This window comes from Oceanisphaera psychrotolerans (assembly GCF_001870485.1).
GTDB classification, from domain to species: Bacteria; Pseudomonadota; Gammaproteobacteria; order Enterobacterales; family Aeromonadaceae; genus Oceanimonas; species Oceanimonas psychrotolerans.
Genome location: NZ_MDKE01000001.1, coordinates 1 through 56,818 on the forward strand (window position 1 = coordinate 1; position 56,818 = coordinate 56,818).

A 56,818-nucleotide genomic window follows, 5' to 3' on the forward strand; every position below is an offset into this window, starting at 1 on the left:
TTACGTCGCCCATTTTCCCCGCCTCAAGCCATGCACACGAAAGGGGAATGGCTTGCCACCGGGCCGCCCGTTTTTTATGGCCACATGGCGGGTATCTGTTGAGCACAGAGGGGGTCTTCATTAGAATGGACGTCTAGACGCATTTATGGCTTTAACATCGAGGCGGGATCTGGTTGTCAATGAGTGAAACCCTGGATCATTTTGATCGCAAAATATTGTCTATCGTACAGCGCAGTTGCCTGACGCGCAGCGAGGTGATTGCCGCAGAAATCGGCTTGTCGCCGTCTGCTGTTCAACGCCGGCTGAAGCGACTGCGTCAAAGCCGGGTGATCAGTGCCGATGTAGCGGTGGTCGACAATCGCAAGGTCGATAACCTGATGACCTTTATCGTCGGGCTGGAAATAGAGCGTGAAAACTACCAGGTCATGGATCGCTTCATGCGCTGGACCCAAACCAATGATGCCTTTCAGCAGATTTTCTATGTGACCGGGGCGGTGGATCTGGTGACGGTGATCCTGGCCAGGGACGTGACCGAATATGACGATATCGCTGCGGCCACCATGGCCCAGTTTCCGGAAATCAAGCGCATGAACACCAATGTGGTACTCAATGTACTCAAGTCGGGATTATCCCTGCCACTCTGAATAAACAGGATAATCCCCCGGCTTTACCGGGGGATATTTACGGTATTCTGCTGCGTTGACAGATCGCGGGCATGCACCGAACGCCGGTACGGCTTTATTCCGCCGGGCGAAGCAGGGCGCTGACGGCGGCGATATCCGCCGGTGAGGTGCGGCAACAGCCACCGATAAGACGTGCGCCATGATGGTGCCAGCGTGCGGCTGCCTGGGCGTACTGCTCGCTGTTGGCCGGGCCGTGCCAGCATTTCTGCTCCGCATCGTACTGTTCCCCGGAGTTGGGATAGACCAGTACCGGCTTGTCGGTGAGCCCCTGTACCGATTGCAACAGAGCGGATACGTGTTCGGGGGCGGTGCAGTTCAAGCCGAGTGCGACCACCGAGTGGAATGACTCCAAAGCGGCAACACAGTCGCTCAGCCGCTCTCCCTGGCTGTTGTGCTCTTCGCTGCTGCAGCTGAAGCTGATCCAGCCGCAGGCGTCGGGATGGGCGTCCATCAGCCGGGCCAGGGCCCGGGCTTCGCTCAGACAGGGCAGCGTCTCGCAGGCCAGCAGATCGGCCCCGGCGCTCAGCAATACCTCCAGCCGGGGGCGATGGAAGGCCATCAGCTCGTTTTCATCCAGATCGTAGTGCCCCCGGTATTCGGAGCCGTCTGCCAGCATGGCACCGTAGGGGCCAACCGAGGCCGCGACCAGCGGCCGGGGACGACGGGACTGCTGGTCGGCATTCAGGCTGTGCCAGAAGTCATCCCGGGCATTGACCGCCAGCTGCACGGCCTGGCGCATCAACCCGGCGGACTGCTCGGTGCTGAAGCCGCGGCTTGCGAAGGCCTCGAAGGTTGCCTGGTAACTGGCGCTGATGGCGACATCGGCACCGGCCGCAAAGTAGTCATAATGAACGGCATAGATCAGCTCTGGCTGCTCAATCAATACCTTGGCTGACCATAGCGGATCCTTGAGATCACAGCCCCGGGCTTCGAGCTCGGTGGCCAGGGCACCATCGAGGATGGCGAGGGAATGCTGTGCTAGCAGGGACTCTATTGGATTGGACATGACACTCCTTGGTGCAACACCGGCTGGCCGGTGACTGAGTTAGAGAATTTGCGCTAAAAACTGCTGCAGCCGGGGATGGGCGGGATGGCTGAAAAAGCGCGCCGGCGTGTCTTCTGCCAGCACCCGGCCCTCGGCCATGAACAGCACCCGGTCGGCCACTTCCCGGGCAAAGCCCATTTCGTGGGTAACCACCACCATGGTCATGCCTTCCCGGGCCAGGGCTTTCATTACCTCCAGCACTTCGCCCACCATTTCCGGGTCCAGTGCCGAGGTAGGCTCGTCAAACAGCATGATGTGCGGTTGCATGCACAGGGCCCGTGCGATGGCCACCCGCTGCTGCTGGCCACCGGACAACTGTCCGGGGTAATGGTCCATGCGTTCGGCCAGACCCACCTTGGTCAGCAGTGCCCTGGCCTGTTGCTCGACCTCGGCCCGCGGGCGTTTGGCCACCTTGAGCGGCGCCAGCATGACGTTTTGCAGCGCGGTCTTGTGGGGAAAGAGATTGAAGCTCTGGAACACCATGCCCACCCGCTCCCGCAGCCGGTTGATGTTGGTGGCCTTGTGGTACATATCGACGCCTTCGATCTCGATATGGCCGGCACTCAGGGTTTCCAGCTTGTTGAGGGTACGCAGAAAAGTGGACTTGCCCGAGCCGGAGGGGCCGACGATCACCACTACCTCGCCCCGTTTGACTTCTACCGATACCTGATGCAGGGCCTGGCAGCCGTTGTCGAACACCTTGTCGACCCGGTGTGCCCGCAGCATGATGTCTGTGCGTTCTGTATGCATAGTGTTTCCTAGTGTGCCGTTGCCATGTGCCGCTCCAGTCGCTGCACCAGCCAGGACAGGGACGCGGTCATCACCAGATAGAGCAGGGCGATAGTGAACCAGACCTCGAAGGGGGCGAAGGTCGATGACACCACTTCCCGCCCGGCCTTGCTCAGATCGGTCAGCGAGATAACCGATACCAGAGAGGAGTCCTTGATCAGGTTGATGAATTGTCCGGCCAGTGAAGGCAGGCTGCGCCTGAGTGCCTGGGGCAAAATCACCTCGACCATGGCCCGGACATAACTCATGCCGAGCGACCGCGCGGCTTCCATTTGTCCGGTAGGCACCGACTGGATACCTGCTCGTATGATTTCCGCCACATAGGCGGCGCTGAACAGGGTCAGGGCGGCGGCACCGGCGGTGAAACGATCCAGGGACAACACGGTACCGACGAAAAAGTAGATGATGAAAATCTGCACCAGCAAGGGGGTGCCACGGATGATCTCGATATAGAGAATGCACAGTTTACGCAGCGCCGGGTTGGCGGAGAGCCGCCCCAGTCCGATGCCAAGACCCAGCACCACCGAACACAGCAAAGACACCACCGACAGTTGCAATGTCATGGCCATACCGTTTGCAATGGGGCCGGTGCGCACGCTGTTTATGCGGGCGATTTCATCCCCTTCAAACAGCAGATCGCCGTCGGTGACCAGCAGGGTACTGTACTGATTCAGGAGCAGGGGAGCATCGCCATAGTCGGAGATTAGGGTCAGGGTTCGGCCATCGTCGCCGAGCTCGGCCCGGCCATCGAACGGGGCGCGAATGGACTGGGGGGAGGTGTCGACAATATAGGGTAGCACCCGTTCCCAGCGCCAGTTGTAGTCGATACTCTTGCTGGACCAGTAGATACCGCCGGCCAGCATCAGCACTATGCCCATAAAAACGCCGTTCCACAGCCAGCGGTGTTTGGCAGTCTGCATATTGTTTCCTATAAAAACTGCCAGCGGCCGGTGCCGCTGGCAAAGGTATCGTTATTACTGGACCCGGCTGACCCAGGCATCGCTCTCGAACCACTTGCTGTAGAGTCGATCGTAGGTGCCGTCCCCCTTGATTTGACGAAGGAAGTTGTTGAGGAAATTAAGATAATCCGCATCGCCCTTGCGTACTGCCCAGCCGAGAGGGCCATAGGTAAAGGCCTGGGATAGATGCACCAGCCGGTCCGGGTTTTGTGCCGCATAGACGGTGTTGTAGCTGATGTCGTAGACGAAACCATCGGCCCGGCCGTTGGCCACTTCCTGGGCTGCGTCGGCAGAGCTTTCGAACAGTCGCACCTTGGCCTGGCTCAGGTAGCGCTTGATGGCGAATTCGCCGGTGGTGCCAAGCTGAGCGGTGACGGTATAGGCGGCATCGTTCAACTGGCGGTAGGAGTCGATGGTGTCGGCCAGTTCCGGGCGGATCAGCACGGTCTGACCGGCATCGAGATAGGGATCGGCAAAGTTCACGCTCAGGTTACGTTCGGGCGTCACCGACATGCCCAGAATGAGATCACACTTGTTGGTCTGCAGCGCTGGTATGATGCCGTCCCAGCCGGTATTGACCGGTACGAACCTGACGTTGATCGATTTGGCCATGGCCTTGGCTATATCGATATCGAAGCCGATGAAGTCACCCTTCTTGTCGGTCATCTCGAAGGGCATGTAGCCAGACTCGAAGCAGAAGCGGAATTCCCCCGAACTCTGGATTTGCTCCAGAGTGGTATTGTTCTGGGCACTGGCCGGAGTGGCGAGCAGGCTCAAGCTGGAACTCAGCAGGAGGAGGCTTAGGTATTTTTTCATGACACGATCCCTGAATCGAAGGAAGCATCGGGAGCAAGGGGCCCGACTGGAAATTAACGGAACCCCATATCTTAGCGATTGTTCATGGGGATATTCCGCATTCTGGAGGGAGAATGAGAGGCATTGCAGCGTCGGCCAGGACAGGTGTTGTGTGGGGTTTGTTCGCTTTCGGGGCGGGAGCACTCGGAGAGAGCGTTCGGGGCGCGCAGCAGGCACTCCTTGAAGCCGGATTCAGGGGGAGGACGGTGGCATGCCGGGCAACCAGAGAGCCCGCTCGGCAAGGCGAGCGGGCCATTATTGCGCGGATGAATTCACTCCTGCCCGTTCCCGTTACTGACGGTTCAGGTGATCTCGCTCGGTGACTGGGGATCCTCGGCATGTTGCTCATAGGGGCCCATTTCCTGCAGTATCCGTCCCAGTTCCATCGGCAGCGGAAATACGATGATTTTGCTGTTGTCGTTGCTGATTTCGGTCAGGGTCTGCAGGTAACGCAACTGGATGGCCTCCGGTTGCTGGCCCAGCATGCGGGCGGCTTCCAGTAGCTGCTTGGAGGCTTCCAGTTCACCGGTGGCGTGGATCACCTTGGCTCGACGGGAGCGTTCGGCCTCGGCCTGCCGGGCGATGGCGCGGATCATCGACTCGTCCAGATCGACGTGCTTGATCTCCACCGCCGTGACCTTGATGCCCCAGTTGTCGGTGCTCTGATCCAGAATGCGTTGCAAGTCCGCATTGAGTGTATCCCGGGCTGAGAGGATTTCGTCCAGCTCGTGCTGCCCCAGCACCGATCGCATGGTGGTCTGGGCCAGCTGACTGGTGGCTTCCAGAAAGTTTTCGACGTTGATGATGGCTTTCTGCGGGTCCAGCACCCGGAAGTAGAGCACCGCATTCACCCGCACCGTGACGTTGTCTTTGGAGATCAGATCCTGGGAAGGGACATCCATGGTGACGATCCGCAGATCGACCCGCACCATCTGCTGCACGAAGGGAATAAGGATGATGAAGCCCGGTCCCTTTATCTTGTAGAAGCGCCCCAGCAGAAAGACCACCCCCCGTTCGTATTCCCGCAATATCCGGAACATGCTGGCAAACAGCATCACCACCAGCACCACGATCAGCAACTGGAAGTACAGAAAGTCGATTATCATGATTGAGTCTCCTTCGCCGGAGCGACGTTGAGGGTAAGATCTTCCACCGCCACTATCACGACGGTTTGATTGGCGGCGATGGGAGCCTGGCTGTGAGCCTGCCAGCGCTCTCCCTGAACCAGCACGGTGCCGGTGGGAGCGATGGCGGTCAGGGCAATGCCTTGTTCACCCACCATGGCCACGGCGCCGGAAACGGGAGCGGCATGGCGCTGTTTGACGATCATCCGCACCACCACCAGGATCAACACCAGTGAAAACATGGTGAAGGCGGCGATAAAGGGCCAGGCCACCCGAAACGCCTGATCCGGGGTATCGAACAGCAGTACCGAGCCGATGACGAAGGCGACCAGGCCCCCCCCGCCGAGAATACCGAAACTGGGAGACAGCCCTTCGGCCACCATCAATGCCAGTCCCAGCCCCAGCAGGGCCAGGCCGGTGGTACTGAAGGGCAGCATCTGCAATGCCAGCAGTGCCAGCATCAGACAGATGGCGCCGGTGACACCGGCGACTCCGAAACCGGGACTGTAAAATTCCAGCAGCAGGCCGTACATGCCGACCAGCATCAGCAGATAGGCGATATTGGGGTTGCTGATGGTGATGATAAAACGCTGGCGCCAGTCGGGCTGGCGCTGTTCGGCCTGCAACCCGATACTGGAGAAGGTATAACTGCTGCCATGCAGCTGAAGCTCTCGGCCATCGAGGCCCTGCAGCAGTGCCGGTATGCCGTCGGCTATCAGCTCGATGACATTCTGCTCCAGCGCTTCGGTGGCGGTGAGGGTGGCGGCATCGCGTACCGCCAGCTCGGCCCAGTCGGCATTACGACCTCGTAATTGGGCCAGGGAGCGGAGGTAGGCGATGGCATCGTTCAGCGTCTTGCGCTCCATGGCGGAGCCACCGGGAGACGATGACTCCTGCTTGTCTTCGTCTTCGTTCTTGTCTTTTTCGGCCGGAGTACCCGGCAGGGAGGGGCCGCCAATCTGCACCGGCGTGGCTGCGCCCAGGTGGGTGCCCGGCGCCATGGCGGCCACATGGCTGGCATAGAGGATATAGGTGCCGGCCGAGGCGGCGCGGGCGCCACCGGGTGACACATAGACCACCACCGGAATACGAGACTCGAGTATGGCGGTGATGATGTCGCGGGTGGCGCTGTAGAGGCCACCGGGGGTATCCATGGTCAGCAGCACGAAGGCGGGCTTGTCTATCTGGGCCTGATTCAGCTCGGTGACGATGAAGTCCGAGGTGCCGGGGCCGATGCCGCCCTTGACTTCGAGCTGCCAGTAACGCGCTTGCGCCGGCCATCCCAGCAACAGTAACAGCAATAACAGCCCACGCCAGTTCATCTGCTCAGCTCCAACTCCGTCTTTATTAGAGCTTAGTGCATGGTTTCGGTTTGGTTGTTATTTGACCGATCAGGGGCTCGTTCCCGGACAACGGATCCGCTCCCCGAGACGCGGTGAATCCTCCCTGCTGTCTCCTTGTGTGCGATAACCAACCAGCAGACCAGTGGCCAGGAAAAAGCCGCCAGCATTATGCCGACCGCAGACTTTGTTTTACCATTTGGCACCACGTAACGAATATTGACCGGAATTCCGGCCCGGGAGTGAAGATGAAGACGAAGATAAGGGGGGCGACCAAAGCCGATCTGGGAGAGGTTTTCCGGCTGGAGCAGGCCGGCTTCGGTAGTCATGGTTATCCGGATTTTCTGTTTCGTCAGTTGCTGGAGCTGTGGCCGAACTTTCTGCTGGTGGCGGAAAGCGAAGGGGGGCTGGTGGGGTACGCCCTGGGCGGCATGGGCGAGGCGAAAGAGCAGGGCTGGATTCTGTCGCTGGCGGTGGACGAACGCCTGCGTGGTCAGGGTATCGGCAAGGCATTGTTGCAACGACTGGTGGCAGAGCTGACCGAGCGCGGCTGTACCGAGCTGCGATTGACGGTGCATCCGGACAACACCGCCGTCGGGCTTTATCGGGTGCTGGGCTTCGAGCTCGAGACGTCGGAGCCGGATTATTTTGGACCCGGCGAGCCCCGCCTGGTATTGCTGCGCCGGGATTAATTCCGTTGCCACAGTATGTGCATACATCGTGGCCCATTAAGGCCGCTTCCAGCGGTAATCAGGTGTTCTTGTTCAGCATGGCATCGTTGAACAGCGCCTTGTTGGCCACCAGCTCCTGCGGGTCGAAATCGTCCACGTTGATGGTGCGCAGCCGGCTGGTTTCGGCACGCTCCAGCAGGGTGGCTTCATTCTTGTCGATGACGCCGGCGCTCAATGCCTCTTGTGCCAGCCGGTCCAGGTTGGTGAAGGTGCGGCGGCCCAGAGTCTGCGTGACCTTGTCGAACACCGGCTCGGCGGCGAGGATGTCGGCGAAGGCCTGTTCCAGCATGCCGAGCGGATTGCCGTCCTCGGCGGTCAGATAAAGCCCGTTACCGATGGCGTCCCGGGCCGGACCCGGGGTTTGCAGGGCGCGGGCCACCCGATGATCGAGTTTGTCCGAGGGCCGCTTGAACGGCGCCCCCCAGGGCATCAGCAGTACCTTGAGTGTCTTGCCCAGCGCCGGCACCGGAAAGTTGTCGAGCAGCTCGACCAGCGCGACCTGTGCCCGGTACAGGCTATCCTGGCAGGCCCAGTGCACCAGCGGCAACACCGCGGCCGGACGGCCCTCATCGTTGAAGCGCTTGAGGGTGGCGGACATCAGATACAGCTGACTCAGTACATCGCCGAGGCGGGCCGACAGCCGCTCCCTGCGCTTGAGTTCCCCCCCGAGGATGGCCATGGCGACATCCGACAACAGGCTCAGGTTGGCGCTGAGCCGGTTCATCTGGCGGTAATAACGGGCGGTATCGTCGCGCACCGGCGTCTGGCCGAAGCGGGCACCGGTGAAGCCGAACCAGATACTGCGCGCCAGGTTGCTGAGGGCAAAGCCGAGATGGCCGAAAACGGCCTGGTCAAACTGAGCCAGGGCCTTGCGGTTATCCGGCTCCTGTACCGACAGCATCTCTGCCAGCACAAAAGGATGGCAGCGAATGGCCCCCTGACCGTAGATGATCATGCTGCGGGTCAGGATGTTGGCGCCCTCCACCGTGATGGCGATGGGCGCCCCCTGATAACCCCGGGCCAGATAATTGTTGGGCCCCATACAGATGCCCTTGCCGCCGTGAATGTCCATGGCGTCGATGAGGCTGCGCTGGCTGCGGTCGGTGAGGTGATATTTGACGATGGCCGAGACCACAGAGGCTTCTCGCCCAGATCGATGCCGGTCACGGTCAGCATGCTGGCCGCATCGGACAGATAGGCGTTGCCCCCCAGGCGGGCCAGCGGCTCTTCGATGCCTTCCATCTTGCCGATGGGCAGGCGAAACTGGCGACGAATACGACTGTAGGCGCCGGAGGAAAGGGCCGAGACCCGGGTGCGGCGGTGCCGGTGGAAGGCAGGGTGATACCGCGGCCCACCGACAGGCACTCCATCAGCATGCGCCAGCCCTGGCCGGCCATCTGCTGGCCGCCGATGATGAAGTCAATGGGCACGAACACATCCCGGCCCTGGGTGGGACCGTTCTGGAAGGGTACATTCAGCGGAAAATGACGGCGACCTATCTTGACGCCGGGGGTAGCGGTGGGGATCAGGGCGCAGGTGATGCCGAGATCCGTCTCGTCGCCCAGCCAGCCTTCAGGGTCTTTCAGCTTGAACGCCAGTCCGAGCACGGTGGCGACGGGGGCCAGGGTGATATAGCGCTTGTTCCAGGTCAGGCGCATGCCCAGCACCTGCTCGCCCTGCCAGTCGCCCATGCATACCACGCCCACATCGGGAATGGCGCCGGCATCCGAACCCGCCTCCGGGCCGGTGAGGGCAAAACAGGGAATGTCTTCGCCGCGGGCCAGTCGGGGTAGGTAGTGATCCTTCTGCTCCGGCGTACCGTATTCCTGCAGCAGCTCGCCCGGGCCGAGGGAGTTGGGCACACCCACGGTCGAGGCCAGCACCGCACTGGTGCTGCACAGCTTTTGCAGCACCCGGGACTGGGCGTAGGCGGAAAACGCCAGGCCGCCATACTGCTTCTCGATGATCATGGCGAAGAAGCCGTGCTGTTTCAGATAGTCCCACACCTCGGGCGACAGATCGGCGCGCTCGTGGGTCACCTCCCAGTCGTTGGTCATGCGGCACACTTCTTCTACCGGCCCCTCGATGAAGGCCTGCTCTTCGGCGCTGAGTTGTGGTTTGGGGTAGCTGTGCAGGGTATCCCAGTCCGGTTTACCGCGAAACAGCTCGGCTTCCCACCAGGTGGTGCCGGCCTCGATGGCTTCCCGTTCGGTGGCAGACATCTCCGGCATCAGCGTCCTGTAGACGGTGAACAGGGGGCGGCCGAGCAAACCGGCGCGCAGTGGTGCCAGATTCAGCAGTGCGGCCAGCATGCCAAACACCAGCCAGCAGGAGGGGGTTACTTCCGCCAGCAGAGTACCCACCGCCAGCACCAGAGCGGTGATCAGCGTGGTCGTTTTCAGTTGGCACCGGTGGTAAGCCAAACTGGCCCAGGAAATCAGCAGTAGCAGTAGGGTCATCATGAACAGCTCCTTTGCCGGCAGGGGGGGCAGAAGTGAGGTCTGATCTGTTGGGTGTTCCTAGTTGTAATTCATACAAATGTTTAAATCAAGCAACGCCAGGGCTAAAAAATGGCGGCATTCACTCCTTCCTCGCCACCCCCCGGCGCCGACCGGCGGTGGCGGGCGGCGCTCCGCTTCCCGCTGCGGGTGACTTGTGCCAAAATGCGCTTTTACCGTGAGTGAGAGGCAATTTCATGTATCAGGATCTGATCCGTAGCGAACTGACCGACGCCGCCGAGGTGCTGAATCGCTTTCTGGCCGACGATGCCAACATTCAGGCCATCGAACAGGCCGCGAAATTGCTGGCCGACCGCTTCAAGGCCGGTGGCAAGGTGCTGTCCTGCGGCAATGGCGGTTCTCATTGCGATGCCATGCACTTTGCCGAAGAGCTGACCGGTCGCTACCGGGAAAACCGCCCCGGCTATCCGGCCATTGCCATCTCCGATCCCAGCCATCTGTCCTGCGTGGCCAACGACTTCGGCTTCGAATATGTGTTTTCCCGTTATCTGGAAGCGGTTGGGCGGGAAGGTGACGTGCTGTTTGGTCTCTCCACCAGCGGTAATTCCGGCAATGTTATCAGGGCTATCGAAGCGGCCAAGGCCAGGGGTATCAAGGTGATCGCCCTGACCGGCAAGGACGGTGGCAAGATGGCCGGACTGGCCGATGTGGAAATCCGGGTGCCGCACTTCGGTTATGCGGACAGGATTCAGGAAGTGCATATCAAGATCATTCATATCCTGATCCAACTGGTCGAAAAAGAAATGGAGCAAGCGTAAGCAACATGTGTGAACTGCTAGGGATGAGTGCCAACGTACCCACCGATATCTGCTTCAGTTTTACCGGCCTGATGCAGCGGGGCGGGCGTACCGGTCCGCACAAGGATGGCTGGGGTATCGTGTTTTACGAGGGCAAGGGGCTGCGTACCTTCAAGGATCCGCAGCCGTCGAGCCAGTCCCGAATCGCCAAACTGGTGCAGGAATACCCGATCAAGAGCTGCTCGGTGATAAGCCATATCCGGCAGGCCAACCGGGGCGGCATCGCGCTGGAAAACACCCATCCCTTTACTCGTGAGCTGTGGGGCCGTTACTGGACCTTTGCCCACAACGGTCAGCTGAGCGGCTATACGCATCTTGAAACCGGACGACACAACCCGGTGGGAGAAACCGACAGCGAGCTGGCGTTTTGCTGGTTGCTTGATGAACTGGAACGCAAGTATCCGACCAAGCCGGAAGACATGACAGCCATGTTCCGCCACGTGGCCGGACTCTGCGATCAACTGCGCGCCCTGGGCGTGTTCAACATGCTGCTTACCGACGGCGAGTACCTGATGACCTATTGCAGCAACAATCTGCACTGGATCACCCGCCGTGCGCCCTTCGGCCCGGCCCGGTTGATCGACGAAGAAGTGGAAATCGATTTTCAGAAGGAAACCACGCCGAACGACATCGTGACCGTGATTGCCACCCAGCCGCTGACCAACAACGAGCAGTGGCACAAGATGCAACCCGGCGAGTTCAACCTCTTCCTGCTGGGGGAACGGATCGCTTCTACCGATCTGTGACGAGGAGTTAGGTGGCCGTTTCCGCTTCGTTCCGGCCCTGCTGCGTTATCGTCCCTGCGGTGTCATGGCTTTCTGGGTTCGAGCCGCATGGCAGTGGCCGGTCCTCATCAACGTTTTTCCTCCTGCTTAACGCTGACGGCTCGCCGTTATTCGGTCTGTGACAGGGCGATGACCGCCTGGGTGCGGTTCTTGACGTTCAGCTTGCGGAAAATGGCGGTGACATGGGCCTTGATGGTGGCCTCGGATACTTCCAGTTCGTAGGCAATCTGCTTGTTGAGTTTGCCTTCGGACAGCATGGTCAGCACCTTGAACTGCTGGGGCGTCAGGCTGGCCAGGCGGTCGGCGATATTGTCTTCGGGGGCATCGTCGAGGCTGATTCCCTCGGGAAACCAGGGATCGCCTTCGAGGATGGTGTTGAGGGCGCTGACCAGGGTGCGCATGGGGGCGGACTTGGGGATAAAGCCGAGGGCGCCAAAGCGCATGGCTTGCTGCACCACCGCTGCTTCTTCGCTGGCCGATACCACCACCACCGGCAGTTCGGGATACTGGTTGCGCAGCAGCGCCAGACCGGAAAAGCCGCTGGCACCGGGCATCTTGAGATCCAGCAGCAGCAGGTCGACGTCATCGACCTCGCTCAGCAGCTGCATCAGATTATCGATACTGTCGACTTCCTGCAGATCGGCACCCGATACCGCCAGTTGAACCGCCTGATGCAGGGCGTTGCGAAACAAGGGGTGGTCATCGGCAATAATAATGCGGTAGCCCGTTTCCATGTTATGTCTGAATCCTGTCTCGGTGAGTAAGCAATGGAAGCCGGTCCCATCGTTTTTACCCTGTCATGATAGGGCTTCGGCCTCGGTCTGAGAACTGCGAGTGGTGATTTTCGTGATGCAGGGGGTGCAATGTCATTCCGTAAACGCAGCCTCACCCCGGGTGGGGCGAAAAACCGACCGGCCGGCGGAAAGTGGCGCACCGATTAGGCACCGGTCAGCAATACTTTGATGAAGCGCTTGCTGCCGATGGCGGACGCCGTGAGCATGTTGCTGGCATTGCCATCCAGCCTGCCGGTGTATCCTGGGGTTTTCTTTACGGGGATTGATTGGTGTATGGTTGGCGCAGACGTTACCGGATGTTCAGGCTGAACACTGAATGAGGAAAGCCAAATGTTGAAAAAAGTCTTACTGACCCTCTGTGGCCTGATGGCAACGGGGTCTGCTGCGGCCAGGGATATCGACCATCTGCGGGCCGAATTTTCCGTATTGCTTAATGGCGATCCGACCCGGGGAGTGAATACCCTGACCATAGATCGCAACAAAGAACGCTACCATGTGCATTTTTCCCTGGCTCACTGGCTGCTGGATGTGGAGCAGAAAGCCAGCTTCAACTGGCAGGACTGTTCCGCCCGACCGGATACTTTCAGTTACCAGGCCAAGGCGGTGGGGATCCGGCGTGAAGAGCGACTGGTATTCGATCCGCAGACCGACATGGTGCTCTATCAGGGCAAGGGCGGCGACAAGCTGTTGTCGACCGAGGGCGGGGCCTTCGACTCGGTCAGCTTCTTCTTCGAGGCGCGTTGTGATCTGATGGCCGGCAAGACCACCCTGAGTTACCCGGTGGTACGGGGAGGCGAAATCAAGCAGACCACCTTCAAGGTGGTGGGCAAGGAAGTGGTTAAAACCGGTATCGGGACCTTCGACAGCCTGATCGTGGAGCGGGACAGAGGCAGCAGCAAGCGCAAGACCCGCTTCTGGGTGGCGCCGGAGCTGGATTATCAGCTGGTGCAGATCAGCCATGAGGAAAACCGTCAGCTGGCGGTCACGGTCACGCTGGACAAACTCAATTATACGCTGGTAGACAGCCCTGTGCAGCTGGCGGGCAAGGACGGTCAGCCGGTCGCCTCGGACTGAGCCAATAACGCGGGTTCGCTGCAAATGCGGCAGCGGCCCAGGTGCTTGGCCTGGTACAGGGCCTGGTCGGCGCGGATCAGCAACTGGCTGATGCCGTCCTGGGCGGTGGCCTCGGTCAGGCCGCCGCTGAAGGTAAAGCTGACCGTTCTGTCGGACAGGTACAGTGGCGTGGCTGCCACGGTATCCAGCAGACGCTGGGCCAGTTGCCGGGCCTGATCAGGCTCGGTCTCCGGCAGTATCAGTAAAAACTCCTCCCCGCCGATGCGCGCCAGCACATCGGTATCCCGTATCGTCTTGCGGCTGGTCACGGCAAAGTGGCGCAACACCTGATCACCGATGTCGTGACCATGCTGATCATTGATGCGTTTGAAAAAGTCGATATCGAGCATCACGATGCAGAAAGGGTGACGGTAACGTTGCAGATTGGCCAGTTCGGCGTGCAACCGGGTTTCGGCGGCGCGTCGGTTCGGGCACTGGGTCAGCACATCGGTCGTGGCCAGCTGCTTGAGCTGGTGGTTCAGGCTGACCAGTTCCTCATTGGCCCTGCTCATGGCCAGGCTGTGTCGTCGATTGCGCTTGAGGGTCAGCACGGTCAGGACGGCCCCCCATACCGAGCCGGTGCTTGCCAGGGTAATGATCGCCGCCAGGTTGTCCTTTTCTCTGGCCAGGCGATAAACAGGCTCGGCATCGGCGAGGGCGTGTACCCGGTAGTCCTGGCTGTCGGTGGTGTGACTGGCCAGCAACACCGGCGCATGCTGCGGGCCGAGCAGCATGACCTCGGGCAGTAACGGACTGATGCGCACAGGCAAAGGCGGGTGCAGAATTTGCGCGTTTTTCGGCTGAGGGGACCTTGCCGCACCGAGGGAATAGCCTAACCAGTCGGGATTATCCGACAGAGAAATGGTGCCGTCTGCATCGGTCACCAGCAGCTCTATCCGGTAGGTATGGTGGCTGATGTCATTGATGGTGGCGCTGATCAACAGGGTCACGGATCCATTCTTGGTGACCGGGTTGGCATGATATATCCTGGCCTGCTGTTGCCCTGGCTCGAAGGTCAGCCGGGATAGTGGATGCAGCTCGCCAGCCTGGAGACCGAGTTCCGGTAGTGGCTGATCGGTGGGGCTCTGGACCAGCACCCGCCCTTTCCGGCCCAGCAGCCAGACACCGTTCAGTCCGAAGGCGTCCCTGAACTGGTCCAGATCGGCCTGCAGGGCGGTACGCTGACGGCTATTGTTCAAAAAAAGCCGCACGCTGGACAGGGATGACAGGGTGTGGGCGATGTCCTTGACGTGCCGGCTGCCTTGTTGCAGTTCATTGATGGCAGAGGCGGTCACCTGGGTACTTTGTCGCTCCAGCTCCTGTAACTGGTTCTGAATGCGCAGATCGATCCAGTGGCGGCTGATAAACCAGCTCGACAGGGCCAGCGTCAGCAGCAGCAATAAAGTAGCGCCAAACGAGTAATGATCTTGGGGGAGCCAACGAGATATTTTGGGCAGCATCATCCATGTTCCTGCGTAGCCTCTGGGCCGGTTCTTGTTTTCTGAGCGCGTTTTCATTCTAGTCAACAAAAGCCGGCTGACGGCAATTTTCGCCGAATGGTTATCGGTTTTACGTTAAACGGTACGAGGCATCGGTAGCAAGGCGCAAGAGAAGTGACGGGATCTGCTAGCCAGAGTTCTAGCTTGGGTCCTTGATGTGCCGGTATCTGGCCAGTTTGTCGTACAGCGTTTTGCGGGGGATGCCCAGGCGTTCGGCGGCCAGGGCGACATTGTCTTCGGCTTGCTTCATGGCCGTCAGGATCAGCTGCTGCTCCAGCCGGGACAGCTGCTGTGGCAGGGTCAGATCCGGCGCTGACGGGGCGGACAGGGCGGACGGCAGCACCCCCAGCACATATTGCTCGGCATGATGGCGCAACTCACGCACATTACCGGGCCAGTCCCGGTTGAGCAGTTGCTGTATCAGGGCGGCGTCCGGCGGCGGCACATCCCGCTGGTAACGCTCTTTGGCCTGTTCGATAAAATGCAGGAACAGCAGCGGGATATCGGTTCGCCGTTCGCGCAGGGGCGGCAGCGCCAGGGTGACCACATTGAGTCGGAAATAGAGATCGGCGCGAAACAGTCCCGCGTCGCTGGCGCGTTGTAAATCGATTTTGGTGGCGGCGACGATACGGGCATCCACCTTGACCAGCTTGTTGCCGCCGAGCCGCTCCAGCGCCGATTCCTGCAATACCCGCAGCATCTTGGCCTGCAGGGCCAGCGGCATTCCTTCTATTTCATCCAGAAACAGGGTCCCGCCGTCGGCGTGCTCGATCTTGCCGATGCGGCGCTTGTTCACCCCGGTATAGGCGCCGGGTTCGGCCCCGAACATCTCGCTTTCAAAAATGGACTCGGGCAGGGCGGTACAGTTGACCGCCACCAGGTTACCCTTGCGCCCGCTGCCCTGATGCAGGCTGCGGGCCACCATTTCCTTGCCGGTGCCGGTTTCCCCCAGGATCAGCACCGAGGCCGAGGTATCGGCGATGTTGTCTATCTGGCGGCGCAGCTGCTCTATTTGCGGGGTCTGTCCCAGCAGCAGGGGCTGTCCTCTTCCCTCCGCCAGCTGGCGGCGCAGGCGGCGGTTTTCCAGTACCAGAGCCCGTTTGTCGATGGCCCGGCGCAGGCTGTGCAACAAATGCTCCGGCTCGAACGGCTTCTCGAAAAAATCCTGGGCCCCCTGATGCATGGCGGCCACCGCCATCGGGATGTCGCCATGACCGGTGAGCAGCAATACCGGCAGCTCGGCATCCCGCCGCTGAAGCTGCTGCAGCAAGGCGATGCCGTCCATGCCGGGCATGCGCACATCGGACAGTACCACCACCGGGGCTTCCGGTGGCAGGGCCTGCAGTGCCTGTTCGGCGCGGGCAAAGCCGCGGGCGGGAAGGTCCGACAGCTGCAGGGTTTGCAGCAGGGTCTGGCGGACATCGTCGTCGTCTTCGACCAGCCAGACTTCAATGGCAGTGTTATTCATCTTGGCTCCAGTTAAGGGTAAAGCAGGCTCCGCCTGAGGGTAAACTGGCTATTTCCAGCCGTCCGTCGCTGGCCTCCACCAGATCCCGGACGATGGCCAGCCCCAAACCAAGCCCCTGGCCTGCCTCCTTGGTGGAAAAAAACGGCTCTGTTACCTTGTCCAGCAATTCGGGGGCAATGCCGGGACCATTATCCCACAGGCAAAGCCGATTATCGCCCGCCGCTATGGTGATGGTCGCCGCGTCCCGGCCGATCAGGGCGTCCAGGCTGTTGCAGAGCAGATTGGCCAGGACCTGTTCCAGGGCGTGTAGTTCCATGGGCAGCGTCAGAGCTTCTACCTGTGTTTTTTCCAGCCGGATCCGTTGTTCCTCCAGCCGCGGTGACAGCCAGCTCAGTACATTGTCCAGCGCTTCGTCGAGCCGGCAGCGGCCGCGGGTCTTGCGCCGGGTGGCGGCGAACAGCTTGAGCTGCGAGGTCAGCCGGGCGATGCGATCCACCAGCCGGCCCATGGTGCCCAGGCTTTCCTCCACCTGAGGATACATGCCCCTCTGCGCCAGCATCAGGGTATTGGCCGACTGATTCTTGAGCGCGGTGAGCGGCTGGTTCACCTCGTGGGCCACGCTGGCAGCCATCTGTCCCAGCGCCGCCAGCCGGTTGATCTGGATCAGCTCATGTTGCATGGATCTGAGCCGGCCCTCGGCCTGAAAGCGTTCTTCTACCTGGCGTTCCAGTTGCCGGTTGGATGCGGCCAGCGCGGCGGTACGGGCCATCACCTTGCGCTCCAGTTCGTTCTTGGCCTTTAGCTGGGACCGAATGTAGCGCCGACGCTGGTGCCAGTAGAGCAACAGCAGGGTCAGGGCGACAATGCTGAACCCGGCCACCGCCGTCACCAGGGTGGCAGTCACCATCAGCGGCCGGCTTGGCCACCACAGTTGCAGTCGCCATTGTCGCCGGGGCAGGTAAAGCTCGCTTACCCGGTAAGGCTTGTTCTGCCAGACTGGTTGACCGTTGCGGTTGCCGAGCTCCAGGGGCGTCAGCGGCATGGGCGCGTATTGACGGGTGCGGTCGAGGCGTTGCCGGGCCTCCTGGCTGAGTGGTGTCAGGGTCTTGAACTTGAGTTCGGTGCGGGAGGCGAGGGCGATCACCTGATCCGGATCCACCACCAGCACCAGATCCCGGCCCGGCTGCCAGCTTCGCTCCAGTTCCAGCAAGGTAATCTTGGCGGCGAGAACCCCCCGGGTACCTGGTTCATGCTCCAGTTGCAGGCCGAAAAAATAACCGGGAACATGGGTAGTGGCACCGACCCCGTAAAATTCACCGAAACTGCCCCGCAGGGCATCGTGAAAGTAGGGGCGGAAGCGGTAGTTCTGGCCGATAAAGGAATGAGGCTGGCGCCAGTTGCTGGCCGCCAGCGCCGTGCCCTGAGCATCCATCAGATAAAGCGCTTCTACCCCGGTGTCGTCGGCCAGTTGTTCCAGCAACCGGTTGGCCCGGATGATGATGTCGGCATTACCCGGGCTGGCCAGAGCCTGGGTCAGTACCGGATGGGATTGCAGGGCGCGGGGAATGTTTTCGAAACGGGCCACTTCCGACTCGAGGGCGGCCCGGTACACCAGCAATTGCTGCCGGGCCCGGAGTTCCTGTTCGGCAACCTGCCGCTGCCAGCTGCTGTGCCAGATCCAGGCTAGCAGCAGACAAAACAGCAGCAGACCGAGCAGCCATAGCTGCCGTTTTTTGTAAGGATGAAGCTTCAGTGGACCTCCGGAATATCACAGGGAGTAAGAGTCACGCTGTGCCCGGGAGGCAGCCAGTGGCCGAGCGGCCGGCACAGGCCCGAATCCAGGCACAGGGTATAATCCCCAGTAAACTCGGAGCTGGCAAGGGTGACCCGCTCCAGCCACAGATTTGGTTGCCAGCGCCAGGCGCCCCGTTCCAGTCGAGCGCCGGGAGGCGGTTCCATGCCGGCCCCCGAGCCTTGCACGCTGGCTTCCGCCAGGTGCAACCGGTTGCCGGTTACCCGGTAATGTTCCTGCCAGCGCGTTTTTTCCACCGAATGGTCCCAGCTCAGGGTGATGCTGCCGGTCAGCAGCATCACGGTGGTGGTGGCGGAAGCCAGACACAGCATATCAGGCCACTGCCAGCTGGCGCTGGCGCCGAAACTGCAGCCAGTGGCGGCCGAGCAGCAGGGCGGCAAGGGCCAGACCCATTTCATCGGTAAAGGGAAGCGAGAACACCAGCAGGGCGGCGGCGGCGATGGCAATCAGGCGCTCCGTCCAGCCGAAGGGGCGCAGCCAGAAGCCGATGGCCCCCATGCCCCACAGCGATACTGCCAGCAGTGCCTTGAATACCACGAACACAGTGGCCGCCAGGCCCGCATCGCCCTGCAGCATCAGCTCGGGGGCATAGACCGCCATATAGGGCACCACGAAGCCGGCGATGGCGATCTGCAGTGAGCGCATGCCTATCCTGAGGCCGGAAGCCTTGGCGATGGGGGAGGCGGCGAAGGCGGCCAGCGCCACCGGTGGCGTCAGATCGGCCATGATGCCGAAATAGAACACGAACATGTGCGACACGATCAGCGGCACTCCCAGCTCCAGCAGCGCCGGGGCGGCGATGGAGCTGGTGATGATGTAGTTGGGAATGGTGGGAATGCCCATGCCCAGTACCAGGCAGGTGAACATGGTCAGTACCAGCGACAGCAGCAGGCTGTGCTCACCGAGCTGAATGATGTAACCCGCGACGATGGTGGCGGCACCGGTGAGGGAAATGACCCCGATGATGACCCCGACCAGGGCGCAGGCCACGCCGACCGGCAGCGCATGCAGGGCACCCTGATAGAGGGCGTTGACCACGGTACTGAGAATGTTCTGTTCACGCTTGACCAGCAGCAGCACGGTCAGGATGGCGACGATCACGAAAATGGCGGTGATGCCGAAATGGTTGAAGCTGGCACAGGCCAGACCCAGACCCACCCAGAAGGCGTAGCGCAGACCTTTGGCACCGAGGTGTCTGGCGATGCCGTTACCCATGATCAGCACCACCGTCAGCGCCAGCCCCATCATGCCGGCAAACAGCGGGGTAAAACCGGAGAACAGCATGACCACCAGCGCCACCAGCGGCAGCAGCAGATACCAGCGTTGCTTGAGCGCCGCCAGCGGGTTGGGGCACTCGGCCCTGGGCAGACCGTTGAGGCCGGCCCGGCCCGCTTCCAGATGCACCATCAGGAACACGGTAAAGAAATAAAGCACGGCGGGGATCAGTGCCGCCTTGGTGATATCCACATAGGGAACGTTGATGGTTTCGGCCATGATGAAGGCCACGGCCCCCATTACCGGCGGCATGATCTGGCCGCCCATGGAGCTGGTGGCCTCCACCGCCCCGGCGAAGTCGGCCTTGTAGCCGAACTTCTTCATCAAGGGGATGGTGAACTGTCCGGTGCTGACCACGTTGGCCACGCCGGAGCCGTTGATGGTGCCCATCATGCCGGAAGACAGCACCGACACCTTGGCCGGGCCACCGCGGGTGTGACCGACCGAGCCGATGGCCACGTCGTTGAACAGCTTGAGCATGCCGGCCTGTTCGAGGAAGGCACCGAACAGGATAAACAGGAAGATGTAGCTGGAGGACACATAGGTCGGGGTGCCGTAGATACCTTCGGTGCTGAAGGCCAGTTGCGAGACCACCTGATCCAGGCCATAGCCCCGGTGCATCAGGCGTCGGGCAGATGCTGACCGAACAGGGCATAGGCCACGAAGCTCAGGCAAATCATGGGCAGGGCCCAGCCCATCAGCCGGCGGGCGGCGTCGAACACCATCACCAGGGTGACGCTGCCGATAACCCAGTCGGCCTGGTTCATGTCCCCGGCGCGATAAACGAGGTCCGCCTCGAACCACCAATGGTAGAAGGCGAACAGCAGGGCGGTGGCTCCCAGCAGCAGGCTCCAGACCGAGGGCCGGGACAGACGCTGGCCGCGAGCACCGTAAAGCTGATACACCAGAAACAGCAGAAAGCCGACGTGCACGGCCCGTACCACCGTCGTGGACAGCGGGCTGAAGGCCGCGGTGACAATCTGGAAGATTGAAAAGGCCAGGGCGCCGTAGAAAACGAGTGCCTGGGGCCGGGATTGATTACTACTCATGTTCACTCCTCAGCCTGTACGCCGGTATGGCGTCAGGCTGCTGTTCATCGGGTGGTCATCGGGAGCGAGGGCCCGATATCATTCCTGGTTCTGATTAGGTGTAAATTGAGCTCCGGCGATGAACCGCCGGTGGCCCGGATCCGTCAGTTCAACAGACCTTTTTCCCTGTAGTAACGTTCGGCGCCCGGATGCAGCGGCAGCGGCAGTCCCTGCACGGCACCTTCTGCGGTGATGCCCTCGGCGGCACTGTGGGCATTGCGCAGGGCGGGCAGGTTTTCATAGACCTGTTTGGCCATCTGATAGGCGGTGTCGTCGGATACTTTCTCATGGGTGATCAGCAGGTTGCTGATGGCCACGGTAGGAACATCGGTGTCCTGGCCGGTATAGGTGCCGGCGGGGATCATGCTGGGGCGATAGGCGTCGTTGCCGATATTGGCTACCAGGTCGGCGGGGATGGACACGAATACCACGGGAGCATGGGAAGCCAGATCGCGGAAGGCGGCCATGCCGAGACCGGCAGACTGCAGGGTGGCGTCCAGCTGGCGGTTTTTCATCAGCTCGACCGACTCACCGAAGGGCAGGTATTCGGTGCGGGAAAAGTCGTCGTAGTTCATGCCGGCAGCCTTGAAGATGGCGCGGGCGTAAGCTCGGTGCCGGAGCGCGGCGCGCCGACCGAGATGCGTTTGCCCTTCAGATCTTCCAGGCTGGTGATGCCGCTGTCGGCCCGGGCCACGATCTGGATGTAGTTGGAATAGGTGGCGCCCACGGCCCGCAGTTTTGACAGCGGCACCTTGAAACCGGCTTCTTCCTCACCATTCCAGGCATCGGCCACGCTGTCGGCCAGGGCGAAGCCGATTTCACCGCGGCCACGTTCGAGCAGGGTCAGGTTTTCCACCGAGGCGCGGGTAGCCTGTACCTGAACCCTGGCATCGGGAATCTGCTTGCCGTACAGCTGGGAGATGGCAACCCCCAGCGGATAATAGACCCCGCTGGTGCCCCCGGTGAGCACGTTGATGAATTCGCTGGCGTGGGTGGCGGTAACGGACAACGCCAGAGAGGCGCCGAGCAGGCAGTGTTTGATGACCTTCATTGGTTGGCTTCCTTGGTTATGATTGTGCAGCATATAGGCTGCAGTTTTGATGCCAAGGTTAATGATTTGTTTTATTTGTTTAAGTTGTTGATTTTTATAGCCTCGATGATAATGAGATTCTGAATTTTCAGAATGAGGGTCACTGGCCTTCTGTTTTTTCGGAAAATAATGCGTACCAGTGGCCTCCAGGGTGAAGCGGTGCAGGTTGAAACGACGGTGTAGTATCATCGGGTGATGTTCTGTCGCTGCGGCCTTCTGAGCCGGAAAGGAGCTTGTGCTTGATGCTATTGAGTGTGCTGGTGCTGTTGATCGCCGCCTGGCGTTTTGACTGGCGGGTCTGGCTGGCGGATAAAACCCGTCAGCATCTGTGTTTTGGCGCGGCCATCGCCCTGGTACCGCTGTGGATGCTGCAGGCCGGGGTGAAGGAGGGACTGGAGGTACACTTTCTCGGCCTGACCACCCTGGCGCTGATGCTGGGCTGGCGGATGGGGCTGCTGATGGGCTCCCTGAGCCTGTTGCTGATCACCCTGTTCGGCTTCGAGACCCCTGAGGCGCTGGGCGCCAACCTGCTGCTGGGCGTGATAGTGCCGCTGACGTTCAGTTATTTCGTGTTTTTGCTGACCTACAGCTATCTGATCCGGCACCTGTTTGTCTATATCTTTGTCGCCGGCTTTTTCAATGCGGCACTGACCATTGCGGTCAAGACCCTGAGTTTTGCCGGGTATATGCTGTGGTCCGGGCAATACAACGGGCAGACGGTGATGGATAATTACCTCGGCATCCTGCCGCTGCTGCTGTTTCCGGAGGCACTGCTCAACGGCATGGCCATTACCCTGCTGGTGGTGTTTCGGCCGCAGTGGATGCGTACTTTTTTCGATCGGGACTATCTTGTCAATAAGTGAAACGGTGCTTCTGATGGTCGTGACCCTCTGGTAGTCTGCTCCCATAACCTAGTCTGAAGTGAGAAACGGATGAAACCTCTAGTATTGAACCCTCTGGCTCCCATACTGGCGCTGGGCCTGTTTGCGGCCATGCCGGCACAGGCGGACATGAGCCGGGAAGAATTCCAGAAACTGGTACGTGAAACCCTGCTGGAGCAGCCGGAGATCCTGCGTGAAGCCATTGTCAAGCTGGAAGAAAAAGACCAGCTGGCGCAACAGCAGCAGTTTGCCGATCAGTTGAAGCAGCAATCGGCGCAGCTGTTCGCCAATCACACCGATGGCGTCATGGGTAATCCCAAGGGCAAGATCGAGATGGTGTATTTCACCGACTACAACTGCCCCTATTGCCGTCGTCTGAACAAGACGCTGAACGAGGTGTTCGAGAGCGAGCCCGAGCTGAAGGTGATCGTCAAGGATATCGGTATTCTGGGTCCGGACTCGGTACAGGCAGCCCGCCTGGCGCTGGCCGCCGCCCAGGAGGCGCCCCGTCAGTATGAAGAGCTGCATCAGGCACTGATGAGCCAGCAGCGGGTGCAGACCGCCGCCCTGGCCACCATCGCCGACAAGGCCGGACTGGATGCCAAGGCACTGCAGAAGAAAGCCGACAGCAAGGACATCGCCGACAAGCTGAGTCAGAACCTGAGCCTGTTCCGCAGTCTGGGACTGAACGGCACCCCGGCGCTGGTATTCCCGGACGGTACCCTGATCCCCGGCGCCATCGACGCCGCCGGCCTCAAGGATATCCTGAAGGACAAGCAGTCCTGATTAACCACAGGAATTAGGGACTGGGGAGCAGGGACTGGATGCGTTTTTTGCCAGTCCCGTGTCCTCCATCAGCCGCCATCTTTGTCGATGGGCTGATACCAAAAGACCCGGGCCAAGGCCCGGGTCTTTTGTTGCAGGCCCCGGTTTATCGGGGCAAGGGTGGCGAATGTGGATTGATTTGCCCGGCTGACGCCGGGCCTACCATGCTAATCCCGAATCCCCTTATTTCCAGCTGGCGGCGCGCTTGGCTTTTTGCAGTTTTTCGTAGGTGGCCAGCAGCGCCTGATGGGCGGCGAAGTCCTGCAGGCTTTCGTCGGCGACGGTCAGGCCGTGGAAGCGGGCGCGGCCGTCAAGCTGCTGCCACACCTGCTCGACGGTGTCGGCACCGAACATGCTCTCGAAGGCCGAACGGTATTGGGCCGGCTCCCGTTCGTCCGACAGGTGCAGTTCCAGCGCGGCTTTCAGGCAACGGTAGTAGCGGTGGCGTTCGTCGGTAAATACGGAGGCATTGAAGCTCAGGGTCCAGTCGGCGTATTCCAGCGCGGTTTCCCGTTCGCCGGCGGCCAGTGCCAGCATGCACTTGAGCTCGCCCACGCGCAGGGTATGCCAGGCGGTGCCCTTGTTGGGGGCGATGCCGAGCAGTTCCCGGACCCGGGTAAAGTCGTCCAGTCCTTCTTCTTCCAGCTGTTCGTACAGCCCCATCAGCTGCTCGGCGTCCGCATCGCTGGCCGGCAGGCTGAGCAGGGTGGCGCGCAGGTGGGCGCCCATGCTGTTGTTGGCCAGCAGCAGATCCTCGACCGGGTAGATGTCGGACATGCCGGGCACCAGAATACGGCAGGCATAGACGCCCAGGTGCTCGTAGTCGGCGATGTACACCGGCTGCTCCAGCTGGTTGAAAATCGCCATCAGGTGATTGAACTCCTGCTCCGAGCTGCCGCTGAAGTCCCAATCGGCAAACTCATAGTCGGCCTGGTCCTTGAACATGTCCCAGCTGATCAGGCCGGAGGAATCGATGAAGTGGGTTTCCAGGTTGTGATGATCGGCTACTTCGTCATCCTCGAAGGACGGCGGCACGAACACGTCCAGATCCTTCAGGCTGCGGCCCTGCAGCAATTCGGTGACGGTACGCTCCAGCGCCACTTCGAAACGCGGGTGGGCGCCGAAGGAGGCGAAACAGGTGCTGTTGCTCGGGTTGAACAGCACCACGCAGATCACCGGGTATTCGCCACCCAGAGAGGCGTCGAAGGCGTGAATGGGGAACCCTTCCGCTTCCAGCGCCGCGATGGACTGCTGGATATGCGGGTAGCGGGCCATCACCTCGGCCGGAATGGTCGGCAGGCTGATACGCTCACTGATGATGCGGTTCTTGATATGGCGCTCGAACACCTCGGACAGGCCCTGGGTACGGGCTTCGGTGCGGGTGTTGCCGGCGCTCATGCCGTTGGACACGTAGAGGTTGCCGACGATGTTCATCGGAATATAGACGGTCTGGTTGTCACCCTGACGCTCGAAGGGCAGGGCGCAGATGCCGCGTTCTTCGTTACCGGACTGCAGGTCGATCAGCATGTCGGCGGTCACTTCGCCGTCCGGATCGTAGAAGCCGCGGGTATAGTCGTCGAGCAGGCCGGCGGGCAGGCTGTTGTCCGCGGGCAGCGAGAACCACTTTTCGTTGGGGTAATGCACGAAGTCGCCTTCGGCAATATCCTGGCCCAGGTAGAAGTCGGCGAAGAAGTAGTTGGTGGCCAGACGCTCGAAGTATTCTCCCAGGGCCGAGGCCAGGGCCGCTTTTTTGCTGGCACCCTTGCCGTTGGTGAAGCACAGCGGGCAGTCCTTGTCGCGGATATGTACCGACCACACATTGGGTACCGGGTTGAGCCAGGAGGCCTCCTCGATATCAAAGCCCAGGGTGTTCAGCTGCTGCTGAAAATAGCTGATTGAATCCTCTAGCGCGGCGTCTTTGCTGGGGATAAAGGTTTTCATGGGGAATCCTTGGGTGTGATCGGCAAAAAGGGGGCAGATCCTAACCCGAGCGCAGAAATTGAACAAGTGGAAACGAAAAAGCCCGCCGGGTGGCGGGCTTTGGCATATCCAAACCGGTATGACGCTTACGGCAGCAGGTGCAGCATGCGGCGCAGGGGCTCGGCGGCACCCCACAGCAGCTGGTCACCCACGGTAAAGGCAGACAGGTATTGCGGGCCCATGTTCAGCTTGCGCAGACGGCCGACCGGTACACTCAAAGTGCCGGTGACGGCGGCCGGGGTCAGCTCCTCCATCGAGCGCTGGCGATCGTTGGGAATCACCTTGACCCAGTCGTTGTGGCCGGCCAGCAACTGCTCGATCTCGGGAATGGAGATGTCCTGCTTCAGCTTGATGGTAAAGGACTGGCTGTGGCAGCGCAGGGCACCGACGCGCACGCAGAGACCGTCGACCGGAATGGCCTGCTCGATGCCGAGGATCTTGTTGGTCTCGGCCTGACCCTTCCACTCTTCGCGGCTCTGGCCGTTTTCCAGCTGGGAGTCGATCCAGGGGATCAGGCTGCCGGCCAGAGGAACACCGAAGTTGTCCACCGGCAGGTCGCCGCTGCGGGTTTTTTCGGTGACCTTGCGTTCCAGCTCGAGAATGGCGGAAGCCGGATCGGCCAGCTCTTCGGCCACTTCGTCGCGCAGCATGCCCATCTGGGTGATCAGCTCGCGCATGTGACGGGCGCCGCCACCGGAGGCCGCCTGATAGGTGGACACAGCGACCCACTCGACCAGATCCTTTTCGAACAGGCCGCCCAGCGCCATCAGCATCAGGCTGACGGTGCAGTTGCCGCCAACGAAGGTCTTGGTGCCATTGTCCAGCGCCTGCTGAATCTGCTGGCCGTTGACCGGATCCAGCACGATGAGTGCTTCGTCATCCATGCGCAGGGAGGAGGCGGCGTCGATCCAGTAGCCGTTCCAGCCGGCGGCGCGCAGTTTGGGATAGACTTCCTTGGTATAGTCGCCGCCCTGACAGGTCAGTACCACATCCAGCGCCTTGAGCGCGTCGATGTCATAGGCATTCTGCAGGGTGCCGGCGTCTTTGCCGAAGTCGGGGGCAGGCTGGCCAGCCTGGGAAGTGGTGAAAAACACCGGGTCGATACGGGTGAAATCCCCTTCTTCTACCATGCGGCTCATCAATACCGAGCCCACCATACCGCGCCAGCCGACCAGACCTACTTTTTTCATAATCAAATGTCCTTCCCTTGGAAGTGAGTAAACAAAATGCCTACCTCACAATACTGATTGAGCGCAAAGGTGCAAGGGGCAATCGGATATAAGGTAGGGATTTCTGGCGTTAACCGCCGGCAAGCAGGGGGTGGCTGCGCATCATGTCATTGCAGGCGTCAACCACGGCCAGGACCATGGCCGAACGGATGATCTGCTCCTGTCGGGCCTGCTGCATCTGATAGAGGCTGGGGTCCAGATCCATCACTGGGGCCGGCATGGCGAAGGGCTGCACCTCCATGTTGGCAACCATATGCAGTGCCTTGAGCGGCTCCGTGATCTCCGGATCCATCATGCGGTATTCATGGCCCTGACGGTTGAGAAAATCGCGTAGCCCAATCAACCGCTCGATATCCTGATACAGGGGCTGGGTGATGACCCCCAGGCCATAGACCAGTTTGAGGCGAACATTCAAATCGGCCAGTGGTCCCATGCTGCCGAGCAGGGGTTCGACGGCATACTTGACGGCGTAATCGTCCTTGCGGAAAACCTTCTGTATCAGGTTGTCCAGCATGTTGTCGAATACGTCCACCATGGCGATGACAAATCCCCTGGCACTGGGGGCCTGGTTCAGGTGTTCGAAGATCTTGGCTTCCTGATCACGGCTTATCATGCACGTTGACTCTTGCTGCTAAACATTGATGACACTAATGACGGCACCTTGATTCAGATGCCGGATGCAGATAGCTCGTCCATGAGCGTGCGGCTGCGCCGCCGACCGTTATGAATGGCGGCAATGCCGGAGCGGCAGGCGTACCTTTCGGGCCTGCCGCAGCAGTATCAGGCTCCCTGACTTGTTATGCAGTCTGGTTTTTCAACTGCTGATAGAGTTCTTCTATCCGAGCGGCAACCGCACTGTCTGAATCGAGACCGGTATAGTGGGCCAGGGTCGCACGCAGTCCTTGTTGCGCCAGCATCTGCTGCAGTTCTGCCGCCTGCGGATCCGCGTCGTTTTGGTAAAAAAACGCCGCCGCGATGCCTTTTAACAGATTTTCGTTGCCGATGCCATATTCCAGGGTACCCAGCAGCGGTTGATCAGCCGGTCATTGGCACCCAGCTTGCGAATGGGCTGGCGGCCGACCCGGTCGATTTCATCCACCAGGTGGGGGTTGGCAAAGCGGCCGAGAATTTTCTCTATGTAAGCCTGATGTTGCTCCTGGTCAAAACCATAACGCTTGACCAGCACGGCGCCGCTTTCCTGCATGGCCGCCTTGACCTGGGTACGGATATCCGGGTCTGCGATGGCCTCGCCGATGGTGCGATAGCCAGCCAGGGCGCCGAGATAGGCGGTAATGATATGGCCGGTATTGAGGGTAAACAGCTTGCGCTCGACAAAGGCCATCAGGTTGTCTGTCGGCTCCATGCCGGCGATATCGGGGAGCTCACCCTTGAACTGGGTCTGGTCCACGATCCATTCGCTGAAGGTCTCTACCGTCACCGCCAGTGGATCCGAGGTATCGGTCGAGGGAGGCACGATGCGGTCTACCGCCGAGTCGACAAAGCCCACATGACGTTCCAGTTCGGTCTGATATTGCGCGGGCAGGTGCTTGAGCACTTCGGCTTTCAGGAAGCTGGTTCCGCGCACCTGATTTTCGCAGGCGATGATATTGAGCGGTTGCTGGTTGCCCTGCTCGAAACGCTGTTGCAGGCCGGTGGCCAGGGTTTTGGCGATCAGGGTCAGCACGGTCGGACCGACGGCGGTGGTGATGAGATCGGTGCCGGCAATCAGCTCGAGCAGCTCGGGACGGGTGGAGTCGATGGCATCCACGCCGGTCACGATGTCGGTACGGACTTCGCTGCCGACGATGTGCACCGGATAGCTGTGGCGGTTTTGCAGTTCGCTGATCAGTTGCTGGTTGACATCGGCAAAGGTGACTTCGATGCCGGAATCGGCCAGCAGTTTGCCGATGAAGCCCCGGCCGATATTGCCGGCGCCAAAATGGATAGCGGTTGTCATTGGTTCACCTGTTGAAAAGAGGCACTGGGCCTCGAGTTACTACAAGTCTGGAATGTTGTGCCGGGTGGCAAAAAGGCCGGATATGCCATTGCTGGCATATCACGGTTGGTGCTGAGGCTCCTTTCTACTTGCTCACCCGGAAATCAGCCAGAATCAAGCCGGGTTGAGTGCCTTCAGTACTTCGTCCACGTTCTGGGTGGATGCCAGGCGGGCAATGATGTCATCCTCGTCGAGGGCGCCGGTAATGGCCGCAATGACGTCGAGGTGTTCATTGTTGCGGGCGGCGATGGCGATCACCAGCTTGGCGATGTCATCGGCGTCGTCACCGAACTTCACACCCTGCGGGTACTGACAGATGATGACCCCGGTCTTTTTCACTGAATCCTTGGCTTCCACGGTGCCGTGGGGCACGGCGATGGACTCACCCAGATAGGTGGAGGTGATTTTTTCCCGGGCCAGCATGGCATCCACGTAGTCCGGCTCCACGTAACCCCCTTTCACCAGCTGTTCGCCGGCGAAGCGGATGGCTTCTTCCTTGCTTGCGGCGCTCAGTCCCAGGTGAATGTTGTCTGCCTTCAGCCTGAAGGGGGCGCTGCTGTCCTGCTCTGCCGTCTCGGCAGCGGCGGGTGCTGCGGCGGGAGCTGGAGTTGCGGCAGGGGCTGCTGCGGCCGGAGCCGGTTCAGCGGCGGCCGGGGCGTTTGCCTGACTCAACCGGGCGACCAGATTGTCGTACAGGCTGCCGTCGAGGAAGTTGTTGAGCGAGATATGCTCGGCCTGGGGGGCGTGACGACGTGCACGGTCGGTGAGATCCTTGTGGGTCAGCACGATATCGACGCTGTCGTCCAGGTTGTTGATCGCCAGGTTGCTGACCGAGATACCGAGTCCGGCCGCCGCCACTTTCTTGGACAGCATGCTGGCAGCCATGGCGCTGGAACCCATACCCGCATCGCAGGCAACGATAATCTTGCGTACCGCAGCCGGATCCTTGGTGATGGCTGGTGCGGCGGACTGTCCCTTGCTTTCGGCTTTCATCGCCTGCATGCGGGCGGCGGCGGCTTCCAGCTCATCTTCGCTGCCTTCTTCCTGGCGCTGGGTTTTCATCAGCAGTGCAGCGATGACGAAAGAGACGGCGGTTGAGGCCAGGATGGCCAGCGCAACCCCCATGTGGGCGCCCTTCGGAGTCATCAGCATCACCGCGAAGATGGAGCCGGGGGAGGCGGGTGCCTGCAGACCGGCGTTGAACATGGTCAGGGTAAAGACCCCGGTCATGCCACCGGCGATGACGGCCAGCAACAGGCGAGGGTTCATCAGCACATAGGGGAAGTAGATTTCGTGAATACCGCCGAAGAAGTGGATGATGGAGGCACCGGCGGCGGACTGTTTGGCATTACCACGACCGAACAGGGTATAAGCCAGCAGTACACCCATACCCGGACCCGGGTTGGCTTCGATCAGGAAGAAGATGGACTGACCGAATTCACTGGCCTGCTGGATACCGAGCGGGGTGAAGATACCGTGGTTGATGGCGTTGTTCAGGAACAGGATCTTGGCCACTTCCACGAAGATGGACGTCAGCGGCAACAGACCCGCATCCACCAGCATGCCGACACCGGACGCCAGGGCGACTGACAGCAGCTTGACCAGAGGACCGATCAACAGATAGGCGATAATGGCACAGATCATACCGATGATGCCGGCGGAGAAGTTGTTGACCAACATCTCGAAGCCGCTTTTCACCTTGCCGTGAATCGCCTTGTCGAAGTGCTTGATGGCCCAGCCGCCGGCGGGGCCGACGATCATGGCGCCCATAAACATGGGTATGTCAGTACCCACTATCACACCCATGGTAGTAATGGCACCGACCACGGCACCCCGATCGCCACCCACCAGCTTACCACCGGTATAACCGATCAGCAGCGGCAGCAGATAGGTGATCATGGGGCCGACCATGTTGGCCAGGGTTTCGTTCGGCAGCCAGCCGGTAGGAATAAAGAGGGCGGTGATAAAGCCCCAGGCGATGAAAGCGCCGATATTGGGCATCACCATGTTGGACAGGAAACGTCCAAAGTTCTGAATTTTGATTTTGCTGTTTTGGGATAACATAAACAACCCCGTCTGATGCGTGTCAGTTCGATGTTCGGCAGGCGACAAGATCGCCCGGTTCTTGAGTTCGAAAGAAATGTAACACTTTTGGGGAAATTCGGATCCAGGGAGCTGTTTATCGAGATCTACATCTCACTTTGACTGCTTTATCGCAAGATTAAATGTGATGTTTGTCACATTTAAGCGCTGTATTTTTACGAATTCTGGCCGGATTTGCGGAGAATATGAAAATTTATGTGATTTCTGTCACGTTTTTCGCTGTGTGCTTGGCTTTGTTATGTGTGATGTTTATCACATTATAGTGAAATTCCTCTCTGCGGCAGACAGAGAAAGGTGACCCAGGTCACCTTTGAAGAGGCTGGGAGGTGAAATGTTTCCGATTTGTTTCCGGGTTGTGTTGCTTTGTTTTCCGTGAGGTTGCGGGGCGGCGTCAGGTATTCACCGATAAAAATCCCAGGATCAGCACCGGGCCGGCGAGGCTGAGGATAAAGCCGGAGACGATGGCGACCGGCACCACGGCGACGCCGCCGGAGCGCTGCAAGACCGGCAGGGTAAAGTCCATGGCGGTGGCGCCACCGTAGCCGATGGCGCAGGAGGGATGACGGCGCATCAGGGTCGGGATCAGGAGAATGGCGACCAGCTCCCGGGCCAGGTCGTTGAGGAAGGCGGCGCTGCCCAGTACCGGGCCCAGCTGATCGCTGATCAGGATGCCGGACAGGGAATACCAGCCATAGCCGGATGAAAAGGCCAGGCCGTGGCTCAGCGGCATGTCCAGCAGCCAGGCGCCGGCCAGGCCGCCCCCCCAGGAGCTGACCATCACCACCAGGGCGATGGTCAGCCCCCAGGGGTTGAGCAGGATCTGGCGCAGTTTCATGCCGGAGTTGCGCAGCTGTATGCCGATCAGCAGCAGCAGCAGCATCAGTGCCCATTCACTGAGGGTGTCGACCATGAACCATTCGGGATCGAGAAACTGTCCCAGCATGACCCCGGCCAGAATCACCAGGCAGAGTTTCACGGAATCCAGCAACAGTGACCATTTGCTGATGACCGGCGCACCTCGTTCGCCAACGATACGGCCGCGTCGCACGTCCAGCAGCCACAGCCCGGCCAGGTTGGCAAGGGTAATGCAGGTGAGAAAGACCAGACAGACGGTGAAAATGGTGCCCAGATGGGCGGCCAGATTATCGACAAAGGCCAGGCTGATGCCCATCAGAAACAGGATCAGGTAGACCATGCGTGCCACCGATACATTGATGAAATGCAGGATCGACTGGGAACGGCAGGGAATGCAATAGCCGAGCGCCAGGGGCAACAACACGATGAGTAAGCCGGAGTACATAGAGTTATCTTCCAATTTATTGATTAAGCTGGTTTTTTAACCGCCATATTCCATTGGCGACAGCATACGTGAGCTGAAATGGAAAAAAAAGCCGAAAGTTTGTGCGGTATTTTTTTCAAAGAGGAGCCGGCATATCGAACTGGATCGGCGTCAATGGGGGGAGAGAAGGCGTGGTGTAAAAACGGAAGGTTGATAATTTATTCGATATTTTTGCATAACATTATACTGTTAATGGTAGGTTATCGTGTATAAAAAACCGACTAATGCGGTAATGATAAGGGGATTATGTTGTTATTGACGCAAACTGATGGTAGTTTTCTTGCAGCGGTTAACAAGCTGTTAACCATGGATGCATACATGCCGCCTTGTCGGCATCGGGAACAAGGGTCTAACGGATGAGTAAAGCCGCCCTGGAAGTGTCGGGCCTGCACAAACATTATGGCTCGCTGGAAGTACTGAAAGGTATCGATTTAAGCGCCGTCAAGGGCGACGTTATTTCCATCATCGGTTCTTCCGGCTCCGGCAAGTCCACTTTTTTACGCTGTATCAACCTGCTGGAAACCCCCTCGGCGGGTGAGGTGCGGGTGCACGGCGAACTGATTGAAATGCGCACCAGCAAGTCAGGCGAACGTGAGCCGGTCAGCATGCGTCAGGTAGAGCGTATCCGCTCCCGTCTGGCCATGGTGTTCCAGAGTTTCAATCTTTGGTCTCATATGACTATATTAGAGAACATCATCGAGGTGCCGGTGCATGTACTCAAGGCGCCGAAAAAAGAGGCCATTGAAAAGGCCGAGGCGTTGCTGCAGAAAGTCGGGCTCTATGAGCGGCGGGAATATTATCCGGGCCATCTGTCCGGTGGTCAGCAGCAGCGGGCGGCCATCGCCCGGGCGTTGGCAGTCGATCCCGAGGTGATGTTGTTTGACGAACCCACTTCGGCACTGGATCCGGAACTGGTCGGTGAAGTGCTGGGCGTGATGCGGGGTCTGGCAGAGGAAGGCCGGACCATGCTGGTCGTGACCCATGAAATGAGTTTTGCCCGGGATGTGTCCAACAAGGTCATGTTCCTGCATCAGGGCGTGGTGGAAGAGCAGGGCGATCCGAAACAGGTCTTTGCCAACCCCAGCTCGGAACGGTTCAAGCAATTCATTTCGTCGGTTTATTGAGAGCAGTAAGCAATAATTAACTGATATACAAGACGTTTCACAAGGAGTAAGACTTATGAAAAAACTGTTGGTTGCGGGGGCCATCATGGCCAGCCTGGCGGCAGGCGCGGTTCAGGCAAAGGAATGGAAAACCGTACGTTTTGGTATTGAGGGTGCTTATCCTCCATTTTCCTGGACCGATGAAAACGGCGAGCTGCAGGGCTTTGACGTGGACATGGCCAATGCCCTGTGCGAACAGATGCAGGTGAAGTGCGAGCTGGTGGCCCAAGACTGGGATGGCATTATTCCTGCGCTGCTGGCGCGTAAATACGACGCCATTATCGCCGCCATGTCGATCACCGAAGAGCGCAAGCGCACCGTGGATTTCACCGGTAAATATGCACTGGTGCCCAACAAGTTCGTGGCCAAAAAAGGCGCCGCGTTCGAGCTGAGCAAGGAAGGTCTTGAAGGCAAGCGGGTTGGGGTACAGATAGCCACCACTCACGACAAGTATCTGACCGACAATTTCGGCAGGGATGTTTCGCTGGTGCGCTACGGTAACGCCGATGAAGCCTATCTGGATCTGAAGTCCGGCCGTATCGATTACGTCTTCCTGGATGCAACCGCCATCGAGGAAGGTCTGCTGAACAAGGACGGTGGTGATCAGTTCGAGTTCGTTGGCCCTTCGGTGACCGATGAGCAGTGGTTTGGCGAAGGCTTCGGTATTGCGGTTCGCAAGCAGGATCAGCAGCTGAAAAACATGCTGAACAAGGCCATTCAGGATGTGCGCGAAAACGGCAAGTATCAGGAAGTGAACGACAAGTACTTCGAATACGACGTTTACGGCGGTTAATCAGCGTTTATCGGCCCCGTATTGGGGCCGATATGATAGGAAGTCGTTATGCTGGATCTGAAAGGATACGAAAGTGCCCTGATGGAAGGGGCGGGGGTGACCATACAGGTTGCCTTGTTGTCATTGCTGCTGGCGGTGACCCTGGGTCTGCTGGGGGCATTGGCCAAACTCTCATCATTCAAACCTGCCCGCTGGCTGGCCACCGGCTACACCACCGTGATCCGGGGCATTCCCGATCTGGTGCTGATGATGCTGATTTTCTTCGGCGGTCAGGTGCTGCTCAACAATTCACTCTATTCACTCAACGAAACGCTCAATGCCTGGATAGGCGGCGGCGACCCCGCCCACGAGTGGATCAGTTATGTGCCCGATTATGTGGAAATCAGCCCTTTCATGGCGGGCATCATCACCATCGGTTTCATCTTCGGCGCCTACATGACCGAAACCTTCCGCGGTGCCATTCTGTCGGTGGACAAGGGCGAGCTGGAAGCGGCCCGGGCCTATGGCATGAACTCGTTGCTGGTGTTTCGCCGTATCCTGTTCCCGCAGATGATGCGCCATGCCCTGCCGGGGCTGGGCAACAACTGGCTGGTGCTGCTCAAGACCACGGCGCTGGTGTCCATCATCGGGCTGGATGACATGGTGCGCAAGGCGTCGCTGGCGGCGGGTGCCACCCAGTTGCCCTTTACCTTTTACATGGCGGTGGCGGTGATCTTCCTGTTGTTCACCACCCTGTCTACCTCCATGCTCAAATGGGCAGAACGTCATTACGCCATTCAGACGAGGTAATAAATGGATTTTTCAATAGTCGTTAATGAATGGACGGTCTACTGGCAGGGACTTTATACCACCCTGTTTCTGGTGGTCATTTCGCTGTTGCTCGGACTGGCCATTGCCGTCCCTGTCGGCATTTTTCGCAACAGCGATAACTGGCTGATCAAGGGACCGGCCTGGGCTTATGTCTATTTTTTCCGTGGCACTCCGCTGTTGGTGCAGCTGTTTCTGATCTACTACGGGGCCGGGCAGTGGACCTGGTTGCGGGAGTCGGCGGCCTGGGAGCTGTTCAGCCAGGCCTGGTTCTGCGCCATTCTGGCCTTTACCCTCAATACCGGCGCCTATACCGCGGAGATCATCCGTGGCTCCATCAACGCCATGCCCAAGGGACAGATTGAAGCGGCTTACGCCTATGGCATGAGCAAGATGACGACGCTGCGGCGGATCATTCTGCCCAACTCGTTTCGCCGGGCCCTGCCGGCCTACAGCAACGAGGTGATCTTCATGCTGCACGGCTCGGCGGTAGCCGGGGTTATCACCATCGTGGATCTGACCGGGGCGGCGCGTATCGTCAACTCGCGTTACTACTCGCCCTTCGAGGCCTTTCTGGCGGCGGGCCTGGTGTACATGTGCCTGACCTTCCTGCTGGTCTGGGGTTTCCGCCGGCTGGAGAACCGCTGGTTCCGTCACCTCAAGCCCAGAACGGTGTAAATACCTGAATGGGAACGGGGCCGGGGGATAACCCCGGTCCCTTTTTCTTTACTCGGCGTCTTTCTTCCTGCGAATACTCAAGCCCAGCTCGCGGCCACGCAGCTTGGCGTAGTAGGTGTTGCCCACGAACATGGTACTGGCCAGCAGCAGCTCGACCACCGCCAGCCAGCGTTCGCCTTCGTCCACCCACAGCAGGGTGGCGGAGTGCAGAAAATACGGCATCAGCAGATAAACGGCCCAGGCGTGGGTATAGGGGTTACCCTGAACCATACCCTTGACGGGGATCAGCAGCCAGGGCAGCCAGAGGGCCAGCATGAAGCCGATGCCGAGATCGGGATGCGGAGAGATCAGGGTGTGCCAGAGTACCACCCAGAGCATGAGGCCAAAGTAGCCGGTCAGTGCCAGCAGGCGAGCCAGTCGAGTGGTCATCACAGAATATCCAGCACCTGCTCGGGCGGGCGACCCAGGGCAGCTTGGTTGTTGTTGACCACGATGGGGCGTTCGATCAGCCTGGGGTGCGCCACCATGGCGGCGATCAGAGCCTCTTCATCCTGTACTTCGCCCAGTCCCAGTTCCTTGTATTCCTGCTCCTTGGTACGCATCAGCTGCCGGGCCGAACTCATGCCCAGCTGTGCCAGCAGGGTCTTGACCTGATCCGCGTCGGGCGGGGTGTCGAGATATTTGATAATCTCGGGCTGCAGTCCTTTTTCTTCCAGCAGGGCGAGGGTTTCCCGGCTCTTGGAACAGCGGGGGTTATGATAGATTCGTAGGCTCATTCTGAACTCCTGTGACGATGTGATCGGCATGTGCGAGTGATAGTCCGGGTGATTGTATAAAAGCTGGTGTGGAGGGTACAGCATATGGGCAGGCTTAAGGCCTTGTTTTTGGCGGCATGGTGTTTGGCGACGACACTGCTGGCAGGATGCGGCGATCCGGCAACCCTGACGTTATCGGATGGGGAACGTCGCGAGTTGAGTGATTACCGGGGCCGGTGGCTGGTGGTGAACTACTTTGCCGAATGGTGCGCCCCCTGCCTGCGGGAGATGCCGTTGTTGAATGAGTTGAATGAGTTGAATGAGCTGAACGAACAGCACAACGCCGAAGGGCCCGTGGTGCTGGCGGTCAGCTTCGATGCCTTGCCCGCTGCGGAGCTGGAGCGCCTGAAGACGGATTACCGGATGACGATGCCGGTGGCCGCCAGTCTGGAAGGCCCCTGGCCGTTCGAAACCCCGCGGATGCTGCCGACCACCCTGGTGCTCGATCCCCGGGGCAAGCTGGTCGACCGTCACCAGGGCGAGCTGAAAGCGGAAGATCTGGCCCGCTGGCAGGATATCTATTGGGGGGATTAGTTTCTCAACGCATCCCATTCTTTCTGCTGCTGGCGTAGTTGCTCCAGTCGGGCCCCGAGGCGGGCGCGTTGCATGGCGTCCCTGGACAGGTTGGCGGCAATTTCCATCTGATCCACCGCCATATCGTAACGCCCTTTCAGGGCGGCCACCTCGGCCTGGGCCTGGCGGAAGGAGGACTCGTCGCTCAGGGGTCGATAGGACTGGGCGATCAGCTCCCAGGCCAGCAGGTTGTCGGGATAGCGGCGCAGGTAGTTGTCGAGCAGGGTGGCCGCCTGCTGATGACGGCCCGCCTGCAGCAGGCTGTCGGCCAGGTTGATCATCACGACCGGGTTGTCGGGCAACCGCTTTTGAGCTGCCTGTAACCGGGCGATGGCGGCATCAAAGCGGCCTTCGGCATTATCCAGGTCGGTCTGGGCGTCGAGAATGAAGATGTTGTTGCCGTGGCGACTGGCCAGATCGTTCAGCAGGGGCCGGGCCTGATCGTATTCATTGATGTTCAGCAGGGCCAGCGCCTGGCCATAGCGGGCGGCATCGGTTTGCCAGTCGCCGTCCCGAGCGGCCTCCTGTTCGAAGAAACGGTGCAGCTCAGTGGCGCTGGATTGCTGAAACCGCACCATGACTCTGGCCTTGGCCAGTTGAAAATTCAGGCTGGGCGGGTAGACTTTGGCCGGGTACTCCTGGGCACGGCTGCGCGCCTCGGCGATGCGGCTGCTGGGGAGCGGGTGGGTCAGCAACATGGGGGGCGGTGTGCTGGCGAACTGGTATTGTTCGGCCAGTTTCTGAAAAAAGCCGGCCATGGCATTGGGATCGAAGCCGGCGTTGTGCAGCAGGCGCAGGCCTATGCGATCCGCTTCAAACTCGTTATCCCGGGTATAGTTGATAGCCGACTGCATCTTCAGGCCCAGGGTGGTCTGCAGGGCCGCCATGCCGGCCTGGGGGTTGACCACCGCCAGCGCCACCGAGCCCACCAGCCCCGCTATGGTAAGCGGAGTGCTGCGGGACTGGGATTCCAGATAGCGGGCGATATGGCGCTGGGTAACGTGGGTAATTTCGTGGGCCACCACCGAGGCCAGCTCGCTTTCGCTGGCGGCTTTGAGAAACAGTCCCGAATGAAGTTGTATTACACCGCCGAGGAAGGCACTGGCGTTGATGTCGTCGTCACGGATCAACAGGAACCGGAACGGGAATCGTACCGAATCGGCCTGGGACAACAGCCTGAGCCCAAGATCGGTGACGTATTCGTTGAGCACAGGATCGTCGATCACCGGCTGGTTGGCCCGGGCAAAACGGGTAAAAGCCTGGCCAAACTGAACTTCCCGCTCCACCGACATGGCGCTGACTCCGGCGGTACCGATGTCGGGCAGGTTGTTGGCGGCCTGCGGCGAGGTGATCGTCAGCAGCGATAATACCAGCGCCAGCCTGGTGACATGAAAACCCATTCTGATTAACCTTCTTGATGGTGCACTGCCAGCAGAATACTCGCCCCAATAAGGGGGAACAAGCATTGTTTGGTAGCCACAACAAAGGGATAATGCCTTTCTTTTGCCGGAGGTGAGGTGGAGATACTGGATGCGAGCGCCTGGCGCTGTCCCTTGCCGCTGATCCGGGTCAAACTCTGGCTGAAGGCGGCCGAGGCCGGGCAACAGTTACGACTGTTACTGAGAGATGCGGGCTCACGTCAGGATATTCCTGCTTATGTTTCGCGCATGGGCCACGCCATTGAGGTGGTGGCTGACGATGGCGAAATGCTGACATTGATGATCACCAAGGCACCATAAGGAAGTTATTGCATGCTGGATGTTCTCAAACACTGGTATCGACAGCGGTTTTCCGATCCCGGTGCCGTTGCGTTGTTCCTGAGCCTGCTGTTTGGCTTTGTGGTGGTGTATTTTCTGGGCCATATTCTGGCGCCTTTTTTCGCCGCCGTGGTCATGGCCTACCTGCTGGACTGGCCGGTCAGCCGGATGGAACGGCTGGGGCTGACCCGCTGGCTGGCCGCTTCCGTGGTGCAACTGCTGTTCGCCATCGTGGTGGTGCTGTCACTGATCAGCATAGTGCCGACCTTCTTGTCGCAGACCGCCAACCTGGCCCGTGAAATACCGACCATGATCAGCCGCTCCCAGGAGCTGCTGCTGACCCTGCCGGAGCAATATCCCGAACTGGTGGATGTGACCCTGGTGCAAAGCGTACTGGACGATCTACGTGCTCGTCTGCTGGGGTCGGCAGACGCCATTCTCAGTGTGTCACTGAGCTCGCTGACCAATGCCGCCGTCCTGATGGTGTACCTGATCCTGGTGTCGGTGCTGGTGTTCTTCATGCTGAAAGACAAGCGTGCCCTGATGCACAGCGCCAGCCACTTTCTGCCGCGCAACCGGGAGCTGGTATCGCGGGTGTGGCATGAAATGAACGTGCAGATCGCCAACTATGTGCGCGGCAAGGTGATAGAAATCCTGATCGTGGGCAGTGTCAGCTACCTGACCTTCGTGTTGCTGGATTTGCGTTATCCGCTGTTGCTGGCGGTACTGGTCGGCTTCTCGGTACTGATCCCCTATATCGGCGCGGCGGCGGCCACGGTGCCGGTGGCCATGGTGGGCCTGTTCCAGTGGGGATTTACGCCCCCCTTCTTCTACCTGATAGTCGCCTACGGCATCATTCAGGCGCTGGATGGCAACGTGCTGGTGCCTATTCTGTTTTCGGAAGCGGTCAACCTGCATCCCATCGCCATCATCGTGGCGGTGCTGGTGTTCGGCGGCCTCTGGGGCTTCTGGGGGGTGTTTTTCGCCATTCCCCTGGCCACGCTGGTGAAAGCGGTGCTGAACGCCTGGCCCCGGCAGGATGACGCGCTGTCCAGCTCGGATATTTAATGAAAAAGCATATTTAGTGCACAAGAAATAAGGACAATATAGTGAGAGAACATTTTGGCTCGCGCTTCGGGTTTATCATGGCCGCCGCCGGGGCGGCGGTGGGGCTGGGCAATATCTGGGGTTTTCCGACCCAGGCGGCCAGCAACGGCGGCGGCGCTTTTCTTATTACCTATCTGGTACTGGTGATGGTGCTGGGCTTTCCGATGCTGGTGATGGAAGTGGCCATCGGCCGCCATGGCCAGGCCAACCCGGTGGACTCGGTGCGCAAGCTGGGTCGTACCCCGCTGCAAAAGGCGATGGCCTCGCTGGTGGGCTATGCGGGCATGCTGGTGCCGAGCCTGGTGCTGTCGTTTTACGCCATCGTCGCCGGCTGGCTGCTGGCCTTTCTGGCGGCGGCGGTGACCCGCATCCTGGGCTGGGATAGCGCCACCACCTGGCTGCAGGCATTCGGGCTGGAGCGCAATATCGTCTGGACGCTGGCCTTTTATCTGCTCACTATTCTGGTGGTGCAGGCCGGAGTGCGCCGGGGCATCGAACGCTGGTCGGCGCGACTGATGCCGGCGTTGTTTGTGCTGTTTTTGCTGCTGTTCTTTTATATCCTGACTCAGGACGGCGCCATGGTCGGGCTGAAACACTATCTGGTGCCGGATTTCGGCAAGGTACTGGAACCGGATCTTCTTATCAGCGCCATGGGGCAGGCCTTTTTCTCGCTGACCATCGGTGGCTGTTCCATGCTGATGTACGGCTCCTACCTGAACAATAAAGAGAACATTCCCCGTACCGCCTTTCAGGTCACGCTGATCGATACCGGGGTCGCCTTTCTGGCGGGTCTGGTGATACTGCCGGCGATGTTCGTCGCCATGCACAACGGCGTGACCATCTTCGCCGAAGACGGCAGCCTGCTCAGCTCCGACACCCTGGTGTTTGTGGTGTTGCCGGCACTGTTCGATACCATGGGGCCGATAGGGCTGGTGATGGCGCTGGTGTTCTTCGTGCTGATGGGCATAGCGGCGCTGACCTCGTCCATTTCCATGCTGGAAGTGCCGGTGTCTTACACCACCGAGCGCTTCAAGGCCCCGCGTCCGCTGGTAACCTGGCTGCTGGGCGGGGGCCTGGCGCTGTTCAGCGTGATCATCTGCCTGAATTTCGGCACCCTGTTTGGCTTGGTGATCCGGCTGTCGACCCAGAATATACAGCCGCTGGTCGGCCTGGGCTTCTGTGTGCTGGGGGGCTGGATGTGGGGGCGGGCCAGGCTGTTTGAAGAGCTGGTGCAGGGCTCGCCCGAACTGGCGGCCAGCACCTTCTGGCGTATCTGGCCCTGGTATGTACGTATCGTATGTCCGCTGCTGGTGCTGCTGGTGATTGGCTCCAGCTGGTAAGATCGCGGGAGCAGAAAGCAGCTGAATTCTGAGTTGTAGCTGCCACTTTAGTTGGCAGGGCCCGCGAAGCGGGCCTTTTAATGCTGAAGTCGAGAAGACCTGCTGCGCAGGTCCCGCCAGCTAAAGCGGCGGCTACAAAGGAGCCTTGCTTCAGCCAGTCCCCGAATCCCGGAACTTAGTACAGCATGCTGTACAGCTTGCGGCGGTAGCGAGAGGCGACCGGATCGGCACCCATGGTGGTGAGCATGTCCAGGAAGTGCTTTCTGGCTTCGCCAAAGGCCAGATCTTGTTGCAGTACCTCGGTCAGCAGTTGCAGGGCTTCTTCCTGCCGGCCAGCCTGAAAATACAATACCGCTAGCTCTTCTTTCAACTGCAGTGACTCCGGCTCGGCGGCGAGCTTCTGTTCCAGCTCACGCAGCTCGGGGCTGTCGGCGGCTTCTTCTGCCAGCTCCAGTCGGGCCAGAATATGCTGATACTGGCTGTCCTGATCGGCCATGCCGATGGTGGCCAGCAGTTGTTTGGTTTCTTCCAGTTTGTTGAGGGCGAGGGCGGCTTCTGCCAGACAGAGGCGGATGGTCGCGCTGTCTTCCAGCGCCCGGGCCTGCTGCAGCAGACCGTAGGCGGCCTGGGGATCCATGCCCAGCATCTGCTTGGCCTGATCCAGCAGCAGCTCGGCTTCGTTGGGCTGGTAGGACTGTAGAAACTGCTTGATACCCTTTTCATCCTGCGGACCTTCCAGTACGTCTACCGGCTGGCCATCCTTGAAGGCGACCATGGCCGGCAGCCCCTGCAGGCCCAGCTGCACAGCCAGGCTCTGCAGCTGAGGGTCTTCCACGTTGACCTTGGCCAGATCGATGTGGCTGTTGTCGGCTCCGATAAGTCGCTCCAGCAAGGGCGTCATGGCCTGACATTCGGGCACCTGCTGGGCGTGAAAGTAAATCACCACCGTCTTGCTCATGGATGCTTCGATTAGCGCTTGCTGGAAATTCTGCACATTGATATCAACGATCATAAACAGGGCCTCACTCAGGCGTTATAAATGGGGGAACTATGGGTAAGTTGGGTTGCTGCCCGGTAATTTCAAGTTCGAGCGGTAAATCCGGCAGCCGAAGGTGTGTCGGCTCGGCGCCCGGGAGAGCCTCGCCAGCCTCGCTCTGGCTATCGATGGCGAGGGTCAGCCAGCTGTGTGCCAGCGGATATTGATAAAGCCGGTAAGGATGTTGGTCCAGCGTGGCGCAGCTATCGTCCGGTTGCCAGTGCACCCGTTGCAGATTATTGGCGATGCCGCCGCCATCGGCCTTGAGCACCGCCTCCTTGACGGTCCACAGCCGCAAGAAGTCGGCTTCCGGACGCGTGCCCCGGCTTAACCATTGTTGTTCTGGCTCGCTCAGGTAACGACGGGCCAGGCGGGTTATCTGGGGGGGCGATAACTGCCGGCCTTCGATATCGAGACCCAGGCTGCCCCGGTTGCCGAACGCCAGCGCCAGCAGATCGCCGCTGTGGCTGATATTGAAATGCCAGCCAGCCTGTTCCAGTCGGGGTTTACCCCGGGCGTCGATATGGATGGGGATGCGGTCCGGCGCCAGCCCCAGCCGCTCTGCCAGCAGGTGGCGCAGCAGATAACGGCCCAGTAAAAACAACATCGCCTGGCGTGGGTGACGGATGCCGTCGAGCCGCGCCAGTTCTGGCTGAGAGAGCGTTTTTCGAGCATTTTCGGGCAAACTGACGCCGGAACAATCACAAATCAGCAAGCCGGTGAAAATATCCTTGTTTTTACTCATATTATTTTTGCCAAACCCCCGGGATCTGCACTAGTATCTTTCAGATTGATAGCTGGTTGCCATTATTCATATGAAAAAGGTAATTCTTCTTGGTGGTTTGCTGCTGCTTGCCGGTTGCAGCAGCAGTCAACACCCCGAGTCAGGAAAAAAGATGGCTGGAAAAAAACCGTCTTCTTCCCTGACTTACAGTATCAGCACCGGCCCGATGAAACCCAGATATGCACCGGGTTCAGTCCGGAGTCTGCATCAGGTTTATCAGCGCTGGCGGGGCGTTCCCTATCGCTTTGGCGGCGCCGATACCGAGGGCATCGATTGCTCGGCCTTTACCCGCACCCTGTATCAGGAAGTATACGGGATGGAGTTGCCCAGAAGTACTTACGAGCAGGTGACGCTGGGGCGGGAGATCCCCAAAAAGGAACTGCAGCCGGGTGATCTGGTGTTTTTTCGCACCGGTCGCACCCAGCATAATGGTGTTTATGTGGGAGACGGCAAGTTCGCCCATGCGTCATCCAGCGTGGGAGTGACCATCTCCCGGCTCGACAACGTCTACTGGCGTAGTCGCTACTGGCAGGCCCGACGTTTGCTCGACGAACAGTAAAAAACGGGATTAGGGATTCGAGTCTCTAATCCCTAATCCCTAATCCCTAATCCCTAATCCCCAGTCCCGGCCTTAATCACTCGCCCTGAAATCGATTCAGTTCGTTCATGACCAGCAGTAACAATGACAGCTCCGGGCTGCGTCCGGCTTGGGCTGATAGTCCTGCGCCCGCAGCAGCTGGAAATCACCGCGACGATTGAACAGGGTAATGTCATCCTGTTGATAGATAACATATTCCTCCTCATCAGACGCCAGTCGCCAGCGGCTGGCGTCTGCCTTGAACAGCGACTGGCCGGTACTGAAACTGCGCAGCGGGCTCTGTACGCCCAGCACCTGTCGCATCAGGGTGGGGACCAGATCCAGCTGGCTGGTTGGATGATTGAAGAGCGCGGGCTGGCGCTGGCCGGGCCAGTCGATGATCAGCGGGACTCGTAACTGGTAAGGCGAGTAGGCGGTGCCGAAACCCCAGGTGTTATTGTCATTATCGTTGAATTCCATGCCGTGACCGGAGGTGACAATCACCAGAGTATTGTCACCGGTCGCCTGTTTGACCCGGGCCAGCAACTGGCCGAGCAGGCGGTCGGTATAGAACACCGCATTACGGTAGCGATTGAACAGGGCGTCTCGTTGCTCGTTTTGATAGGCCCGGACCGGGTTCAGTTGCTTCAGCGATGGCTGGAACGGACCTTCGGTATCGGCGGGCAGATCCAGCTCATTCAGCGCGTCCAGATAGACGAAAGAAAACCAGGGGCGCTGTTCATCCTGTTGTTCCAGCCAGACGCCGAAGTCGGCCACCGCCTGCCGATCACCGGTGGCACCCCCGGCCGCAGCCTCGAAAGGCTGATTGCGCAGAGTGGAAAAAATGGCGTCCTGATACAGAGGCTTGTCGAGCCCGCCGCTGGCAAAGAGGCCGAAGCGATAATCCTGGCGTTGCAGTTCGTCGAGCAGTACCGGCGCCATGCCTTCCTGTTCGGCGTCGCGATGATAATGGGCCGGCAGGCTGTAAAACAGGCTGAACAAGGAGGTGTGTGGGCGATTGCCGGCACTGAGATGATTATCGAAGCGCAGGTGTCGGCTGGCAAAGCGGTTCAGGTTGGGCATGGTGATGGCATCGAGCTGATCGGCGCGCAAACCGTCCGCGACCACCAGCAGAATATTGGGTGCCTTGTCCGGCGCCTGCACCGACAGCGGGCGCAGCGGATAATTCAGCCGACGCCCGGGCTGTTCCGCCACCTGCTGTGACAGCTGGCGATACTGATCCTCGTCCAGCCAGCCCTGCTTGATCAGGAAGCTTTTGGCGGTCATCGGGTAAGACAGCGGAAAGTTGGCCTTCTGATCGGTGATGGGGGTATACACCAGCGCGTCGGCCCAGATATGGACGCTGTGGGTCAGAAAAAAGCTCACCAGCAGCGGCAGCGCCAGTGGCAGTGTCAGGGAGCGTCGACGACGCTGGCTCCAGCGCCAGAGCCAGCCGGCCAGCCACAGTTCAAACAGAAACAGCACCGGTACCCATACGAACAACCAGCCCCAGCCAGAGGCCTCTTCGGCCTGGGCCTGTTCCAGCAGCAAGCGCCAGACGGTGGGATTGAGGTGAAACTTGAACAGGCTGAAGACCTGAGTGTCCACCAGCAGCAGGGTGAGGGCACCGGTGGCGATGGCGGCGCCGATGAACTGCACCGCCCGTATTCTGGCAAACAGAAAGGTCAGCGGGAACAGGGTCAGCAGATAGGTAAAGAAGGCCAAAAAGGCGAAATGCCCGACCCAGCTCACCAGCATATAGCCGATACCCAGAGGGGTGTCGGGCCAGCCCGCGATCATCAGGTAACGGCTCGAGACCAGCAGCGCGAGCAGGATATTAAAAAATACCAGCCAGTGTCCCCAGCCAATCAGGCGAGAGACATTGTCGCGATAGAGGTTACCGGTTTCGAGCATAATTCAGCATGATCAACGATTTTTGTCGGTAAAGGGTGCTCAGTGAGCCCCTTTTTGGGTATCGACGGAAGACGTCAGCACCTTGGCAAACTTGTCGGCAATGGCTTTACGTTGTCCCGGAGCGATTTGATGATTGATGATATGGGTGGCCAGGTTACCCAGCACCATCAACCGCAGATCGGCCGGTGCCAGATGTTTGTCCATCACGGCTTCCAGCTCGCTCAGTAGTTGATCAAATTGTTTTTCGTACTTGGAGATAACAGGCATGGGCGTTCAATCATGTAACTTGATAACAGGATGACTATAATACCCCACCCCTTCTGGCAACTCTACGGCAATCTGTTATGAGCCTGGACATCGAACACATCATCGTACATTCCCTGTTTCTGGATGAGCAAGGACAGACCCAACTGGCCACCAGAGAGCAGGAGCTGGCCACGGGGCCGGCGGTCAACCAATTGATGGGCGAGCTGCACCATATCTACAACACCAAGGCCGGCAAGGTGTTCGGTTATTTCAATGAAGACGACAGCGGCTTTCGAGATCTGGTGCGGCGAGTGGAGGATCAAAGCCTGACCTTTGCCGCCTTTACCCATCAGGCGGCCGAACGGTTGCTGGCCGAGCTGAACCGGCTGGACATGAGCGAGCAGGGCGTGTTGCTGTTTGTACGCTATCAATGGCTGGGGGCGCATTATCTGCTGATCGCCCTGCTGGACAACAAGGACAGCGTCACGGTCACCGAAAAGCTGGAAGTCAGCCATGCCAGCTACCTGGATCTGGGCAAGATGCAGCTGGCTGCCCGCCTGGATCTGACCGAGCTGCAGAGCCGCCCCGACTCCCACCGTTATTTCTCGTTCATCAAGGGCCGGGCCGGACGCAAGGTGTCGGACTTCTTCCTGAATTTTCTGTCCTGTGTCGAAGGCATGGATCCCAAGGCCCAGAGCCAGGGCCTGCTGAAGGCGGTGGACGAATTCTGTGAATCCCGTCAGCTCAGTCAGGAAGAGAAGCTGGAGAGCAAGGCGCTGGTCAGCAAGTATTGCCGCGAGCAACTGAAAGAAGGTGAGGAGCTGGAACTGCGCGAGCTGTCGGCGGAGCTGGGTACCGATGACGATCTGGACTTCTATCAGTTTGTCAGCGAGGAATACCAGCTGGAAGACAAGTTTCCGGTGGACAGATCCGCCCTCAAGGGACTGACCAAATACGTTGGTTCCGGTGGCGGCCTGACCATCAGCTTCGATCAGAAGCTGCTGGGCGAGCGGATTCAGTATGACGCCGCCACCGATACCCTCACCATCAAGGGCACCCCGCCCAACCTTAAAGCGCAACTAAAAGGCGGGGAATAGGGAGCAGGGAATGGGGAATCCCTATTCTCCACTCCCTATTCCCTCGGTTTTAACTTCGGATCAGGTGATCGAAGGCACTCAGGGCGGCGGTGGCGCCGGCACCCATCGAGATGATGATCTGCTTGTAGGGCACAGTGGTGGCGTCGCCGGCGGCAAAGACCCCGTTCATCGAGGTGGCGCCTCTGGTGTCGATCATCACCTCGCCGAAGCGGGTCAGCTCCACTTCCGAGCCCTTGAGGAACTCGGTGTTGGGCACCAGGCCTATCTGTACGAAGATGCCGGCCAGCTCCAGCAGTCTGCTGTCACCACTGACCCGGTCGGTGTACTTCATGCCGGTCACCTTGCTGCCGTCGCCGACCACCTCGGTGGTCTGGGCGTTGGTGATGATCTCGATGTTGCCCATTGCACGCGCCTTGCGTTGCAGTACCTCGTCGGCGCGCAGGGTATCGGCGAATTCCAGTACGGTCACATGCTCGACGATGCCGGCCAGATCGATGGCGGCCTCGATACCGGAGTTACCGCCACCGACGACCGCGACTCTCTTGCCCTTGAAGAAGGGACCATCGCAGTGCGGGCAGTAGGCCACGCCCCTGGTGCGGTATTCGGCTTCGCCCGGTACGTTCAGCTCGCGCCAGCGGGCACCGGTGGCCAGGATCACGGACCGGCTTTTCAGGGTGGCGCCACTAGCTAACGGGACCTCCAGCAGCTCACCTTTGCCGATACCGGCGGCACGCTGATCGGTAATGATGTCGACCCCGTATTCTTTTACATGCTGTTCCAGGCTGGCGGCCAGCTTGGGGCCTTCGGTATAGGGTACCGAAATGAAGTTCTCGATACCGACGGTGTCCATCACCTGACCACCGAAGCGCTCGGCAACCAGGCCGGTACGAATGCCCTTGCGGGCCGCGTAGATGGCGGCGGCGGCGCCGGCGGGACCACCGCCTACTACCAGTACATCGTAGGGGGCCTTTTCGTTGAGAGCAGCGGCCTTGCGCTCGGCGGCGCCGGTGTCGAGCTTGCCGACGATCTCTTCCAGGCTCATGCGGCCCTGTCCGAAATGCTCACCATTGAGGTATACGGAAGGCACGGCCATCACCTGACGCTCGTTGACCTCGTCCTGGAACAGGGCGCCATCGATCATCACATGGCTGATGTTCGGGTTAAGGGTCGCCATCAGGTTCAGCGCCTGTACCACGTCCGGGCAGTTCTGGCAGGACAGGGAAATATAGGTTTCAAAATGGTACTGGCCTTCGAGGTTGCGGATCTGTTCCTGCAATTCGGGGGCGGCCTTGGACGGATGACCGCCGGCCTGCAACAAAGCCAGTACCAGAGAGGTAAATTCGTGGCCCATGGGGATGCCGGCGAAGCTGACCCGTGGCGTCTGCCCGACGGGGCCGATGCTCATGCTGGGAGTGCGGCTGGCTGGGGCTTCCTCGAGTTCTACCTTGCCGGAAAGCGCACTGATTTCGGTGGCCAGTTCCAGCAGTTCTCTGGATTTGGGGCTGTTATCACCGGACACGCTGACTGCTACCGGCGAAACGATATTCTGCAGATAGGTGTCCAGTTGTTTTTTCAGATTGATATCTAACATGATCGTGTCCTGTGCTGAATTTTGGGTATAAAAAACCCGGCCCGCCAACCGGATGACACAGCATCGCAGCGGACCGGGGTTTGGATGTCGGGTCTTAGATTTTGCCGACCAGGTCCAGTGAGGGGGCCAGTGTCGCTTCGCCTTCCTGCCATTTGGCAGGGCAGACTTCACCCGGATGAGCGGCCACGTACTGGGCTGCCTTGATCTTGCGCACCAGGTCGGAAGCGTTGCGACCGATACCTTCGGCGGTCACTTCGATGGCCTGGATCACGCCCTGAGGGTCGATGATGAAGGTGGCCCGATCGGCCAGGCCCTGTCCTTCCCGCATCACGCCGAAGTTGTTGGTGATGGTGCCGGTCTGGTCGCCCACCATGTAGTACTGGATCTTGCCGATGGTGTCGGAGCTGTCGTGCCAGGCCTTGTGGGTGAAATGGGTGTCGGTGGATACCGAGAACACTTCCACGCCCATGTGCTGCAGCTCGGCGTAATGGTCGGCCAGATCGCCCAGCTCGGTGGGACAGACAAAGGTAAAGTCGGCCGGGTAGAAGAACACCACTGACCACTTGCCTTTCAGGTCGGCCTCGGTGACTTCGACGAACTTACCCTGATGATAAGCCTGGGCGGTGAAGGGTTTGATTTCGGTGTTGATAGCAACAGACATGTTGGCTCCTTGATTTCATGATTGGGTGTGTCTTGCGAACGAGGTCCATAGTAGTTGGGCCGGTTTGATTAGTGAAATGATTGGTTTCTATTGTTTTGATAGTTAAAAACTATCTATTTTTTTCTGTCCGGCCTCGTCACGATCCACCCTCTGATCAGCCCCCGATGAAGAGGAGCACCGCCTGTTGTTCCGACAAATAACGGCATGGGGAAAATGATAAAACAACGACAAACCGGCATCGCCTGGTATCCGAGTTGTGATGGGCTCTGATTTTTTTGCAGTTGCAAAATAAAGTGGGGATGACCGCCGACAGCTCGGTGCAGTACCGCCCTGTTAACATTTGATCCGGGAAGAAATGAATTTAAAAACCTTTTAGTTATATCAAGACTATTTGTTTTTAGTGAATTTAATTTACGTAACTAAGTTACGAATCAAGGTGTATTGGTCCAATGGTGAAGACCTTGTTGATCCAGCGTTGTAGAGGGTTATGGCTTTAATACTTTAGTTTTAAGTCTTTTTACTTGTGTGACTTATGTTGTGTTTTTGTGAAATTAGAACTTGATCTTATGTTTTTTTTTGAGCAAGTTAATAGCCGTACCGCAACGCAGAACAAACGGAAACGAAATACGGGGCAGCGAGTCAATGCAAGTCCTGCATCAATAAATAGAAAAGTCTGATTGCGGAGCAAAACGATAAAAGCCACTGCTCAACACCGGCAACATGGGTTGCTGTTATCCGGTTCGCTGGTGTGACAGGGAAGTGAAAAGGCTCAGACACGAGAGCCTCAACCGACAGAACAGGACCGAGACCATGCCATACGCAAGCGAAGTTGATGCACTCACCTCTTTGATCAAGCAAAATCCGACCTGGAGCGCCATTAAGCCGGAGCATGCCGCCCGTATGCGTGCCCAGAACAAGTTCAAGACCGGACTGGATATTGCAAAGTTCACCGCGAAAATCATGCGCGAAGACATGGCCAACTACGACAAGGACAGCTCACAGTACACCCAGTCGCTCGGCTGCTGGCACGGCTTTATCGGTCAGCAGAAGCTGATCTCCATCAAGAAGCATTTTGGCAGCACCAAGCGTCGTTACCTGTATCTGTCCGGCTGGATGGTGGCGGCCCTGCGCTCCGAGTTCGGCCCGCTGCCGGATCAGTCCATGCATGAGAAAACCGCGGTTTCCGGCCTGATTGAAGAGCTGTATACCTTCCTGCGACAGGCCGACTCCTGGGAGCTGAACCATCTGTTCCGTGCCCTCGAGGAAGCCCAGCAGGTGGGCGACAGCGCCAAGGTCAAGGACATCGAAGCCCAGATTGACAACCATGAAACCCATATCGTGCCGATTATCGCCGATATCGACGCCGGTTTCGGCAATGCCGAGGCGACCTACCTGCTGGCCAAACAGATGATTGAAGCCGGCGCCTGCTGTATCCAGATCGAAAACCAGGTGTCCGACGAGAAGCAGTGCGGCCACCAGGACGGTAAAGTGACCGTGCCTCACGCCGACTTCCTCGCCAAGATCAATGCGGTACGTCTGGCCTTTCTCGAGCTGGGGGTGGACGATGGTGTCATCGTGGCCCGTACCGACTCCCTCGGCGCTGGCCTGACCAAGCAGATTGCAGTTACCAATGAGCCGGGTGATCTGGGTGACCAGTACAACAGTTTCATCGACGGCGACGTGATCGAAAGTGCCGACGACATCAACAACGGCGACGTGGTCATCAAGCAGAACGGCAAGCTGGTCAAGCCCAAGCGCCTGGCGTCCGGTCTGTTCTGTTTCAAGGAAGGCACCGGTGAAGATCGGGTAGTGATGGACTGCATCGCCAGCCTGCAAAACGGCGCCGATATGTTGTGGATTGAAACCGAGAAGCCCCATGTGGGTCAGATCGCCGGCATGGTCAACCGCATTCGCGAAGTGGTGCCCAATGCCAAGCTGGTGTACAACAACAGCCCGTCCTTCAACTGGACCCTGAACTTCCGTCAGCAGGTATTCGATGCGTGGGCTTCAGAGGGCAAGGACGTATCCGGTTATGACCGCAACCGGCTGATGAGTGCCGACTACGACACCACCGAGCTGGCCAGGCTGGCCGATCAGTGGACCGCCAACTTCCAGCGCGACGCCGCCCGTGAAGCCGGTATCTTCCACCACCTGATCACGTTGCCGACCTACCACACCGCGGCCCTGTCTACCGACAACCTGGCCAAGGGCTACTTCGGCGAGGAGGGCATGCTGGCCTATGTGGCCGGGGTTCAGCGCAAGGAAATCCGCCAGGGTATTGCCACCGTCAAGCATCAGGACATGGCCGGTTCCAATATCGGCGATGATCACAAGGAGTTCTTCGCCGGGGAAGCGGCGCTGAAGGCCGGTGGTAAAGACAACACCATGGGGCAGTTCGAGAATATCTGATATTGCTCAACAGGTTGAAAGCATAAAAATAATACTAACTAGGTCCATCTCGTATTTTGGCAGCCCCAGGGCTGCCATTTTTTTATGTCTTTGACCCGTAGAAGGGGTCAACGGGTCACGCTGGAGCATCAAAGAGGACAAGAGCCCGCTTCCCCGGCCTCGACCGGTAACGGCGAGCCTGCTCACTCCCGGCAGCTTGTTAACCAGGTGTTATAATTGGCGTCATGTCAAGCGGCCATGGGGATGCCGGTCTGGCCTCGTTTACAGCATCCTCCGGTCAATGAGGGGGAGTGACGCCATGACCAACCCGAGCAATACCACCGCCTTCAGGGTGCACCAGGCTCAGTTTACCGGTGCTCAGGCACTCAGTATTCCCACCCTCAGCATTTTGCAGGAAGACGGCTCCCTTTTTGCGGGAGCCTCGCCGCCGGTACTGGACAGAGAAACGGCATTGAAAATATACGAGAGCATGGTGTTTATTCGTATTCTGGATGAACGCATGCTGGCGGCCCAGCGTCAGGGCCGGCTCAGCTTCTATATGCAATGCCTGGGTGAGGAGGCGAGTACCGTGGCCAGTGCCGCCGCTCTGGACCGGAAGGACATGATCATGGCCCAGTACCGGGAACAGGGGGCGTTGCACTATCGGGGTTTCAGCCTCAATCAGTTCATGAATCAGCTGTTGTCCAACGAACGGGATCTGGGCAAGGGCCGGCAGATGCCTGTGCACTATGGCAGTCGGGATCTTCACTTCATGACCATTTCCTCTCCGCTTGGTACCCAGATCCCTCAGGCCAGCGGCTATGCCTACGGCCAGAAACTGAGGGGAGAAAGCAACGTTACCCTCTGTTATTTCGGCGAAGGGGCGGCATCGGAAGGGGACTTTCATGCGGGCCTGAACATGGCGGCCGTGCTGCGGGCGCCGGTGATCTTTTTCTGCCGTAACAACGGTTATGCCATCTCGACCCCGGCCAATGAGCAGTTTATCGGTGACGGCATTGCCTGCCGGGCGGTGGGGTACGGCATGCAGGCGATTCGGGTGGACGGTGCCGATGCGCTGGCGGTGTACGAGGCGACCCGGCTGGCCCGCAAGCTGGCGCTGGAGCAGCAGCAACCGGTACTGGTGGAAGCCATCGCCTATCGGCTGGGCGCTCACTCGTCTTCCGACGACCCCAGCGGTTATCGTTCCCGGGAAGAAGAAGAACGCTGGCGCAAGCAGGATCCCATCGCCCGCTATCGTTTGTGGCTGCAGCATAAGGAGTGGCTGGACGAAGCATCCGATCAGATTGCGACCGATGCCCTGCGTCAGGAGGTGCTGGAGGCACTGAAAGCCGCCGAGCAGTTGCCCAAGCCTCATATCGATACCCTGATTGGCGATGTGTACGCCGAACCGACGCCGGCGTAAGCGAACAGCTCGAGCAGCTGAAAGCCCATATTCGGCAATATCCGGATGCCTATCCGCTGACGGCGGGGAGGTTTGAATAATGGCAGAAATGAATCTGTTGCAGGCCATCAACCAGGCGCTGGATCTGGCGATGGCGCGAGACGAAGCGTGGTCTGCTTCGGCGAGGATGTCGGCCATTTCGGCGGGGTGTTTCGGGCCACCAGCAAGCTGCAGGACAAATACGGCAAACAGCGTTGCTTCAATACGCCCCTTACCGAACAGGGCATCATCGGTTTTGCCAATGGCATGGCGGCCCGGGGGCTGAAGCCGGTGGCCGAAATCCAGTTTGCCGATTATATCTACCCGGCGTTCGATCAAATCATCAACGAAACCGCCAAGTACCGCTATCGCTCCGGCAACCAGTTCGATGTGGGCGGCCTGGTGATCCGCACCCCCTATGGTGGCGGCATCAGTGGCGGTCATTATCACAGCCAGTCCCCGGAGGCTTACTTTGCCCACACGGCGGGGCTGCGAGTGGTGATACCCCGGGACCCGGCCCAGGCCAAGGGGCTGCTGCTGGCCGCCATCGCCAGCCCGGATCCGGTGTTGTTCATGGAACCCAAACGATTGTACCGGGCCGCCGTGGGGGAAGTGGATGAAGACTACTATGAATTGCCTCTGGGCGAGGCCGAGGTAGTGCAGCAGGGAACCGATATCACCGTGCTGGCCTGGGGCGCCCAGATGGAAGTGGCGGGCAGGGCGGTGGCCCTGGCCGAGCAGGACGGCATTTCCTGCGAGCTGGTCGACTTGCGCAGCATACTGCCCTGGGATGTGGAGCGGGTGGCCGAGTCGGTGTTGAAAACCGGTCGACTGGTGATCAGCCAGGAGGCACCGCTCACCGGCGGCTTTGCCGGAGAAATTGCGGCCACCATTCAGCAGCGCTGTTTTCTATATCTGGAAAGCCCCATCACCCGGGTCTGCGGCCTGGATACACCCTATCCGCTGGCACTGGAAAAAGAATACATGGCGGATCATCTGAAGACTTACGCCGCCATAGTGCGCACGTTCAACTTTTGAGGGGGCGGCATGAAGCAGGATTTTTATCTGCCGGATATCGGTGAAGGCATAGTGGAATGCGAGCTGGTGGAGTGGCTGGTGGAGGAAGGCGATCGGGTGGTCGAGGATCAGGCGATCTGCGATGTGATGACCGACAAGGCACTGGTGCAGATACCGGCAATGCACAGTGGCACTGTGACCCGGCTTTATATCGCGAGGGGCAAGATGGCCAGGGTACATGCGCCATTGTTCGAGATGGAAGTGGCAGGAGACGCCGATGCCGGGTCGGAACCGGAGATGGCGCAGCCGGTTGCGGTATCCGCACCGGCATCGAGACCCGAACCCGAATCAAAGGCCGAGCCGGTTCCGGTTTCCCGGCCTACCGAGCGTGAATCGCGTGAGCCGTCAATCGACCCGGCGTCGGCCGGGGCCAAGGCGGTGGCCAGTCCGGCGGTGCGCCGGCTGGCCCGGGAGCTGGAGCTGGATCTGAGCCGGATCCCCGGCTCCGGCGACAAGGGGCGTATCTACAAGGAAGACATCGATGCCTATCTGGCAGAGCGGAAACAAGAAAAGGCGACCGGCACTCGTTCGGTCGATCCGGAGCCGGGCGACGCGGAAGGGCACAGTGAACCGCTGACCGGCATTGCCGCCGCCATGGCCCGGCAGATGACGGCCTCGCTGGCCATTCCGCAATTTACCTTTTGTGACGAGCTGGCGCTGGGCGAGCTGCTGCGACTGAAAAAAAGGTTGAAGCCGGTGTTTTCGGAGGAGGACATCAAGCTCACCCTGCTGCCGTTTTTTATCAAGGCGCTGTCGCTGGCACTGCACGATTTTCCGTTATTCAACAGCCGGCTCAACCCCAAGGGTACCGGGGTCAGCTATCTGCCGGATCATCATATCGGGGTGGCGGTGGATACCGACGCCGGCTTGCTGGTGCCGGTGCTGCGTCACTGTCAGCGACGCTCCTTGCTGGACATCGCCGCCGAGCTGGAACGACTCACGGCGGCGGCGCGGGCCGGTCGGCTGGCCCCGGCCGAGCTGCAGGGCGCCACCATTACCCTGTCCAATATCGGTACCCTCGGTGGTGTGGTGTCTACCCCGGTCGTCATGCCGCCGCAGGTGGCCATTGCCGCGCTGGGGCGCTGGCAGCGGCTGCCGCGCTTCAACGAGGCCGGTGAAGTGGTGGCACAGGAACTGATGATGGTGTGCTGGTCGGCGGATCACCGTTTGATCGACGGCGCCACCCTGGCCCGCTTCAACCGGCGCTGGTACCGTTACCTGGAGCAACCGGAGCGGATGCTGGCCCAATTGAAATAATAATGGTTGATTCGATCATGAGCCGGCATCAGTTACGCAATTTCTATATCCCCGAAGAGCAGTCCATCTACCTGCTCAATGCCAATGACGCCAGAAAGCTGAAAGACTGGATTGCCCTGTGCGTGAGCCAGCTGGAAAAACTGGGTTACCGCCATATCAGCCTGGTGGGGCACGGCGCCTACGGTTTTACCTTCGCCGGCAACGCCGAACCGGGGGAAGAGTATGCTTTCAAGTTTTCTCGCATCACCCTGCCCGAACATATCCGGGAACGGCTGGCCGACGAGGCCTCTATGCTGTCGCAGGTGCGTCATCCGCGAGTGCCGACCTATATCACCTATCAGCGACTGAAGAAGCAGGGCATCCTGATGATGAGTCGGGCCAGAGGCGTGGATCTGGAGCAATACAGCCTGCGTCGGGGGCGGCTGCCGCCCCGCCAGTTGATCGACATCGCCGCCCAGTTGGCGGACATTCTTCAGGCCCTGCGTCAGCACCGCAAGGACGGCCAGCCCGCGCCCGTGGTGCACGGCGATATCAAGCCCTCCAACATCGTGTTCGATGAGGACAGCGGCCACCTCAGTCTGGTGGACTGGGGATCCTCGGTGTTTGCCCAGCTCGATGGTGAGGGGCAGTTTGTGTCCGCCAATGTGATGCAGCTGATGTCGGCGGATCTGCAACACAGCAATGCGCGGCTGGGGGATGTCTATTTCATCGGGCCCGAACAACGGGAAGGGGCGCTGTCCAGTCCGCGTTTCGACGAGCAGGGGGTCGCGGCCACCCTCTACGCGCTGGCGTCGGGCCAGTCCTGTCGTTTTGGCTGCCACGCCATACCGGCGGTGAGCCTGGGCTTGCCGAAGGAATTTGCGTTGATGCTGGACGCCTTGCTGGGGGACGATGCCGGACTCCGGCGGCGGGCCGGAGATCATTTCATTGCCGCCATGCCGCGATTGAAGCGGCTGGTGCTGCCCGAGCTGCCGCTGTTTGATGACAGCCCCATGCTGCCGGTGTGGACCAGTCCCGAGCGTCACGACATGGACACCGTGGTTTATTCCTCCCGTAAATCCTTTCTGCGCGAGCACAGTGAGGAGGCCGGTATCCATTATGTGGACGATGCCCAGCTGGAGCGCTACTACAAGAACTACCTGGCAGGAATGGGGGATACCGAAAAGGCCTTCGTGGCGGCGGTCAGCCGGCTGGGGCGTTATCCGGTGGTGGGCGGGCTGGCTCTGCACTGGCGGGAAGAAGGGCTCTATATCGACTCCTGCCTCAACCTCTACGATGAGGAGCTACGGCCCGCCTTTGCGCTGGCGGTCAACAACGTGGTGATGCTGGCCCGGGCCATCGATAAAATCGGTCTGTTCAAGGCCTGTCTGTTCACGCCCGCAATACCATCCACCTGAGTCGCGGGGCGCCGGCGTTGCCTTTCGAGCCGGCCGCGGACACCCGTATTCCCTATCGACTGGCGGCCATTCCCAGTCCCCCTGATGCCAGTCGCCAGCATTCCTATTTCGAGGATGGCCGGGATCCGGACGAACAGCTGGTACTGCCCACCGCCATCATGGCGGTGATCGCCCGGCTCAACGAGATTCATCATACCGG

Annotated in this window: 49 protein-coding genes and 4 pseudogenes (1 of these 53 cut by a window edge); 23 read left to right on the forward strand and 30 right to left on the reverse strand. The window is 59.5% G+C overall.

The window, feature by feature from the left end:
- The first annotated feature begins 179 nt into the window (after positions 1 to 179).
- Positions 180 to 644, forward strand: coding sequence for an Lrp/AsnC family transcriptional regulator (locus BFR47_RS00005; RefSeq protein WP_071471170.1), 465 nt, complete (start codon positions 180 to 182; stop codon positions 642 to 644).
- A gap of 94 nt (positions 645 to 738) precedes the next feature.
- Here the strand turns inward: BFR47_RS00005 and mmuM are convergent, their stop codons facing one another.
- The 6 genes from mmuM to BFR47_RS00040 form a co-directional block, all read right to left on the reverse strand.
- On the reverse strand, positions 739 to 1,689 hold the full coding sequence (gene mmuM, locus BFR47_RS00010) for a homocysteine S-methyltransferase (protein ID WP_071471171.1): 951 nt from the start codon (positions 1,687 to 1,689) through the stop codon (positions 739 to 741).
- Between the two features lie 39 nt (positions 1,690 to 1,728).
- Positions 1,729 to 2,478 carry an amino acid ABC transporter ATP-binding protein gene (locus tag BFR47_RS00015; protein ID WP_281245915.1) on the reverse strand — a complete coding sequence of 250 codons (750 nt, stop codon included), beginning with the start codon at positions 2,476 to 2,478 and terminating at the stop codon, positions 1,729 to 1,731.
- A gap of 8 nt (positions 2,479 to 2,486) precedes the next feature.
- Positions 2,487 to 3,437, reverse strand: a complete 951-nt coding sequence (locus tag BFR47_RS00020; protein WP_071471172.1) for an amino acid ABC transporter permease — start codon at positions 3,435 to 3,437, stop codon at positions 2,487 to 2,489.
- 54 nt (positions 3,438 to 3,491) lie between these two features.
- Positions 3,492 to 4,292, reverse strand: a complete 801-nt coding sequence (locus tag BFR47_RS00025; protein WP_071471173.1) for a transporter substrate-binding domain-containing protein — start codon at positions 4,290 to 4,292, stop codon at positions 3,492 to 3,494.
- Positions 4,293 to 4,633: 341 nt separating this feature from the next.
- Positions 4,634 to 5,437: a slipin family protein gene (locus BFR47_RS00035; protein WP_071471175.1), complete on the reverse strand. Its 804-nt coding sequence runs from the start codon at positions 5,435 to 5,437 to the stop codon at positions 4,634 to 4,636.
- Positions 5,434 to 6,777 carry an NfeD family protein gene (locus BFR47_RS00040; protein ID WP_071471176.1) on the reverse strand — a complete coding sequence of 448 codons (1,344 nt, stop codon included), beginning with the start codon at positions 6,775 to 6,777 and terminating at the stop codon, positions 5,434 to 5,436. Before BFR47_RS00040 ends, BFR47_RS00035 begins: the two co-directional genes overlap by 4 nt.
- Before the next feature lie 266 nt (positions 6,778 to 7,043).
- Between BFR47_RS00040 and BFR47_RS00045 the strand changes: the two genes are divergently transcribed.
- Positions 7,044 to 7,487: a GNAT family N-acetyltransferase gene (locus BFR47_RS00045; protein WP_071471177.1), complete on the forward strand. Its 444-nt coding sequence runs from the start codon at positions 7,044 to 7,046 to the stop codon at positions 7,485 to 7,487.
- A 58-nt stretch (positions 7,488 to 7,545) separates the two neighbouring features.
- On the opposite strand, the pseudogene fadE reads toward BFR47_RS00045, so the two are convergent.
- Positions 7,546 to 9,988: pseudogene (gene fadE, locus BFR47_RS00050) on the reverse strand (acyl-CoA dehydrogenase FadE).
- Between the two features lie 233 nt (positions 9,989 to 10,221).
- Here fadE and lpcA point away from each other — a divergent pair.
- A complete protein-coding gene (gene lpcA, locus BFR47_RS00055; RefSeq protein WP_071471178.1) occupies positions 10,222 to 10,803 on the forward strand; it encodes a D-sedoheptulose 7-phosphate isomerase in 582 nt (193 codons plus the stop codon).
- Between the two features lie 5 nt (positions 10,804 to 10,808).
- On the forward strand, positions 10,809 to 11,588 hold the full coding sequence (locus BFR47_RS00060) for a class II glutamine amidotransferase (protein ID WP_071471179.1): 780 nt from the start codon (positions 10,809 to 10,811) through the stop codon (positions 11,586 to 11,588).
- A 146-nt stretch (positions 11,589 to 11,734) separates the two neighbouring features.
- Here BFR47_RS00060 and BFR47_RS00065 read toward each other — a convergent pair whose 3' ends face one another.
- Positions 11,735 to 12,361: a response regulator transcription factor gene (locus BFR47_RS00065; protein WP_071471180.1), complete on the reverse strand. Its 627-nt coding sequence runs from the start codon at positions 12,359 to 12,361 to the stop codon at positions 11,735 to 11,737.
- A 390-nt stretch (positions 12,362 to 12,751) separates the two neighbouring features.
- Here BFR47_RS00065 and BFR47_RS00070 point away from each other — a divergent pair, with 390 nt between their 5' ends.
- Entirely contained in the window at positions 12,752 to 13,495 is a 744-nt protein-coding gene (locus BFR47_RS00070; RefSeq protein ID WP_071471181.1) for a DUF3108 domain-containing protein, read from the forward strand.
- Here BFR47_RS00070 and BFR47_RS00075 read toward each other — a convergent pair.
- The 7 genes and pseudogenes from BFR47_RS00075 to BFR47_RS19345 all read right to left on the reverse strand — a co-directional run bounded on the left by BFR47_RS00075 (position 13,474) and on the right by BFR47_RS19345 (position 21,956).
- Entirely contained in the window at positions 13,474 to 14,997 is a 1,524-nt protein-coding gene (locus BFR47_RS00075; protein ID WP_071471182.1) for a GGDEF domain-containing protein, read from the reverse strand. The genes BFR47_RS00070 and BFR47_RS00075 overlap by 22 nt on opposite strands.
- Positions 14,998 to 15,172: 175 nt before the next feature.
- Positions 15,173 to 16,501, reverse strand: a complete 1,329-nt coding sequence (locus BFR47_RS00080; protein ID WP_071471183.1) for a sigma-54-dependent transcriptional regulator — start codon at positions 16,499 to 16,501, stop codon at positions 15,173 to 15,175.
- Positions 16,494 to 18,113, reverse strand: coding sequence for an ATP-binding protein (locus BFR47_RS00085; protein WP_245748709.1), 1,620 nt, complete (start codon positions 18,111 to 18,113; stop codon positions 16,494 to 16,496). The genes BFR47_RS00080 and BFR47_RS00085 overlap by 8 nt, the downstream gene beginning before the upstream one ends.
- A 137-nt stretch (positions 18,114 to 18,250) precedes the next feature.
- Positions 18,251 to 18,625, reverse strand: coding sequence for a DUF1850 domain-containing protein (locus BFR47_RS00090; protein ID WP_071471185.1), 375 nt, complete (start codon positions 18,623 to 18,625; stop codon positions 18,251 to 18,253).
- Between the two features lies 1 nt (position 18,626).
- Positions 18,627 to 20,210, reverse strand: coding sequence for a TRAP transporter permease (locus BFR47_RS00095; RefSeq protein ID WP_245748710.1), 1,584 nt, complete (start codon positions 20,208 to 20,210; stop codon positions 18,627 to 18,629).
- Positions 20,210 to 20,638 carry a hypothetical protein gene (locus tag BFR47_RS18315; protein WP_245748711.1) on the reverse strand — a complete coding sequence of 143 codons (429 nt, stop codon included), beginning with the start codon at positions 20,636 to 20,638 and terminating at the stop codon, positions 20,210 to 20,212. The genes BFR47_RS00095 and BFR47_RS18315 overlap by 1 nt, the downstream gene beginning before the upstream one ends.
- Positions 20,639 to 20,781: 143 nt before the next feature.
- Positions 20,782 to 21,956: pseudogene (locus BFR47_RS19345) on the reverse strand (TAXI family TRAP transporter solute-binding subunit).
- Between the two features lie 53 nt (positions 21,957 to 22,009).
- Between BFR47_RS19345 and BFR47_RS00105 the strand changes: the two are divergent.
- Positions 22,010 to 22,630: an energy-coupling factor ABC transporter permease gene (locus BFR47_RS00105; RefSeq protein ID WP_071471186.1), complete on the forward strand. Its 621-nt coding sequence runs from the start codon at positions 22,010 to 22,012 to the stop codon at positions 22,628 to 22,630.
- A 69-nt stretch (positions 22,631 to 22,699) separates the two neighbouring features.
- Positions 22,700 to 23,434 carry a DsbA family protein gene (locus tag BFR47_RS00110; protein ID WP_071471187.1) on the forward strand — a complete coding sequence of 245 codons (735 nt, stop codon included), beginning with the start codon at positions 22,700 to 22,702 and terminating at the stop codon, positions 23,432 to 23,434.
- Positions 23,435 to 23,656: 222 nt separating this feature from the next.
- On the opposite strand, the gene ycaO is transcribed toward BFR47_RS00110, so the two are convergent.
- The 6 genes and pseudogenes from ycaO to BFR47_RS00140 all read right to left on the reverse strand — a co-directional run bounded on the left by ycaO (position 23,657) and on the right by BFR47_RS00140 (position 32,081).
- Positions 23,657 to 25,414, reverse strand: a complete 1,758-nt coding sequence (gene ycaO / locus BFR47_RS00115; RefSeq protein WP_071471188.1) for a 30S ribosomal protein S12 methylthiotransferase accessory factor YcaO — start codon at positions 25,412 to 25,414, stop codon at positions 23,657 to 23,659.
- A 125-nt stretch (positions 25,415 to 25,539) separates the two neighbouring features.
- Entirely contained in the window at positions 25,540 to 26,643 is a 1,104-nt protein-coding gene (asd, locus tag BFR47_RS00120; protein ID WP_071471189.1) for an aspartate-semialdehyde dehydrogenase, read from the reverse strand.
- 109 nt (positions 26,644 to 26,752) lie between these two features.
- On the reverse strand, positions 26,753 to 27,295 hold the full coding sequence (locus tag BFR47_RS00125; RefSeq protein WP_071471190.1) for an MltR family transcriptional regulator: 543 nt from the start codon (positions 27,293 to 27,295) through the stop codon (positions 26,753 to 26,755).
- A gap of 184 nt (positions 27,296 to 27,479) precedes the next feature.
- Positions 27,480 to 28,639 (reverse strand): annotated as a pseudogene (locus BFR47_RS00130) (mannitol-1-phosphate 5-dehydrogenase).
- A 153-nt stretch (positions 28,640 to 28,792) separates the two neighbouring features.
- Entirely contained in the window at positions 28,793 to 30,742 is a 1,950-nt protein-coding gene (locus tag BFR47_RS00135) for a PTS mannitol transporter subunit IICBA (RefSeq protein ID WP_071471191.1), read from the reverse strand.
- 430 nt (positions 30,743 to 31,172) lie between these two features.
- Positions 31,173 to 32,081, reverse strand: coding sequence for a LysO family transporter (locus BFR47_RS00140; protein ID WP_071471192.1), 909 nt, complete (start codon positions 32,079 to 32,081; stop codon positions 31,173 to 31,175).
- 395 nt (positions 32,082 to 32,476) lie between these two features.
- Between BFR47_RS00140 and BFR47_RS00145 the strand changes: the two genes are divergently transcribed.
- Genes BFR47_RS00145 through BFR47_RS00160 form a run of 4 tightly spaced genes read left to right on the forward strand, consistent with a single transcriptional unit; the run spans position 32,477 to position 35,561 of the window.
- Complete coding sequence (locus tag BFR47_RS00145) at positions 32,477 to 33,244, forward strand: ABC transporter ATP-binding protein (RefSeq protein WP_071471193.1); 768 nt, start codon at positions 32,477 to 32,479, stop codon at positions 33,242 to 33,244.
- Between the two features lie 55 nt (positions 33,245 to 33,299).
- The gene (locus BFR47_RS00150) at positions 33,300 to 34,076 is read left to right on the forward strand and encodes an ABC transporter substrate-binding protein (protein ID WP_071471194.1); all 777 of its coding nucleotides are present in this window, start codon (positions 33,300 to 33,302) and stop codon (positions 34,074 to 34,076) included.
- 48 nt (positions 34,077 to 34,124) lie between these two features.
- Positions 34,125 to 34,865, forward strand: a complete 741-nt coding sequence (locus tag BFR47_RS00155) for an ABC transporter permease (RefSeq protein ID WP_071471195.1) — start codon at positions 34,125 to 34,127, stop codon at positions 34,863 to 34,865.
- Between the two features lie 3 nt (positions 34,866 to 34,868).
- The gene (locus BFR47_RS00160) at positions 34,869 to 35,561 is read left to right on the forward strand and encodes an ABC transporter permease (protein ID WP_071471196.1); all 693 of its coding nucleotides are present in this window, start codon (positions 34,869 to 34,871) and stop codon (positions 35,559 to 35,561) included.
- Positions 35,562 to 35,609: 48 nt separating this feature from the next.
- Here BFR47_RS00160 and BFR47_RS00165 read toward each other — a convergent pair whose 3' ends face one another.
- Positions 35,610 to 35,990 carry a DUF2069 domain-containing protein gene (locus BFR47_RS00165; RefSeq protein WP_071471197.1) on the reverse strand — a complete coding sequence of 127 codons (381 nt, stop codon included), beginning with the start codon at positions 35,988 to 35,990 and terminating at the stop codon, positions 35,610 to 35,612.
- Positions 35,990 to 36,337 (reverse strand): arsenate reductase (glutaredoxin), encoded by a 348-nt coding sequence (gene arsC / locus BFR47_RS00170; protein ID WP_071471198.1) that lies wholly within the window; start codon positions 36,335 to 36,337, stop codon positions 35,990 to 35,992. The genes BFR47_RS00165 and arsC overlap by 1 nt, the downstream gene beginning before the upstream one ends.
- A gap of 84 nt (positions 36,338 to 36,421) precedes the next feature.
- Between arsC and BFR47_RS00175 the strand changes: the two genes are divergently transcribed.
- Positions 36,422 to 36,910: a TlpA family protein disulfide reductase gene (locus BFR47_RS00175; RefSeq protein ID WP_071471199.1), complete on the forward strand. Its 489-nt coding sequence runs from the start codon at positions 36,422 to 36,424 to the stop codon at positions 36,908 to 36,910.
- Here the strand turns inward: BFR47_RS00175 and bepA are convergent.
- Entirely contained in the window at positions 36,907 to 38,349 is a 1,443-nt protein-coding gene (bepA, locus tag BFR47_RS00180; protein ID WP_071471200.1) for a beta-barrel assembly-enhancing protease, read from the reverse strand. The two genes, BFR47_RS00175 and bepA, sit on opposite strands and share 4 nt — an antisense overlap.
- A 117-nt stretch (positions 38,350 to 38,466) precedes the next feature.
- Here bepA and BFR47_RS00185 point away from each other — a divergent pair, with 117 nt between their 5' ends.
- From BFR47_RS00185 to BFR47_RS00195, 3 genes are read left to right on the forward strand one after another with little or no spacing between them, the layout of a single operon-like run.
- Positions 38,467 to 38,688 carry a sulfurtransferase TusA family protein gene (locus BFR47_RS00185; RefSeq protein WP_071471201.1) on the forward strand — a complete coding sequence of 74 codons (222 nt, stop codon included), beginning with the start codon at positions 38,467 to 38,469 and terminating at the stop codon, positions 38,686 to 38,688.
- A 12-nt stretch (positions 38,689 to 38,700) separates the two neighbouring features.
- Positions 38,701 to 39,774, forward strand: coding sequence for an AI-2E family transporter (locus BFR47_RS00190; RefSeq protein WP_071471202.1), 1,074 nt, complete (start codon positions 38,701 to 38,703; stop codon positions 39,772 to 39,774).
- 41 nt (positions 39,775 to 39,815) lie between these two features.
- Positions 39,816 to 41,153 (forward strand): sodium-dependent transporter, encoded by a 1,338-nt coding sequence (locus BFR47_RS00195; protein WP_083398937.1) that lies wholly within the window; start codon positions 39,816 to 39,818, stop codon positions 41,151 to 41,153.
- Positions 41,154 to 41,328: 175 nt separating this feature from the next.
- On the opposite strand, the gene BFR47_RS00200 is transcribed toward BFR47_RS00195, so the two are convergent.
- Positions 41,329 to 42,165: a tetratricopeptide repeat protein gene (locus BFR47_RS00200; RefSeq protein ID WP_071471203.1), complete on the reverse strand. Its 837-nt coding sequence runs from the start codon at positions 42,163 to 42,165 to the stop codon at positions 41,329 to 41,331.
- A gap of 10 nt (positions 42,166 to 42,175) precedes the next feature.
- A complete protein-coding gene (locus BFR47_RS00205; RefSeq protein ID WP_071471204.1) occupies positions 42,176 to 42,934 on the reverse strand; it encodes a 4'-phosphopantetheinyl transferase family protein in 759 nt (252 codons plus the stop codon).
- A gap of 205 nt (positions 42,935 to 43,139) precedes the next feature.
- On the opposite strand from BFR47_RS00205, the gene BFR47_RS00210 reads away from it, so the two are divergent.
- Positions 43,140 to 43,532, forward strand: a complete 393-nt coding sequence (locus tag BFR47_RS00210; protein ID WP_245748723.1) for an NlpC/P60 family protein — start codon at positions 43,140 to 43,142, stop codon at positions 43,530 to 43,532.
- 76 nt (positions 43,533 to 43,608) lie between these two features.
- Here BFR47_RS00210 and BFR47_RS00215 read toward each other — a convergent pair.
- Positions 43,609 to 45,464 (reverse strand): annotated as a pseudogene (locus tag BFR47_RS00215) (DUF3413 domain-containing protein).
- Between the two features lie 39 nt (positions 45,465 to 45,503).
- Positions 45,504 to 45,731: a YejL family protein gene (locus BFR47_RS00220; RefSeq protein ID WP_071471206.1), complete on the reverse strand. Its 228-nt coding sequence runs from the start codon at positions 45,729 to 45,731 to the stop codon at positions 45,504 to 45,506.
- 77 nt (positions 45,732 to 45,808) lie between these two features.
- Here BFR47_RS00220 and yejK point away from each other — a divergent pair, with 77 nt between their 5' ends.
- Positions 45,809 to 46,807, forward strand: a complete 999-nt coding sequence (gene yejK / locus BFR47_RS00225; protein WP_071471207.1) for a nucleoid-associated protein YejK — start codon at positions 45,809 to 45,811, stop codon at positions 46,805 to 46,807.
- A gap of 49 nt (positions 46,808 to 46,856) precedes the next feature.
- Here yejK and ahpF read toward each other — a convergent pair whose 3' ends face one another.
- Together ahpF and ahpC are read right to left on the reverse strand one after the other, a co-directional pair.
- Positions 46,857 to 48,398 (reverse strand): alkyl hydroperoxide reductase subunit F, encoded by a 1,542-nt coding sequence (gene ahpF / locus BFR47_RS00230; protein ID WP_071471208.1) that lies wholly within the window; start codon positions 48,396 to 48,398, stop codon positions 46,857 to 46,859.
- 94 nt (positions 48,399 to 48,492) lie between these two features.
- Positions 48,493 to 49,059: an alkyl hydroperoxide reductase subunit C gene (gene ahpC / locus BFR47_RS00235; RefSeq protein WP_071471209.1), complete on the reverse strand. Its 567-nt coding sequence runs from the start codon at positions 49,057 to 49,059 to the stop codon at positions 48,493 to 48,495.
- An 810-nt stretch (positions 49,060 to 49,869) separates the two neighbouring features.
- Here ahpC and BFR47_RS00240 point away from each other — a divergent pair.
- The 6 genes from BFR47_RS00240 to BFR47_RS18330 form a co-directional block, all read left to right on the forward strand.
- On the forward strand, positions 49,870 to 51,468 hold the full coding sequence (locus BFR47_RS00240; RefSeq protein ID WP_071471210.1) for an isocitrate lyase: 1,599 nt from the start codon (positions 49,870 to 49,872) through the stop codon (positions 51,466 to 51,468).
- Between the two features lie 298 nt (positions 51,469 to 51,766).
- The gene (locus BFR47_RS00245) at positions 51,767 to 52,870 is read left to right on the forward strand and encodes a thiamine pyrophosphate-dependent dehydrogenase E1 component subunit alpha (protein ID WP_245748714.1); all 1,104 of its coding nucleotides are present in this window, start codon (positions 51,767 to 51,769) and stop codon (positions 52,868 to 52,870) included.
- A gap of 147 nt (positions 52,871 to 53,017) precedes the next feature.
- Complete coding sequence (locus tag BFR47_RS00250; protein ID WP_245748715.1) at positions 53,018 to 53,926, forward strand: alpha-ketoacid dehydrogenase subunit beta; 909 nt, start codon at positions 53,018 to 53,020, stop codon at positions 53,924 to 53,926.
- 9 nt (positions 53,927 to 53,935) lie between these two features.
- Positions 53,936 to 55,222 carry a 2-oxo acid dehydrogenase subunit E2 gene (locus BFR47_RS00255; protein ID WP_071471211.1) on the forward strand — a complete coding sequence of 429 codons (1,287 nt, stop codon included), beginning with the start codon at positions 53,936 to 53,938 and terminating at the stop codon, positions 55,220 to 55,222.
- A 2-nt stretch (positions 55,223 to 55,224) separates the two neighbouring features.
- Positions 55,225 to 56,619, forward strand: a complete 1,395-nt coding sequence (locus BFR47_RS00260; protein WP_245748716.1) for a protein kinase domain-containing protein — start codon at positions 55,225 to 55,227, stop codon at positions 56,617 to 56,619.
- A 17-nt stretch (positions 56,620 to 56,636) separates the two neighbouring features.
- Positions 56,637 to 56,818, forward strand: partial view of a hypothetical protein gene (locus BFR47_RS18330; RefSeq protein ID WP_245748717.1) — the beginning only. It continues 244 nt past the right edge of the window; 182 of the gene's 426 nt are visible here — the first part of the coding sequence; the start codon lies at positions 56,637 to 56,639; the stop codon falls past the right edge of the window.

Excerpts from the sequence above, each read along its gene's own strand:
- BFR47_RS00005 (WP_071471170.1), top strand. The coding sequence starts at position 180 with ATGAGTGAAACCCTGGATCATTTTGATCGCAAAATATTGTCTATCGTA.
- mmuM (WP_071471171.1), bottom strand. The coding sequence starts at position 1,689 with ATGTCCAATCCAATAGAGTCCCTGCTAGCACAGCATTCCCTCGCCATC.
- BFR47_RS00015 (WP_281245915.1), bottom strand. The coding sequence starts at position 2,478 with ATGCATACAGAACGCACAGACATCATGCTGCGGGCACACCGGGTCGAC.
- BFR47_RS00020 (WP_071471172.1), bottom strand. The coding sequence starts at position 3,437 with ATGCAGACTGCCAAACACCGCTGGCTGTGGAACGGCGTTTTTATGGGC.
- BFR47_RS00025 (WP_071471173.1), bottom strand. The coding sequence starts at position 4,292 with ATGAAAAAATACCTAAGCCTCCTCCTGCTGAGTTCCAGCTTGAGCCTG.
- BFR47_RS00035 (WP_071471175.1), bottom strand. The coding sequence starts at position 5,437 with ATGATAATCGACTTTCTGTACTTCCAGTTGCTGATCGTGGTGCTGGTG.
- BFR47_RS00040 (WP_071471176.1), bottom strand. The coding sequence starts at position 6,777 with ATGAACTGGCGTGGGCTGTTATTGCTGTTACTGTTGCTGGGATGGCCG.
- BFR47_RS00045 (WP_071471177.1), top strand. The coding sequence starts at position 7,044 with ATGAAGACGAAGATAAGGGGGGCGACCAAAGCCGATCTGGGAGAGGTT.
- lpcA (WP_071471178.1), top strand. The coding sequence starts at position 10,222 with ATGTATCAGGATCTGATCCGTAGCGAACTGACCGACGCCGCCGAGGTG.
- BFR47_RS00060 (WP_071471179.1), top strand. The coding sequence starts at position 10,809 with ATGTGTGAACTGCTAGGGATGAGTGCCAACGTACCCACCGATATCTGC.
- BFR47_RS00065 (WP_071471180.1), bottom strand. The coding sequence starts at position 12,361 with ATGGAAACGGGCTACCGCATTATTATTGCCGATGACCACCCCTTGTTT.
- BFR47_RS00070 (WP_071471181.1), top strand. The coding sequence starts at position 12,752 with ATGTTGAAAAAAGTCTTACTGACCCTCTGTGGCCTGATGGCAACGGGG.
- BFR47_RS00075 (WP_071471182.1), bottom strand. The coding sequence starts at position 14,997 with ATGATGCTGCCCAAAATATCTCGTTGGCTCCCCCAAGATCATTACTCG.
- BFR47_RS00080 (WP_071471183.1), bottom strand. The coding sequence starts at position 16,501 with ATGAATAACACTGCCATTGAAGTCTGGCTGGTCGAAGACGACGACGAT.
- BFR47_RS00090 (WP_071471185.1), bottom strand. The coding sequence starts at position 18,625 with ATGCTGTGTCTGGCTTCCGCCACCACCACCGTGATGCTGCTGACCGGC.
- BFR47_RS00095 (WP_245748710.1), bottom strand. The coding sequence starts at position 20,210 with ATGCACCGGGGCTATGGCCTGGATCAGGTGGTCTCGCAACTGGCCTTC.
- BFR47_RS18315 (WP_245748711.1), bottom strand. The coding sequence starts at position 20,638 with ATGAGTAGTAATCAATCCCGGCCCCAGGCACTCGTTTTCTACGGCGCC.
- BFR47_RS00105 (WP_071471186.1), top strand. The coding sequence starts at position 22,010 with ATGCTATTGAGTGTGCTGGTGCTGTTGATCGCCGCCTGGCGTTTTGAC.
- BFR47_RS00110 (WP_071471187.1), top strand. The coding sequence starts at position 22,700 with ATGAAACCTCTAGTATTGAACCCTCTGGCTCCCATACTGGCGCTGGGC.
- ycaO (WP_071471188.1), bottom strand. The coding sequence starts at position 25,414 with ATGAAAACCTTTATCCCCAGCAAAGACGCCGCGCTAGAGGATTCAATC.
- asd (WP_071471189.1), bottom strand. The coding sequence starts at position 26,643 with ATGAAAAAAGTAGGTCTGGTCGGCTGGCGCGGTATGGTGGGCTCGGTA.
- BFR47_RS00125 (WP_071471190.1), bottom strand. The coding sequence starts at position 27,295 with ATGATAAGCCGTGATCAGGAAGCCAAGATCTTCGAACACCTGAACCAG.
- BFR47_RS00135 (WP_071471191.1), bottom strand. The coding sequence starts at position 30,742 with ATGTTATCCCAAAACAGCAAAATCAAAATTCAGAACTTTGGACGTTTC.
- BFR47_RS00140 (WP_071471192.1), bottom strand. The coding sequence starts at position 32,081 with ATGTACTCCGGCTTACTCATCGTGTTGTTGCCCCTGGCGCTCGGCTAT.
- BFR47_RS00145 (WP_071471193.1), top strand. The coding sequence starts at position 32,477 with ATGAGTAAAGCCGCCCTGGAAGTGTCGGGCCTGCACAAACATTATGGC.
- BFR47_RS00150 (WP_071471194.1), top strand. The coding sequence starts at position 33,300 with ATGAAAAAACTGTTGGTTGCGGGGGCCATCATGGCCAGCCTGGCGGCA.
- BFR47_RS00155 (WP_071471195.1), top strand. The coding sequence starts at position 34,125 with ATGCTGGATCTGAAAGGATACGAAAGTGCCCTGATGGAAGGGGCGGGG.
- BFR47_RS00160 (WP_071471196.1), top strand. The coding sequence starts at position 34,869 with ATGGATTTTTCAATAGTCGTTAATGAATGGACGGTCTACTGGCAGGGA.
- BFR47_RS00165 (WP_071471197.1), bottom strand. The coding sequence starts at position 35,990 with ATGACCACTCGACTGGCTCGCCTGCTGGCACTGACCGGCTACTTTGGC.
- arsC (WP_071471198.1), bottom strand. The coding sequence starts at position 36,337 with ATGAGCCTACGAATCTATCATAACCCCCGCTGTTCCAAGAGCCGGGAA.
- BFR47_RS00175 (WP_071471199.1), top strand. The coding sequence starts at position 36,422 with ATGGGCAGGCTTAAGGCCTTGTTTTTGGCGGCATGGTGTTTGGCGACG.
- bepA (WP_071471200.1), bottom strand. The coding sequence starts at position 38,349 with ATGGGTTTTCATGTCACCAGGCTGGCGCTGGTATTATCGCTGCTGACG.
- BFR47_RS00190 (WP_071471202.1), top strand. The coding sequence starts at position 38,701 with ATGCTGGATGTTCTCAAACACTGGTATCGACAGCGGTTTTCCGATCCC.
- BFR47_RS00200 (WP_071471203.1), bottom strand. The coding sequence starts at position 42,165 with ATGATCGTTGATATCAATGTGCAGAATTTCCAGCAAGCGCTAATCGAA.
- BFR47_RS00205 (WP_071471204.1), bottom strand. The coding sequence starts at position 42,934 with ATGAGTAAAAACAAGGATATTTTCACCGGCTTGCTGATTTGTGATTGT.
- BFR47_RS00210 (WP_245748723.1), top strand. The coding sequence starts at position 43,140 with ATGAAACCCAGATATGCACCGGGTTCAGTCCGGAGTCTGCATCAGGTT.
- BFR47_RS00220 (WP_071471206.1), bottom strand. The coding sequence starts at position 45,731 with ATGCCTGTTATCTCCAAGTACGAAAAACAATTTGATCAACTACTGAGC.
- yejK (WP_071471207.1), top strand. The coding sequence starts at position 45,809 with ATGAGCCTGGACATCGAACACATCATCGTACATTCCCTGTTTCTGGAT.
- ahpF (WP_071471208.1), bottom strand. The coding sequence starts at position 48,398 with ATGTTAGATATCAATCTGAAAAAACAACTGGACACCTATCTGCAGAAT.
- ahpC (WP_071471209.1), bottom strand. The coding sequence starts at position 49,059 with ATGTCTGTTGCTATCAACACCGAAATCAAACCCTTCACCGCCCAGGCT.
- BFR47_RS00240 (WP_071471210.1), top strand. The coding sequence starts at position 49,870 with ATGCCATACGCAAGCGAAGTTGATGCACTCACCTCTTTGATCAAGCAA.
- BFR47_RS00245 (WP_245748714.1), top strand. The coding sequence starts at position 51,767 with ATGACCAACCCGAGCAATACCACCGCCTTCAGGGTGCACCAGGCTCAG.
- BFR47_RS00255 (WP_071471211.1), top strand. The coding sequence starts at position 53,936 with ATGAAGCAGGATTTTTATCTGCCGGATATCGGTGAAGGCATAGTGGAA.
- BFR47_RS00260 (WP_245748716.1), top strand. The coding sequence starts at position 55,225 with ATGGTTGATTCGATCATGAGCCGGCATCAGTTACGCAATTTCTATATC.